Origin of the sequence: Mycobacterium sp. (assembly GCF_052143115.1) — a bacterium.
GTDB lineage: Bacteria > Actinomycetota > Actinomycetes > Mycobacteriales > Mycobacteriaceae > Mycobacterium.
In genome coordinates this window covers 1-57,671 of the sequence record NZ_JBKQTQ010000183.1, presented here as the reverse complement: position 1 = coordinate 57,671, position 57,671 = coordinate 1, and the positions used below count along the sequence as shown (strand labels likewise).

Sequence of the window (57,671 nt, the reverse complement as noted above, 5' to 3'; positions counted from 1 at the left end):
ATCAGGTGGCCGACGAAGTCCGCCGCTACTTCGGGGCGAAGGTCTTGCGCACAGTGATCCCGCGCAGCGTGAAGGTCTCGGAGGCGCCCGGTTACAGCATGACGATCATCGATTACGATCCCGGTTCGCGCGGTGCGATGAGTTACCTCGACGCCAGCCGCGAGCTCGCCGAGCGTGACGGACCATCACCTAAAGAGGGGGACAAGCATGACCCAGGCGCACCGTAGGAAGGGCGGACTCGGGCGAGGCCTGGCTTCGCTGATCCCCACCGGACCGGCGGATCCCAATGATGACTCGACCCGGTTCGGGCCGCGGATGGGCGATGCGGCGGCCAACGTAGTGCTGGGGGGTCCACAGGCTGGGGGCTCAGCGGGTTCAACCGATATCGGTGCGGTGTACCGGGAGATCGACCCGGCCCTCATCGAGCCGAACCCGCGCCAGCCCCGGCAGGTGTTCGACGACGAGGCGCTGGCCGAGCTGGTGCACTCGATCCGCGAGTTCGGTCTCATGCAGCCGATCGTGGTCCGCGCAGTCGACGGAGCCCAGCGATCCGGCGGCCAGCGTTATCAGCTCGTGATGGGGGAGCGACGGTGGCGCGCGGCCCAGGCGGCCGGCATGACTGCCATCCCCGCGATCGTGCGCGAGACCGCCGAGGACAACCTGCTGCGCGATGCACTGCTGGAGAACATCCACCGGGTGCAGTTGAACCCGCTGGAAGAGGCGGCAGCCTATCAGCAACTGCTCGACGAGTTCGGCGTCACCCACGACGAACTGGCCGCCCGCATCGGCCGGTCCCGTCCATTGATCACCAACATGATCCGATTGCTGCGGTTGCCGATTCCTGTTCAGCGCCGGGTCGCAGCAGGAGTGCTGTCGGCCGGCCACGCCCGGGCGCTGCTGTCCCTCGAGGGCGGTCCGGACGCGCAAGAAAACCTGGCGGCACGGATCATCGCCGAGGGGCTGTCGGTGCGGGCAACCGAGGAGGCGGTCACCCTCGCCAATCGCAGCGATACCAACCAGCCAGCGCCGCCGCGGCGCAAGCCGATCCAGATGCCCGGCCTTCAGGACGTAGCCGAGCAGCTCTCCAGCACCTTCGATACCCGCGTCACGGTCAGCGTGGGCAAACGCAAAGGCAAGATCGTGATCGAGTTTGGTTCGGTAGACGATTTGCACCGCATCGTCGGTCTGATGAACTCGTCGGACAGCTGACCACAGACACCAACTGATTACGTCACTGTGACAATCCGGCCAACCAAGCCGCCCCAACATGCCGCAGTCAACTGAATCGGGCTGTGCACCAGTTCATTTCAGCGTTGACGTGGAATCGGCCAGGCGCTGGGTAGCTGGTTGGCCCGGGTCGGCCGGGGCAGAGGCGTTTCCGGGCCTCAATTCGGGGTCGCGTGGGTATCGCCGTCGGCCGTACCCGGAGGGTACGCTCAGCTGAGGGGTGGCGGCACCACCCGGTCGCGGGGAAGTTGGACATCGGCGGCGCCCTGCGACGATGCGGGCCAGTATGGCCCGAGGAGAAGCAGGGTCATCAATGACAGCGCTCCACGGAGGCCCAGGAGTTTAGTGTCTGCTCGAATCACACCGCTGCGACTCGAAGCCTTCGACCAGCTTCCCAAACACGCCCGCCGCTGCACCTTCTGGGAAGTCGACCCCGCGACCCTTGGCAACGAAGACCACCTGGCCGACCCGGAATTCGAAAAGGAAGCGTGGCTGTCGATGGTCATGCTGGAGTGGGGATCGTGCGGTCAGGTGGCGACGGCGGTTCCGGCGGAAGCCGGCCAGGGCGAGGCCTCCTGCCTGGGCTACGCCTTCTACGCTCCGCCCCGTGCGGTGCCCCGGGCACACCGGTTTCCCACCGGACCGGTGTCGGCTGACGCCGTACTGCTCACCTCGATGCGAGTGGAGCCCGGCCCAGCCGCCGACGAGCTGCCCTACAGCCTAGTGGCGCAGGTGGTCGATGAATTGGTCCGCCGGGGCGTCCGGGCGCTGGAGGCGTTCGGTCGCACCGAGAACGTCACGGAGCTGCTCAACCCGCAGACCGTCGATCCCGATCTGCGGCCGGTGCTCGAGGCGCTGGGTGACTGTTCGGTCGAGCACTGCGTGATCGAGGCCGACTTCCTTCGGGACGTGGGATTCGTCGTGGTGGCGCACCATCGGTATTTCCCGCGCTTGCGACTCGAGCTGGACAAGGGTCTTGGTTGGAAGGCGGAGGTCGAAGCGGCGTTAGAACGGCTGCTGGAGACCTCGTCGCTGCAGCAACCGGTCGCAGCGGGTCCGCGGCTATGAACCGCTGAGCCGGCTGGCCTGCTCCACCGACAACTCGTGAGCAAGTAGCTCGGCAAAGGTGAACGTTCCGGTGGGCCGGTCGTTCTTGCCGAGCAGATACAGTCGCTTGACCGCCGCCAGTATCCCCTCAGCGATCGCGTCGCGGGTCTGCGTGGTGATCAGCAGCGCTCGATCACGCGGGTTGGTGATGTAGCCGATGTCGACCTGAACGGTAGGCATCCGGGTCAGCCGCAGCAGGTCCCAGGTCCGACCATGGACCCGGCAGTCGCGTAAACCGGTGCGCGCGACCACTTCTCGTTGAATGAAGTCAGCCAGGTTACGGCCAATGGTGGAGACCGAACCGTGCGCATTGCCGAAGTGGAACGAGGCCACGCCGTTGGCCGACGGGCTGGCCTGGGTTGCGCATCGCAGGCTGATCATCAGGTCGGCACCGACGGCATTAGCCGTCGCGGCACGCTCGGCATCCGATGGGCTGCGGTTGGTGGGCCGCGACAGGAAGGTTTCCATGCCGATGGCGGTCATCCTGCCTTCCAGACGACTTGCCAAGTCCCACAACATGTCTGCTTCGCTGATGGGTCCGGCGGCCCCGTGTGTGATCAGCCCGTGGTCGGCACCGCCGCGACCGGGATCGATGATGATTCGCTTACCCGACAGCTTCGGCCCGGATCGACGGACCAGTTCCTCTTCACGGATGGCGTGCAGCGAACCGCCGGTCACTCGTGAACTGAGAAAGTACAAGGAGCGCAACGTTTCCGGGCCGCAAATACCGTCGGCGTAGAGCCCGGACTCGCGCTGGTACGACATCAACCCGTTGTGGGTCTGCAGGCCGAAGTATCCGTCGACGAGCCCGGTGTAAAAGCCGAGATCCTGCAGCCTGGCTTGCAGGGTGGCGACGTCGTCACCGTACATCGGCGCACCGAACTGATGGTTCAGTGTGCGGGCGCCGAGCCGGTAGGACGCCTCTTTCAGCGCCCGGTAGGTGGCTTCGCCAACGACACCGTCCACCAACAGGCCTCGATGCTGCTGAAACGCCCGCACCGCGTGGTCAAGCTCTTCGTCGAAGACATCGAGTGCCACATGCTTTCCGGTGGTGAGGTTCTCGTCTGGGCCCTCGAGATGCCCCAGCGCGGTCAGCGAAGCCCGAATTTCGGTGACCGCTGCGCTGCGGTCACCACAGCGCAGCGCTTCGCCGGCGCCGCGGTGCGGATGCGACATTCAAGGCCTCCGGTGAGCTGGTGACAGCCCTGCCGTTCGTTGACAGGCTTGGCGGTATTGTCGCAGACGCTTGTCGATTTCGGGAAAACGCCAGGCAAATCGCGGCGATATGTAGCGAACTAACCGACGTTGGGAACGGCGTCGGAAAGTTCGCGCAACAGCGCCGCCTTACCTTTTGCGCCAACGATCCGCTTGACCGGCTCGCCGTCCTTGAACAAGATCAACGTCGGGATCGAGACCACCTGAAAATTGCGGGCGGTCTCGGGGTTTGCGTCAACATCGAGTTTGGCGACGGTGAGCTGCCCGGCAGTTTCGGCGGCGATCTCCGCCAGCACCGGTGCCACCATCTTGCATGGTCCGCACCAGGTAGCCCAAAAGTCAACCAGCACAGGGGTATTGCTGGCCAACACATCGTTTTGGAAAGATGCGTCAGAGACGTCCACAGGTGTGCCGGCGGAATCGGTGTTCGTCATCGCGGTGCTCCAATCAAAGTGTCGCTGCCGCCGGGGTTTCGGCGGATTTGGTCGGTGCGGATGTTGGTGCTTCCGCTTGCTCGGTCAGCCAGCGCTCGGCGTCAATCGCTGCGCTGCAACCCGTGCCGGCGGCGGTGACCGCCTGCCGGTAGGTGTGATCAACCAAGTCGCCGGCCGCAAACACCCCGTCGAGCGAGGTGTGCGTGGTGTTGCCCTGGACCAGCACGTAGCCTTCCGGATCCAGGTTCACAGCACCGCGCACCAATTCAGACCGAGGATCGTGGCCGATTGCGACGAATACTCCGGTCACGGCCAGCGTGGATTCCTTGCCGGTGCCGGTGTCCCGTAGCCGCAAGCCGGTCACGTTGGTGTCGCCCTCGACGCCAACCACGACGCTGTTGGTGATGAACCGGATCTTGTCGTTGTCGCGGGCCCGGTCGAGCATGATCCTGGAGGCCCGAAACTCGTCGCGGCGATGCACGACGGTGACGCTGCGGGCGAATTTCGTGAGGAAGGTGGCCTCCTCCATCGCCGAGTCACCGCCGCCGATCACGGCGATGTCCTGATCGCGGAAGAAGAAGCCGTCGCAGGTGGCGCAAGAGCTCACTCCGCGGCCCAGCAGCTCCTGCTCGCCCGGCACGTGCAGATAGCGCGCCGCGGCGCCCATCGCCAGGATCACGGCCCGCGCCTGCAAGGTCTCCCCGTCGGCGGTGGTGGCCGACTTGACCGGGCCGTCCAGCGACACCGATTCGACGTCTTCCATCCGCAGGTCCGCACCGAAACGCAGTGCCTGCTCGCGCATCTGGTCCATCAATTCGGGACCCATGATCCCGTCCCGAAAACCGGGATAGTTCTCCACTTCGGTCGTGGTCATCAGCGCTCCGCCGAACGAGGTGCCCTCGAATACCACCGGCGCCAGTTGCGCGCGCGCCGCGTACAGCGCCGCGGTGTAACCGGCGGGTCCGGAGCCGATGATGGTCACGTTGTGAACAGTGTTCGATGAGGAGCTCATACCAGCCTTTCGGATACGTCAAGCCGCTTCAAAGCAGTCGAACGCCAGGGTAGGCGGTGCTGTTCCCGCGAACACTACGGCCGGTTGACAATCCTGTCAGCCAACAGGCCGGTGTCCACCGAACTACACGTCGGCGCCACCGCGAGGGCCGCCACCGTGCCGGGCGTGTCGCCGGGCAGCACCAGCAGCATGGCCGGGCGCCCGGCGATCTCGACCGGGCGCGCAGCCAAAACTCGGGCGTCGGCCGGATAGCCCAGGCCGGCCAGGCATGACGTGCGGCGTTGTGGGTCGGCGAACGGGCCGAGGTCCGGTTGGCCGTCGAGCAGGGCGACGATCTGTTGGTCCGACAACGGAATGGTCATCGGCGGGCGCGACACCGTGATGTGTTCTGCGGTGGTCGGCCTGCTCGGTGTGGGCGGCGGCGCCGTGATCAGTGCCGCGGTTCCCAGCCAGACCGCCGCGGCGGCCGCGGCCAGACCGGCGACGGCGACGGCCACCCGCGCCGAGCGGGGGAGGCGGCCGGGGCGGACGGTGTGGGCGGCGCGCCGCCGGGAACGTTCGGGTCGCTCGGCGCGCAGCGCCGCGGCGACGCTGTCGACGACCTGCGGCGCGACTTCTGGAGCCGACGACGCGTCGGTGCCAAGCGCCGCGATGTCGCGGCGGACCCGGTTCAGCGCGTCCATCGTCTGCCGGGCGTCGGGGTCTGCGCGAACTTTCTTACGCAGCCGGGCAGCGGTGTCGTCGTCGAGTAGGCCTGCCTGCAGGTCGGAGAGGGCCTCCACCGTCAGCGGTGGATCGGCGCCCGCCTCGTCGCATTCGCCCGGCTCAACTCCGTCCATTTGCCTCAGTGTCCGTCATCGACAACCCGAATGCCACGCCGCGATTCGTCCGCGACGCGGCCGGCTAGCCGGCCGGGCGGTGGGGCGCGGTGTCGCTTTCCAGGTAGCCGAGGATGGCGGCAAGTCGGGCCCGGGCGCGGGCGCAGCGACTCTTGACGGTGCCTTCGGCCACCCCGAGCATCGCCGCGGTGTCGGCCACCGAATAGCCGTGCATGTCGACGGCCACCACTGCGGCGCGCTGCTCGACGGGCAGCCGCATCAGCGCTCGGTGCACCGCGATCGCGGTGTCCACCTGCGCGGTTCGGTCGGCCACCGGGTAGACGTCGTCCAGCGCGGTGGTGGGATGAGTTTTGTTGCGGCGCAACCGGTCCAGGCAGGCGTTGACCACGATGCGATGTAACCAGCTGCTGACCGCGGCGTCGTGTCGAAAGGAGCCGGCGCCGCGGTGCGCCGAGACCATCGCGTCCTGCAGCGCGTCCTCGGCGTCCTCGCGGCTACGGCTGGTCAGCCGGGCCAGCCGGTGCAGTTGCCGGTGGTGTCGGTAGAAGAGTTGCTCGAAGGCATAGCGATCGCCTGCGACGTGCGCGGCCAGTAATTCGGCGTCGCTGAGTTCTGGTAGACGGTCCTGCCGAACCTCGCGCCCGAAGCCCACGGCCGGACAGTAACCAATCGGTCGGTACCCGGCACTTCACCCGAGCGGGCCGATGTGTCAAGACGCGGCTTGCACCGTGACCTCGGCGATGTCGGAGCGGCTCTCGCCGTTGGTGGTACCCAGGGTCGAAATCCACACCAGCAGATACGACGTGGGCGCCGACGCCTTGACCGGGATGCTGTTGTGGCCCGGCTGCATCGACACGGGCTGAGTCAGCGCGGTGGTGTCGCCGAGCTTGGCCGGTGTCGACGTCGCCGACGAGCGGATCTGAATTTTCGTTCCGGTGCTGGCGAGGTCGACGGTCACGGCTCCCACCACGGTGGGTTTCGGCAGGTGCAGCAGCAAGCCGACGCCGCTTTTGAAGGCCGGGAACGGGACGGCGTCGTGGTAGGTGTCGGTTTCCCACGCGGTCGCCGGGTTGCCGTCGATCGCCAGCCCGGCCTGGCCCGGGTTATCGGCCTGGCCGTCCGGGGAGAAGACCGTCGCGCTCACCGGTTTGACCATGCTGCCCGCCGCTGAGCTGGCACTGGAGCTCGAACTCTCCGAGGGCGCATTGAGGCCCAGCCGGTCCTTGTCCAGCCCACCGACGTCGCCGAACATCCGGCTCAGCACCGACGCCATGACCAGTAGTGCCACCACAAGGACGGCGGCGCCGGCACCGATCCAGATCGTCAGGACGCGGCGACGACGCTGGCGTGCCTGCGCCTCCTCCACCGCGGGCGTCCGGGCCCGCGCCGGCCGCGCAGGTGCCGGCGGCGGGTCAGGAAGCGGACTCAACAGCTCGGTGCGGTCGGCCACCGCCGTCGCCTGCTGGAGGAGATTCAAAAGCGTTGCGGCACTGCGAATCCCATCAACCTGAATCGAATGCGTGGCCGCCGCGGAAATCTGGAACGGGATGTCCCGGTCGATCGAACTGGGTTCGACGGGCTGGCCCGTCGGATCCCGCGGTGCTGGCGCCATTTCGCTGCGCACCCCGGACTCCGGCAGCGGCCAGCGGTTGACCAGCAGCGCGTACAGCGCGGCGCCGATGCCGCGAATGTCGTCTTCGGGGGCGGCGTCGGGCATGGTCGCGGGGAAGGCCAGCACCACGTCGCCTTCGATGCTGACCCGCACCCGGCTGGGATGGTCGACCGACAGCGCGACGCCGGCATGGTGGGCGGCCGCGGCTGCAGCCGCGAGGGTTTGCATCGCACGGGCAGCGCCGACCGCGGATGGTGAGGTGTCGGCGACCTCCTGCAGTGAACCACCCCGGATCCATTCGGTGACGACCAAGCCACCGGTGCCGGTGTGGACGACGTCGAGGACCCGCGCGATCCCGAGTTTGTCCACGCGGCTCAGCCGCATGGTGCGCGACAGGATCTCGCGAACCTGCTCGTCGGCCAGCGTCCCGTCCGGATCGACGAAGGTCAGCGCCACCTGCCGATCCAGTGCAGTGTCCAGCGCCTGCCAGAACTGCAGGTGCGGCGCGCCGCCGTGGAAGACCAACAGCCGGTAGCGACCGCGGGCGATGCTGGCGCCGGGAACCAGGTGCAGGTCGTCCTGACGGGGCGATGGTTCGGCTGCCGACTCCATCGGATCACCGGCGCCGCCGAAGTTCGTTGTTTCGAGGTCGGGATCCGCGGATGGTTCGCCGTTGGACCGCGTCGGCGGCTCAGGCGCCGAGACGGTGCCGACTTGAAGATCGGGCGGCACGTCGGGCTGGAAATCATCAGCGGCGGTTTCGGAGACAGCCTTGGATGAGGTGCTGTCCGATGGGCCGTCGGTCATCCCCGGTCCTTTCCCCATCCCCTCCCCGGCTACTTGATCCGGAAGCCCGCGCCGGACGGGCTCTGGTACCGGATATCCCCCCGGCGTAGTCGAATTCCTTTGCTCAGGGTACGTGACATGACCGGGGCGCAACACCTGATCGGGTGCTGCGGATTTGCGGGCAGCGACGTTCAGTGACCCCTCCGGAGGGGCCGGAGCCGGTCGGCGAGGTTTGCGCGCGGGCGCCCCGGCGCGTTTAGCGCCGAGCCAGCGGCGAAATGCCGTCAGCGCCGCGTGTGCCTCTGGCACGCGCGCGCGTAGCATCACCACGGCCACGATCGGCGCCATGATCACCGCGAGCACGAACAGCCGCAACAGCGAGCCGGCGCCGCCGCCGTGGGCGGTGAGCCGTTGCATCCCCACCAGCTGGTCCACCACGTGCGCGATCAGCCCGGCCAGCAACGACGCCGTGATCGTGACCAGAATGGTCCGCACCTCCGCGACGCCGAGTAGGTGGCCGCCGGGGGGCCGCAGCGCCTTCCGCAGCAGGTAATAACCGACGATCGCGCCGGCCAAAAATCCCAGGCCGTTGGCCAAGCCGAGATAACCGGCGACCAGGTCGGGGTTGTCGGTGATGTGCGGCGCGAGCAGTGAGCCGGCGATCTTGACGGTCGTGATGATGATGATGATCACGATCGGTATCCATGGCTGCTCGCGGGCGTAGAAGACACGCAACTCCAGCAGCACAACCGAGTACGGGATCAACGTGAACGCCGACAACGCGATCGCCACGCCCAGGTAGCCGGCGTCGACGTCACCGAAATGGCCGTAGGCGAACAGCGCACTGCCGATCGCCGGCCCGCCGACGGTCATGAACGCCACCGTCGGGATCAGTGTGATCATCGTCAATCGGCTGGCCAGCGAGAGGTCGGCCAGCACCGCCGGGGTGTCGTCGGCGGCCGCATTGCGGCTCAGCCGCGGCATCACCACGGTGAGCACCGTCACCCCGATCATGCCGAACGGCAGCATCAGCACCAGCCAGGTGTAGTTGTAGATCGCCGGGCCGGAAGCGGCTGCCGTGCTGGCGATTTGGTTGGTGACGATCAGGCCGATCTGGCTGATCAGCACGTAGAACACCATCGCGGCGGCCATCGCGCCGAAGCGTTTGAGCCGCTCGTCGATTCCCCATAGCGGGCGAAGGCTGATGCGCTGACGCTGGATCGCGACCAGCAGCACGACGGTCTGCGCGACCACTCCCAACGTGGTTCCGATGCCCAACACCAGCAGCTTGGCGTTGCCCATCTGCACCGGGTCCACCGACAGTTGCCCGGGTGTTGCTAGGTAGGCGCCCAGGGTGGCGATCGCGACGACGTTGTTGACGACGGGCGCCCACGCCGGCGGCCCGAACACGTTGCGCGTATTCAGGATGGCCATGAACACCGAGGAGAGGCCGTAGAAGATCACCTGCGGCAATAGCAGGTAGGCGAACGCGGTGGTCAGTGGCTCGTTGACCTGGGGGTTGCGGCCCAGCATCAACTGCACCAGCAGCGGGGCGGCGGCCACCGACAGCAGCGTCGTCACTAGCAGCAAGGTGGTCGCCAGCGTCACCAGGCGCCGCACGAACGCCGCACCGGCGTCGGCGTCGTCCTGCTCTGCGCGCGCGAGCACCGGCACGAAGATCGCGGTGAACGTCGCTTCCAGCACCAGCGCCGCCACCAGGTTCGGCAGCTGGTTGGCCACCGAGAACGCGCTGGACAGCGCCGCACCCAGGATCGCGGCCAGGATCACGATCCTGGCAAAGCCGGTGAGTCGACTGACCAGGGTTGCCAACGCCATTCCCCAGGACCGGGACACCAGCGCGGCGTCGGACAGCTCAGGGCGGGCCGGTGGCGGTGTGCCCTGCGACGACACCAACCCGGTCGGCGGCAGCGGCCCGGTCGGCGGTCCCGCACGTCGCGGCGAGCGCGGGTGTGGGCCGGGTGGCCGCGATGGCTGCGCCGGTGGCGGCACCGGGCGGCGGACGGAACTCATACCCGATTCTCTTCGTCCACGCGATGACCCGCTGGACGGTCTTTGCTGCGGTGCGGCGTGTCGGGGGGATCCGGACGATCAAGGTCGGCGGGGTCCGGCTGGCCGCGGAACCGGTGCCACAGACGTCGTCCCGCGAGCGTCGCCAGCACCGCCGCCGCGCTCAGCGTGATCGCGAACAGCACCTTGCCGTAGGCATTCGAATGCACCGACAGCCGCACCGGCTCGCCCAGCGGCACCCCGGCCGGAGTGCGCAACGTCACGTCGATCGCCACACGCTGGGTGAAGTTCACTTCGATCGGCACCCGCAGGGGCAGGTATCCTGGCGGCAGCTCGATTTCGCCGGGATCGGTCACCCGCATACCCGGCGGGGCCTCGACGTGCAGTCGCACCCGGATCGGAACGGCCAGCCCATTGTGCAGTGCCAGTGGGAGCGGGCTGTGTTCGGTGGCCAGCGTGTAGGACCCGGTCGGGTTGACGATGATGACCGCACCGAACAAGTCATCGATCGCGTTTCCGACGATCTCCAGCCGCCGTTGCGCCAGACCGTTGCGGGTGTCGGGCCGTTCGGCCTGGCTGATGGCACGCAGCATGTCCTCGCGCAGCGGCGCGGTGTAGCTGACGCCGGTCAGCCCGGTCCGGGCATCGGTCGTCAACGCTGCGGTCAGCCCCCACAGCCGGCCCACTTCGTCAGCGATCTTGGCGACGACGTCGTTATCGAACCGGCCGCGTTCGCCCGCGCCGAGGCCGGGAAGTTGCGGCGTGCCGGTGACGGGTGGGATGGCTGAGGCATCGGCGATCAGCGCCGGCAGCGGCCGTGGCACCGCCAGACCGGAGCGGATCGCGGTCGCCAGCGTGGTCAGAATGGCACCGGCGTCGTCAGAGCGCAGTTTCCAGTTGGTCGGCGGTAGCAAGACCTCGGCGCGCGGCGTGACGCCCGGCTGCAGGGTTCGCCACAGCATCGAGCCCAGCACGTCCTCACGGCGGGCGGTGTCGGAGTCGTGCTGAAGCCGAACCGCGAGCGCGGCGTTCAGGTAGGTCGGGGCGACCGGGTCAGAGCCGGTCGCTGCGAAGGCAGCGCCGACGGCCGGGTCGAACGGCGCGATCACCACCTGCGGCGACAGCCTGCGCGGCGTGGTGTCCACCGGCGCCGGCGCGGCGGCGGCGGAATCTTCGGCGGACGAGTCAGCGGCGGCGATCACCACGGTGTTGCCGTTGGCGCTCAACAGGTTCACGGCCCGGCGGGTCAGCGAGCCGTCGGGGATCAGGGTGGCGCCGCGGACCGCGGTGACGCCGAGGATTTGATCGACGACCTCGCCGGCGGAGGTGGCGATCGTGCCGAGTCCGGGATCACCGACCCGTTGCACCGCGTCGAGGTCGGCCTGGGCATACGGCAGCGGGGCCACACACATCCGGTGCGCCAGTGCGCGCAACCGGTCCAACCAGCTCACCGCCGCGGCCTGCCCGGTCCCCGGGCGCGTCGGGGTCCCCGGTTGTTGGGCGGGGCCGTCGGGGGAGTCGGAGACGACGTAACCGCCGGTCATCGCATTGACGGTGACCAGCAGGTCCGGGTCGACGGCCAGGCACAGCGAGCGGCTGACGGCGCCGTCGGGGTCGACGTCGCGGCTGGTCGCGAATTCGGCCGCGCCCAGCAGGACGTCCAGCCGGCCCCCGCTGGCCAGCGACGTCGCCAGCTCGTCGTCCATCAACCGCACCGGTATCGTGCCGCCCGGCACACCGGGCGCCAGCCGGGGGCGGTCGGCCAGCGGCCACAACATGGTGATCGGCACGGGTTTGGAGGTGTCGGGCGCGACGACCCCGCTGAGCGCGTCGCGGGAGGTGTCCAGCGGATCCGGTGGTACTCCCACCACCGGCAGCAGGAACCGGGCGTTGTCGAGGCGTGCGGGTTCGCCATACTCGGGTGTTCCGTTGACGTTGACCAGCAGCGGGTAGACACCGGGCTTGCCGATCCCCAGCGAAGGTTTGGTCGGCGAGCGGACCGGGGCGGACAGCGTGAAGCCCACCTTGCGGCCGCGCTGGAGCTCAGGGGAGACCGTCAGGAAAGCGGCAACTGGCTGGTATTGGTCGGTGTTGCCGTCGAGGTCGGTGCGCAGCGCCGCCGATGCGCTCACCGCCGGGGCATGTTCGAGGCGAATCACGACGTCGCGGACCGGACGGTCGCCGACGTTGGTCACGGTTCCGGCGACGGTGACGACGGGCTCGCTGGTCGTGGTGACCGTCTGCGGGGTCACCTGATCGATCCGGACCTGCACGAATGGTGTTGCGCCGGGCTCTCCCGCGGCGGCGCGCGGCGCGGCGGTGGATAGTGTCAGGCCGGCTGCTAGGCCGGTCAGGATGCCGACCACCACGGCGAGGCGCAAGACGGCTCGCCGGAGCTGCGGCCTCAAGGCGCCGCTCGCACCCGCAAGCGGGTGGTGCGCCCACGCCCCCACGCCGCCTCGCCGCTGCGCGGCTGGGGATGCTCCCACATTGCTTTGCTCTGCATCGTCTTCGGCGGCTAAGGCCCTATGGCCCCGGTCCTCGACCGTTCTTCCGGCCCCGCACCGACTCGTCGGGCCGACGGTTTCGGGTGCGCGAATGTGTTTGCGGGCGCCGTCGCGGCGAGCTGGGTGGCAGTGGCGGCAATGCGGCCGGGCCGTCGGTCTGCAGCTTGTCGATCAGTTCGTCGGCCACCTCGGCCAGCCGGCGTTCGTCGGCGTAGGCGAGCCGCGACGGCAGCTCGGGGATCGGCACCCACGCCACCTCGGCGACCTCGAGGTCGTCGTCGGACAACTCTCCACCCGAGCAGCGCATCAAATAATGGTGCACGGTCTTGTGCACCCGCCGCCCGTCGGTGACGAACCAGTAGTCGATTCGGCCCAACGCCGCCAGCACGCTGCCCTGAATCCCGGTCTCCTCAGCGACCTCGCGAATCGCGGTCTGCTCGGCCGTCTCACCCTGCTCGATGTGGCCTTTGGGCAACGACCACAGCATCCGGCCGCGCCGGTCGACGCGTCCGATGAGCGCGGCGACCTGCTCTTCTCGCGGCCTGTCGATACCGTCGATGACCAATCCGCCGGCCGACGTTTCGTGTACGGTGCGCAGTCGCTCAGCTCCGCGGCGGGCGGAACGGGAGCGGCCGGGCTTGTCCACACCGGCAGGTGCGGCGCCGTCGATCGCCCCGTTGTCGGTTTGGCCCTGCACGGACCCGGCGCTGCGACGACCACGGCGCCTCCCGCGGCGCCGACGTGGTTGCGCTTTTTCGCCGTCGGACACCCAAGCGATAGTAGCTGGCGTGCTCAGACGCTCCCGGCCGCACTCGCCGGACTAGGCTGCCCGACCGCAGATTAGGCTGTTCGCGTCCGGCGACGATGCGGGCCGGAACGGCCTGGGGAGGAGGCGGACTACGCTCTTCGGGTGCCCGAAGCTGCCCAGGACGCCAATCTGCTGACCGCGGCTGCGGTTGCCTTGAACAGGCACGCCGAGCTGCTGCGCGAGCTCGGCTCGGTGTTCGCCGCGTCGGGCCACGAGTTGTATCTGGTGGGCGGCTCGGTGCGGGATGCGCTGATGGGCCGGCTGAGCCCCGACCTGGACTTCGCCACCAACGCGCCGCCCGAGCAGGTGCAAAAGCTGCTGCGCCCGTGGGCAGATGCGTTGTGGGAGACCGGTATCGAGTTCGGCACCATCGGTGCCGGCAAAGGCGAGCATCGGCTGGAGATCACCACCTTCCGCGCCGACCGCTACGACCGGGTGTCGCGCAACCCGGAAGTGCGGTTCGGCGACTCGTTGGACGACGATCTGGTGCGTCGCGATTTCACCGTGAACGCGATGGCAGTGCGCATCACGTCCGCCGGGGCCGGCGAATTCGTCGATCCGTTAGGCGGTTTGGCCGCGCTACGCGCCGGAGTGCTGGATACGCCGGCAACGCCGTCGGAGTCCTTCGGCGACGACCCGCTGCGGATGCTGCGCGCCGCGCGGTTCGTCTCGCAGCTGGGCTTCACGGTCGCCCCGCGGGTGCGATCGGCAATCGAGGAAATGGCGCCGGAGCTGGCCCGGATCACCGTCGAGCGGGTAGCGGCGGAACTGGACAAGCTGCTGCTGGGCGACGACCCCGCCGCCGGCATTGAGCTGATGGTGCAGACCGGGATGGGCGACGTGGTGCTAGCCGAGGTCGGCGGCATGCAAATGGCGATCGACGAGCACCACCAGCACAAAGACGTCTACCAGCATTCACTGACGGTGCTACGCCAAGCGATCGCGCTGGAAGACGACGGGCCCGACCTGGTTTTGCGCTGGGCGGCGCTGCTGCACGACATCGGCAAGCCCGCTACCCGCAAGCATGAGCCAGACGGCGGAGTCAGCTTCCACCACCATGAGGTGGTCGGTGCCAAGATGACTCGAAAGCGGTTGCGTGCCTTGAAATATTCCAAACAGATGGTCGACGACGTCTCGCAGCTGGTGTATCTGCATCTGCGCTTCCATGGTTACGGCGAGGGCAGGTGGACAGACTCGGCGGTGCGTCGCTACGTCACCGACGCAGGACCCTTGTTGCCCCGGCTGCACAAGCTGGTGCGGGCCGATTGCACCACGCGTAACAAGCGGCGAGCCGCCCGGCTGCAAGCCAACTACGACAACCTCGAAGCGCGCATCGCCGAACTGGCCGCAAAGGAAGACCTACAGCGGGTCCGTCCGGATTTGGACGGCAACGAAATCATGGAACTGCTGGGCATCCCGCCGGGCCCGCAGGTGGGGGAGGCGTGGGACTACCTCAAAGAATTGCGGTTGGACCGTGGACCGCTGAACCGTGACGAGGCGACGGCCGAGCTGATGACCTGGTGGCGCTCCCGCGGGAACCAATAGCGGTTCGGCGGCGTCCCACCCGGCATGGAGTATTGCTTGGGCGACGGCGACGGAACGGCGACGATCTGGGAGCGCGGTCCTGATCTCGACTTAGACGGTGACGGCCGGCTGGATGCCGTCGGTCTGGATTTCGACGGCGACGGATTGGCCGATGACGCCCTGGCCGACCTCGACGGCGACGGCCTGGCCGACCATGCCGTGCTCGATCTCGACAACGACGGCACCGCGGAAAGCTACTTCACCGACGACGGATCGGGGACCTGGGCGGTGGCCGTGAGTCCGCCGCGAGCGGGCCACCCCTGGCAGGGAAATCCCGCCGGAGGACAACTCCGCTGGCTGGGCCTGGACGGCGTCGAGCACACCGGCGGGCCGCTGGTGGACTTCGACGGCGACGGTCAGGCCGACGACCGGCTGCTCGACAGCGACGGGAACGGGCTGGCCGACCGGGCAATCTCCGCCGACGAGAACGGCGTGACCGGCTACGTCGATACCGACGGCGACGGACGTTGGGATGTCAAGCTGACCGACACCGACGGCGACGGCGCCGCCGATGCGGCCAGCGCGCTGCAGCCCAAACCGTAGGCCCCCTTTCCGCGCACCCGGGCGGTACTGTGACGGCCCATGGACGTGGAGCAGGCACTCCCTGACTCGGTGAGCGACGCGCTTGAAGAGATACTGCGCGACGACCTCAACGTCGATATCAGCCGGGTGACCCGCGATTCCCGGCTGGTGGATGACGTGGGCCTGGACTCGGTGGCTTTTGCGGTGGGCATGGTGGCGATCGAGGACAAGCTCGGGGTGGTGATTTCCGAACAAGAGCTGCTGACCTGCGACACCGTCGGCGACCTGGAGAAAGTCATCCGGGCAAAGGTGGCGGTCACCCAGTGACCGTGCTGGCGTCCGCGTTGGCCCGGTCGATGCGCACATCAGCTCACGACCTGGTGGTATTCGACAGGGAGGGCGAAACCTGGACGCGGCACCCCTGGCCGCAGGTCCACGCCCGTGCCGAGAGCATCGCCGCGCGCATCCTCGACGAGGACGAACCCGGCGCGGTCGGGCTGGTCGGCGAACCGACCGCGGACTTCGTCGCGGCCGTCCAGGGCGCCTGGCTGGCCGGCCAGAGTGTGGCGATCCTGCCCGGGCCGGTCCGCGGCGCCGACCCGCAGCGCTGGGCGCAAGCGACGCTGACCCGGTTCACCGGAATCGATGTGCGCATGGTGTTCAGCCACGGCGATGAGCGCGACCTGCTCGCCGCCGCGGGCGGGCCGCTGCCGGTCATAGACATCGGCGCCGCCGCAGCGGCGAAACGTTCGGCGAACGTCGCGCCGGCTGACAGCGCCCCCGGCAGGGCTGCGGTGCTGCAGGGCACCGCGGGAACTACCGGAACCCCACGCACCGTGCAGCTGTCGCCCGAGGCGGTGCTCAGTAACGTCAACGGTCTGCTCACCGCGGTCGCGGTAAACCCGGCCGAGGATGTCGGCTGCACGTGGCTCCCGCTGTATCACGACATGGGTCTGACATTCCTGCTTTGCGGCGCACTGTCCGGTGGCCCGTTCTGGCTCGCGCCCACCGCGGCCTTCGCCGCGTCCCCGTTTCGGTGGCTGAGGTGGCTCAGCGAGAGCGGCGCGACGATGACCGCGGCGCCGAACATGGCGTACAGCATGATCGGCAAGTACGCGCGGCTGGTCTCCGACGTCGACCTCGGCCGGGTGCGGGTCACGATCAACGGCGGCGAACCGGTCGACTGCGCGGCGATGGACCGGTTCGCGACGGCGTTGAGCGGCTTCGGGTTTAACGCCGGCGCGATGGCGCCGTCCTACGGCCTGGCCGAATCCACGTGCGCGGTCACGGTTCCGGCACCTGGAACCGGCGCGCTTTGCGACGAGGTACGTTCTGCGGTAACCGATTCCGAGAGCACGGCGCCGCGCCGGCACGCGATCCTCGGCCAGCCGATAGCCGGTATGGAAGTCCGCATCGGCCCGGTGTCGGAGCGGTCCGCAGAGGTCCTCGATCGCGAGGTCGGCGAGGTTGAGATCCGGGGCACGTCGATGATGTCGGGATATGTTGGCGAGGCGCCGCTGAAGCCCGGAACCTGGTTCCCTACTGGCGATTTGGGCTACCTCACCGACGACGGGCTGGTGGTGTGCGGCCGGGCCAAAGAGATCATCACGATCGCGGGCCGCAACGTGTTCCCCACCGAGATCGAACGCGTGGCCGCCGAAATCCGCGGCGTGCGCGAGGGAGCGGTGGTGGCGGTGGGTAACGACGACGCGATACGCCCGGGGCTGATCATCACCGCCGAGTTCCGCGGCCCCGACGAGCCCGGTGCCCGCAGCGAGCTAGTCGCCAAGGTGGCGTCCGAATGCGGCGTCGTGCCGTCAGACGTGGTGTTCGTCAAGCCGGGATCACTGCCACGCACCTCGTCGGGTAAGCTGCGGCGACTGGAAGTCAAGCGCAACCTGACGGCGGCGACCACATGACCGATGCCGCGGGGCTGAGTATCGAGGAATACCGGGCGCTCCTGGACAAGGTATTCGACGAGCAAGTCGTCGGCTGGAACGCGGAAGCCGAAGCCAGCGAAAGATTTCCGCGCAAGCTGATCGAGCACCTCGGGCAAAGTGGGGTATTCGCGCACAAGTGGGGCGACCGGCAACACCCCGACGTGGCCAAGCTCGTCGCTCTCGCGTTCGCTCTGGGCTGGCGGCGGCACCGACGAAGTGCTCTGGGAACTGGTGGCCGCGGCGAGGAAACCCGATTTACGACGGCTACGCCGAATTGATCGGGCGGGGCAACGCGTAGAGCGCCATTCGGCGATTGCTCATGTCGTGCTCACCCAGAAACGTGCAGCCGGCGTATTCGCACAGCCGCCGCGCGCCGGTGTTGCGGTGGTCGGGGTCGAACATGATTCGGCGACAATGCGGTTCGAGTTCGAAGATGCTGGCGACAACGCGCGGCAGCAGAAACGGACCAAGACCCTTGTTGACGACCGTCAACTCAGCGATGGCCGCGTGCAGCCCGATGTCGTAGGCGTCGGCTTGATACCGCGTCGCGATGGAATCCTTTGCCGCTCGGTACACTTCGACATAGCCGCCGTCTTGACCATGCATGCTGCCGACGAACGGCCGGGAGTAGTTGCCATCGAGCTGGGCGTGCAGGTATTTTCGCCAGCGCGACGCCGGCCAAGCAGACTCCCACGCCTCGGCCAGATGCGGCAAGTTCATCCACTCAGAGATCATGTCGGCGTCGGCGTCCGGATCGACGAGTCGAAGCGCGTACGGCTCGCTCAGAATCGGGGTGGGCGGCGGCGGGACGTTGCGGACTTCGTCGGAAAGCCCGTCGGTCAGCTCCCGCGGCAGGATCGGGACGACTTCAGTCATGTCGAGCGGCGAGCCTACCTGAGTACGCCCGCCAAGTGAGCGCCCCCTTTATCGATGCTCATCGACCGGCGCTGCTGCTAGCGAGCGCGGCTCTCTTCACGCTGCGCGCTCAGCGCCCGGGGCCCGGTGGGCCGGCGAAGGCTTGAGCGATCTGCAGCCACCGCTCCGCATCATCCCCCTCGGCCGTCAGGTCAAGATCGCGCAGCGCACGTCGCTGGGTGACCAGGAAGCAGAAGTCCTCGGCGCCGCCGGTGACCCGCTGTGCGGCGTCCGGCGGCCCCCACGACCAGGTGCCGCCGTCGGGGGCACGTAGTTCGACGAGAAACGGCTCGGTGGGCGTGGGCAGCCCGTTGACGGCGAAGGCGTAGTCGCGGGCGCGCACCCCGATATGGGCGACGGACTGTAGCCGTGCGGTGGGTGGCCGCGTGACGCCGAGCGTGTCGGCGACGTCGAGCCCGTGCGCCCAGGTTTCCATCATGCGCGCCGTCGCCATCGACGCGGCACTCATCGGCGGCCCGAACCACGGCAGCTTGCGGCCGTCGGGAACCGTCAGCAGCGCGTCGTGCAGCCGTGCACGGGTCAGCCGCCAGTCGGCGAGCAATTCGGCGGGCGCCGTGGCGGCGAGTTCGTCGGCCCCCGCGTTGACGAAGCCGATGGGGTCGGCCGCCGCGAGCTCCAGCAGCCCGGCGAAGGCCGCCTCGTCGGTGACCGCCGTCAGTGCCCCGCGGTCGGTCCACAACAGGTGCCCGATCTGATGCGCAATGGTCCAACCCGCGGCAGGCGTCGGCGCCGCCCAGCGATCCTCGGCAAGCGGCGTGACCAGCGCATCGAGCTCGTCGCTCTCTGCGCGCAGGTCGTCGACAATCTGCTGCAGAGCGGCCATCTGTGTACCTTAACGATTCCCGGCCGGCTAGCTTCGGCGGCCGACGATGCTGTGTACGGTCAGCCCGCACAGGTAGAGCGCGGACCCCGCCAACACCAGCGCAGGGGAGTGGCCGTCATACGGAATGACGGTCGCCGCCACCGTGATCGCGCCAATGAACGCGACCCAGAACAGCGAATCCTGTACTGCGAACACGTGTCCGCGCAGGGCGTCGTCGACGTCGATCTGAATCGCGGTGTCAGCGCAAAGCTTGACGACTTGGCCGGCCGCACCCAGCAAGAACCCACACGTCACCATCACCGCCAGTTGCAGACCGGCCCCGGCAATCTGGATTGGCGCGGCGATCGCCAATGCTCCGTTGGCGGTCGCATAGCGGCCCCAGCGCCGCACCGCGGGCGGGGTCACCACGTTGGCCAGAAATGATCCGGTCCCGGTGGCGGCCAGGAACAACATCGCGCCTCCCAACGCACCGACGGATGCGGCGGCGCCGCTGTGCACCAGCAGTAGCACCAGCAGCGAGTTGAGGCCGAACACCATCCGGTGCGCTGCCAACCCGGAAAGGGTGGCGGCGACGGTGGGACGGTTCAGCACTGTGCGGATGCCGTGCATCCAGCCGGTGATCACCGCATAGATGACCGATCCGTGGATCGCCCGCCGGGTGTCGTCGGGACCGAGCACGTGGGCACCAAAGCGCAGCGACAGTAGCAGCGCGATCAGCAACGGGACGGTGACCAGCAAGATGATCGAGGCGGCGCCGTTGTCGCCGGAACCGACGATGGTGCGGGGTATCAGCATGAAGCTGGCGCCGGCGAAGGCGGCGACCGCAGCCGTTGCCGACGCGATCGAGTTCATCGTGACGACCTGCTCGCGGGGCACCACATGAGGCAGGGCGGCGGACAGGCCGGAGGAGACGAATCGGGCCAGGCCGTTGACGACCAGCGCGCCACACAGCACCAGCACGTCGCCGGCACCGACGACCAGACAGACTCCCACCAGTGCCACCGCCACCAGCCGGCCCAGGTTCGCGCCGACCAGAACCAGCCGACGGTCCCAGCGGTCCATCAGCGCACCGGCGAACGGGCCCAACAGCGAATACGGCAAGAACAGCACCGCGAACGCACCGGCGATCGCCAGCGGGCGCACGGCCCGCTCGGGATTGAACAGCAGCGCTCCGGCCAGCCCCGCCTGGAAGAGCCCGTCGCCGAACTGGCTTGCGGTGCGCAGTTCCAGCAGCCGCCAGAAGTCGGGCAAGCTGCGCACCGAACGCCAAACTGCGACAGGTGCGCGCGTGTGGGTCACTGAACCTACTTCCCGTGGCGTCCGGCAATACAGACCGGGCCGCCGGCCCCTGTTAACAACAGTACAAATATCGCGGAGCGCGCTGCTTGTTCACGACAGCGGCCCCACCTGGATGCCATGATGGAGTCGTGGCGCAGCCCGAGGATCCGGAGGACTTTATTGCCCCCGCCGCGCATCGTGTGCGAGCGGGCACTTTGCTTCTGGCTAACACGGATCTGCTCGAGCCGACGTTCCGCCGCAGCGTGATCTACATCGTCGAGCACAACGACGGCGGCACGTTGGGCGTGGTGCTCAACCGGCCCAGCGAGACCGCGGTCTACAACGTGTTGCCGCAGTGGGCCAAGCTGTCGGCGAAACCGAAGACGATGTTCATCGGGGGGCCGGTGAAGCGTGACGCGGCGCTGTGCCTGTCGGTGCTGCGGGTGGGCGCCGAGCCGGACAGCGTGCCCGGGATGCGACACGTCGCGGGCCGGATGGTGATGGTCGATCTGGACGCCGACCCCGACTCGATCGCCCCGTTGGTGGAGGGAGTGCGGATCTTCGCGGGGTACTCCGGCTGGACGATCGGCCAGCTCGAGGGTGAGATCGAGCGCGACGACTGGATTGTGCTGTCGGCGTTGCCATCTGACGTTCTGGTCCAGCCCCGGGTGGATTTGTGGGGGCGGGTGCTGCGGCGCCAGCCGCTGCCGCTGTCGCTGCTGGCAACTCATCCGATCGATATCAGCCGCAACTAAGCGGGCGGGCCTGAGTCCGGCGCGCGGTCGACTGGCTCCGGCAACTGGTCACGGGACATTCGGCTGGCGATCACCGAGCACACCATGAGCTGTATCTGGTGAAAGATCATCAGCGGCAACATAATCACCCCGACAGTGGCGGCCGGGAAGAACACCAGCGCCATCGGAAGACCCGACGCCAAACTCTTTTTCGAGCCGCAGAACAGCAGCACGATCCCGTCGCCGCGGTCGAGTCCGGCCAAGTGACCGATCAGCCGGGTGAACATCAGCGCTGCCAGCAGCAGCGCGGTGTCGACGACGGCGACCGCGACCAGTTGCCACGGATCGACGCTGCGCCAGATATGTTCCACCACGCCCATCGAGAACGCCGTGTACACGACCAGCAGGATCGATCCGCGATCGACGACTTTGGTCAGTACCGAATGCCGGGCAATCCAACCGGCGATCCACGGCCGCAACAGTTGACCGAGCACGAACGGCAACAGCAGCTGGAGCACGATGTCGCGGATCGCGGTGGCATCCATGCGGGCTCCGCCGCTGGTGTTCATCAGCAGCACGACCAGCAACGGCGTCAGCACCACCCCGACAATGTTGGACAGCGATGCGCTGACCAGCGCGGCCGAGACGTTGCCCCGCGCAATCGATGTGAACGCGATCGAAGACTGCACCGTCGACGGGACCAGACATAAAAACAGCAGCCCGTTGTACAAGTCGAGGTTCAGCAGCCAGGGCACCAGCCCACGAGCCGCCAGTCCAAGCACCGGAAAGACCACGAACGTGGTGGCAAGCACCAGCAGGTGCAGTTGCCATCGCTTGACGCCCTGCCATGCCTGCTGCGGCGACAACCGGGCGCCGTAGAGCCAGAACAGCAACGCGATGACGGCTTTGGCGGCGACCGACATCACGTCCGCGGCGGTGCCGCGGGCCGGCAGCAGAGCCGCAAGGGCCACCGTCGCTGCCATAGCCAACAGGAAGGTGTCTATCGGCAGGGTCGATAGCCGCTTCAGCACGAGTGCGGCTGTGCAGTGTTCAACGGCAGGCGAGCGTGCAGGTCGCGCAGCCGCCACCGCAACCGGCAGCGGCCGCCTCGCGGCGCAGCGCGTACCGCGCGCTCTGCCACGAGCCGACGGCCACGGTGCCGACGGCGCCCGCAATGCACACACCGACGCACACCCCGATGAGCGGGAGCGCGGTGTCCCGGGGCGCGGCCACCGCCACCGCCCCGCCGGCTGCCAGCATTACCGCGGCCGCCAGTTGCGGTGGCGCCAGTGTGCGCGTCACCACCCGAGCGGTGTCGGGGGCAACTGACCGCGACAACGACCACAAGCCGCGCGCGGCCATGACGATAGCCGCGCACACGCACAGCAGTCCGGCAATGAGCATGGGGCCACAATACGAGGCGGCCCGGTTCGCCGTCGCGCCCGGCTGCTAGTGGGGCAGCGCCGCCGGCGGCCCGGCCGTGGACGGAAGTGATGCGGCTACGGCGGGCGCCGCGGGCACCTGCGGTGGAGCTGGCGGTGGGTTGGACCCGGGCGGGCCGACCCGGAAGCCGTTGACGATGGCGTCGGTGGCCGGCGCTTCGCCGACCGCGGTGGCGGCGTCGGTCGTTACCGCCAGCGACACCAAGTACTTGTCCGGTCCGGAGGTGACGATGACGTGGCGCCGCGAGGTGTTGAGCGTCATCTGGTTTTCGCGGTAGGTGCCTTCGATGATCGATGACGGGGAGCCGTTGAAATCGGCCAGCGAGGCGTTGGTGCTGCGCCAGGCGGGCAGTTGCGCGCTGTCGAGATACCCGTGAGTGATGGCTTCCTTCGGATCGAAATCGCCGACCAGCCGGTACACCACCAGCTGGGCATTGGAGGTGTAGAGGCTGGCACTGTGGCGATTGGCGGTCACCACGAACGCATCGGGGACATTGGGGTCGGGCACCTGTGTCCAGGCGGGCGGCATAGGCAACGCGATGTCGAGCGCTTTGAAGTTCGGCGCCTGTTGCGGCTCCAGCTTGACGTTCTTGCTGCCGAAAAAGTCACGCAGCGTCCCGGACTGTGCCGGAACGAGCATCGGCACCGGCGCCGGTGCTGCCTCGGCCAGTGCGGGCGAGGCGGGAGATGGCACCGCGGGGGCAGCAGCCGCCGTCCCCGGAATGGCATTGCCGACCGCCCCGGGCGCGACCGCGACGGCCTGCGGCATCACCGGCGGGGCGGGGACCGGAGCGGGATTGGGCCGGGGCGGAAAACCCGGCTCTGCCGACGCGACAGGGCAGGCAAAGCCCAGCACACCCACGACGCCAACGGCTAGACCTGCGACCGCTACCCGCCAGCCACGGGCAATCTGCATCATGAGAGTCGGTCCTTCCCAGTCGCTCACGGGCGAAGCATGAATCGGACTGTAACCAGTGGGGAGTGGGAGCTACCAGGCCTTGAACAGGTTGGAATAGACCTGGAATACAGCTGGGATAAAGCCCTGATCGGTCCGCAACTCAACCGAGACAAACACGTGGCCGGCGGCCCCGTCACCGCCGCCCTTATAACCTGTTGGACGTGACCGACTCTCCAACGGCCGCGACGGACGCCCACCCTGCTGGCCAGGCCGAGCCCGACGCCCCGCGATATCGATACACCGCGGAGCTGGCCGGCCGCATCGAAGGGGCCTGGCAGGACAATTGGAACCGGATGGGAACCTTCAACGTGCCCAACCCGGTCGGGTCGCTGGCACCGTCGGATGGCTCAGCGGTGCCCGAGGACAAGATGTTCGTCCAGGACATGTTCCCGTATCCGTCCGGAGAGGGGCTGCACGTCGGTCACCCGCTGGGCTACATCGCCACGGACGTCTACGCCCGCTATTTCCGGATGATCGGCCGTAATGTGCTGCACGCGTTGGGCTTCGACGCGTTTGGTCTGCCCGCCGAGCAATACGCGGTGCAGACGGGCACTCACCCGCGCACCCGGACCGAGGCCAACATCGTCAACTTCCGGCGGCAATTGGGCCGGCTTGGCTTCGGCCACGACAACCGGCGAAGCTTTTCCACCACCGACGCCGAGTTCTACAAGTGGACGCAGTGGATTTTCCTGCAGATATATAACGCGTGGTTCGACCCCGTCGCCAACAGAGCCCGGCCGATCGCCGACATGGTTGCCGCGTTCGATTCCGGCGACAGGCAATTGGACGACGGCCGGGACTGGGCGACGCTGTCGGCAGGTGAGCGCGCCGACGTGATCGACGCTCACCGCCTGGTCTACCGGGCGGATTCGATGGTGAACTGGTGTCCGGGGCTGGGCACTGTGCTGGCCAACGAAGAGGTCACCGCCGACGGCAGAAGCGACCGGGGGAACTTTCCAGTGTTCCGTAAGCGGTTGCGGCAGTGGATGATGCGGATCACTGCCTACTCCGACCGGCTGCTGGACGACCTCGATCTGCTGGACTGGCCGGAAAAGGTCAAAACCATGCAGCGCAACTGGATCGGCCGCTCCACCGGTGCCGCGGTGCTGTTCTCGGCGCGCACAACCGGCGGCGAGACGGTGGACCTGGAGGTGTTCACCACCCGGCCGGACACCCTCTTTGGCGCCACCTATCTGGTGCTGGCCCCCGAGCACGACGTAGTCGACCGACTGGTCGCAGCCGGGTGGCCCGCCGGGGTGGACCCGCATTGGACCTTCGGCGGCGCGACACCGGCGCAGGCCGTCGCCGCCTACCGGCAGAGCATCGCCGCGAAGTCGGACTTGGAGCGCCAGGAGAACAAAACGAAAACCGGTGTTTTCCTGGGCAGTTATGCGACCAACCCGGCCAATGGCGAGCAGGTGCCGATTTTCATCGCCGACTACGTGCTGGCCGGATACGGCACCGGGGCGATCATGGCGGTTCCCGGCCACGACCAGCGTGACTGGGAGTTCGCCCACGAGTTCGGACTGCCGATCGTCGAAGTCATTGCCGGCGGCGATATTTCCGAGGCCGCCTACGCCGGTGACGGGGTGCTGGTGAACTCGGGCTTCCTCAACGGAATGGACGTGCCGGCGGCCAAGGAAGCCATCACCGCACGTTTGGAATCCGACGGTCGCGGCCGGGCCCGCATCGAATACAAGCTCCGCGACTGGCTTTTCGCGCGGCAACGCTACTGGGGCGAACCCTTCCCGATCGTCTACGACGGCGACGGGCGTCCGCACGCGTTGGGCGAGGCCGCGTTACCGGTCGAATTGCCCGACGTCCCGGACTACTCACCGGTGCTGTTCGACCCCGACGATGCCGAGAGCGTTCCCGAGCCGCCGCTGGCCAAGGCGACCGACTGGGTGCACGTGGAACTCGATCTCGGCGACGGGTTGAAGCCCTATACCCGCGACACCAACGTCATGCCGCAGTGGGCCGGTAGCTCCTGGTACGAGCTGCGTTACACCGATCCGCACAACTCAGAACGGTTCTGCGCCAAGGAGAATGAGGCCTACTGGATGGGTCCGAGGCCGGCCCAGCACGGCCCCGACGATCCGGGCGGTGTCGACCTGTATGTCGGAGGTGCCGAACACGCGGTGCTGCACCTGCTGTATTCGCGGTTCTGGCACAAGGTGCTCTACGACCTGGGGCACGTCAGCTCCCGCGAGCCCTATCGGCGGCTGGTCAATCAGGGTTACATCCAGGCGTTCGCCTATACCGACGCCCGCGGGGCCTACGTGCCGGCCACCGACGTGGTCGAACGCGACGGTGGGTTCGTCTACCCCGGGTCCGACGGGGAGATCGAGGTCTTCCAGGAATTCGGCAAGATCGGCAAGAGCCTGAAGAATTCGGTGTCGCCGGACGAGATGTGTGACGACTACGGCGCCGACACGCTGCGGGTGTACGAGATGTCGATGGGCCCGTTGGAGGCGTCGCGCCCGTGGGCCACCAAGGACGTCGTTGGGGGGCACCGCTTCCTGCAGCGGGTGTGGCGGCTGGTGATCGACGAGCAGACCGGCGACATCCGGGTCATCGAAAACGCGGATCTCGACACCGACACGCTGCGGCTGCTGCACCGCACCATCGCCGGTGTCTCCGAAGACTATGCGGCACTGCGCAATAACACTGCGGTGGCCAAACTGATCGAGTACACCAACCACCTCACCAAGCAACACCGCGATTCCGTCCCGCGCGCAGCCGTCGAGCCACTGGTCCTGATGCTGGCGCCGTTGGCACCGCACTTGGCCGAGGAGTTGTGGCAGCGGCTGGGCAACCCGACGTCGCTCGCACACGGGCCGTTCCCGGTGGCCGACCCCGACTACCTGGTCGAAGACACCGTCGAATACCCCGTGCAAGTCAACGGCAGAGTGCGCGGCCGTATCACGGTGTCCGCCAACGCCGACACCGACGCCGTGGAAGCCGCTGCGCTGGCCGACGACAAGGTGCAGACGTTTTTGGCGGGCGCGACCCCGACGAAGGTGATCGTCGTCCCCGGACGGCTGGTCAACTTGGTCGTCTGAGCCCGGCGACCGGGACTACCCGCTAGGTTCGATTGCCCGGCTCGCCCCCGCAAGCGGGCGGTACCCCCACCTCAGACCGCTGCGCGGTCGGCATCGTCGCCGGGCTAGCCGCGGGGGCGGAGCACAACCTCGTGGAGATGGCCGTCGGGCGGGGTGGCCACCACCTGGGCAACCACTTGCGCCACGGTGTCAGGCTGCAGGAATCGGCCCGGGTCGTATTCGTCGCCCTCGAAAGACACCAGCGCACGCTGCATGTCGGAGTCGGTGCGGCCGGGATACACGGTGGTCACCCGCAGCGCCGGTTCGCTCCCGCGCAGCGAATCGGCGAAGGCGCGCAGCGCGAACTTACTTGCCGAATACGAGGCCATCACAGGCAAAGCCGTGCGTCCTGCGCCAGAGTTGATGAACACCACTTGACCCTGCGCGCGCCGAAGCGCTGGCAGCAGCGCGAGCGTAAGGGCCACGGCGCCAATGACATTAACGTCTAACGTGGTGCGCCACTGGTCGACGGTGGAATCGGCAACCCGCCCCGGAAAGGTCACACCGGCGTTGTGCACCAGCACATCGAGGTCGCCGATCCAGGCCGTGGCGGCGGGGATCGCGTCGGCGTCGGTCAGGTCCAGTGGCACCGTCGTCGCGCCGAGCCGCTCTGCGGTGGCGTGCATCTGAGGCGAGGGCCGTCCGGCCAGCAGCAGGGTGTGCGTCGGCGCCAGGGCGGTGGCGATGGCGGCGCCGATCCCGCGGCTAGCACCGGTGATGAGCGCGGTCCGCATGCCTGCCACCTTAGGGGCAGCAAGCCGTATCGGCTTTACGCCTCGTCGCCGGCGGCCTGGGCAGGCGCCGGGGTTCCTACCGGCTCGCTGGCCGCCAGCCGCTCCAGCGGCGCCAGCGCTTTGGTCAGGGTCTCCAAGTCGGGCGCGGGGAGCTGGCTGAGCAGGGACGCCAGAGCCGCGATTCGGTTGGTCAGCGACTCGCGGTGAACGGCCAAGCCCCGCGGGGTGATGTCGACCAGGACGGCGCGTAGGTCCGATGGATCGCGCGAGCGCTTGACCAGGCCGATCCTCTCGAGCCTGCGGATCGCGACGGTCGTGGTGGGTGTTCGGACGCGTTCGTGCGCGGCGAGATCGGTCATCCGGATCGGACCCTGATCGAGCAGAGTGAACAGGATCGACAGCTGGGCCAGAGTGAGGTCCCCGGCGGCTTCCTTGCTGGCGCTGGGGTCGCCGCGGCGCAGGATCGAGAACAATTTGGACAGCGTGCGGTGAAGCCCCTCAGCCAGTTCGGTCTCCGACACCGTGGCCTCGCGTTCCGCCATAGTTCGCTAGTCTAACCTGTCTGGTGTTCAGCGGGCCTGGAAACCGGTTTTGCCGTCAAAGTACTTGCGACAAAAATCGCTGTAACCGCTCGGTTTCTGCCGCCTCGAAGATCTGGTCCGGCGGCCCGGTTTCGACTACCTGACCGTGGTCCATGAAGACGACGGTGTCGGATGTGGACTTGGCGAAACCCATTTCGTGGGTGACCACCAGCATCGTCATGCCGTCGGCGCCCAAGTCCGCGATCAGCGCCAGAATTCCCTTGACCAGTTCGGGATCCAGCGCCGAGGTCGCTTCATCGAAGAGCATCACTTGCGGCGCCATCGCCAGCGCCCGGGCGATCGCGACCCTTTGCTGCTGGCCGCCCGACACGGCACCGGGGCGGCAATCGGCCTTGTGCTTCATGCCGACGCGGTCAAGTTGCGCCAGCCCCAACTCGCGAGCCGCGTCGCCGGAGAGTCGTTTGAGCTTGCGCGGCGCCAGCATGACGTTGTCCAGGACGCTCAGATGCGGGAAAAGGTTAAAATGTTGAAACACCATGCCAATCCGCTGCCGAACCGTATTGGGATCGTCCTTCAAAACCGACTGACCGTCGAGCAAGATGTCGCCGCCGTCGGGTTCGTGCAATCGATTCAGCGCGCGCAGCAGGGTCGACTTTCCGGAGCCCGACGGGCCGATCACCGCCACCGTGTTGCCGGCGGGAGCGCTGATGTCTACACCGCGCAGCACTTTATTGCGGCCGAAGGATAAGTGAATCCCATTGCCCGCCAACGACACTGACTCGGTCACAGCATCTCCTGACTACTTGCCAATGCCAGCGGATCTTCCGGTTCGCCGGCGGCGGCCCGGCCGTGCCGAAGCCGGTTGTCGACGAGGTTGACCAGGTGGGTCAGCGGGATGGTCAATATCAGGTAGAACACCCCGGCCGCGACCAGCGGCGAGAGGCTGCCGGTCTGCGCGTTGAGGTCGCGGCCGACCTGGAACAGTTCGCGTTGGCCGGCGATCAGCCCGAGGAAGTACACCAGCGCGGAGGCTTTCAGCAACGCGATGAACTGGTTGACGAGCGCGGGCAGTACCCGGCGGATGCCCTGCGGGATCACCACCATGCGCATCGCGGTGTTGTAGCTCAGCCCGAGTGCGCGGGAGGCGTCCAGCTGCCCGGGTTCGACGCTCTGGATGCCGGATCGGAAGATCTCGCCCACATACGCGGCGGCCGTCAGGCCCAGGGCGGCGATGCCCAGCGGATACGGGTTGTTGTTCGTCAGTCCGCCCACGATCGGCCCGATTCCGAGCCCGATCAGCAAGATGATCACCACCTCGGGCAGGCCGCGGAAGATGTCGGTGTAGACCCGCGCCGGCCAGCGCAGCCAGCGGGTCCGCGAGACGCCCGCCACCGCGAGGCCCATACCGACCACCAGGCCGATCACACTGGAGCTGACGGTCAAGATCAGCGTGTTGGGTAGGCCCGTCGTCACCATCGCCGGGATGGCCTGCTTGTACAGATCCCAGTCGAAGAATTGGTCCCGCAGCTGGGCCAGAGTGGATTTCGGCTGCGCGGCCCCAGCCGCCTCCTCGCGGTGATTGTGTTTGGCGATCGCCGCGAAGTCCGGCAGGTGCGGCGTCGGTGCCGATTTCGATCCCGGCTTCCAGCCCGGCGGCAAGGGCCGGGGAACCCAGTCGGTATACAGCTGCGACCAGGTGCCGTCGGCGATGACGGCGTCCAAGCCGGCGTTCAGCGCATCGATCAGCGGCTGGTTGTCTTTGGCCACCGGGAACGCTATGAAACTGCCCGGACTAAACGTGTAGGCGGCGACGGTGGCGGTATCGCCGTGCCGCATCACTTTGGCCGCCTCCATTGCCGGCGCCACCCACGCGTCGATCTGATGGTTCTTCAGGCACGTGTACAGGGTGGTGAAGTCGGGGAATTTCACCGGCTGCACATGCACGGTGTCGACGACGTAGGCCTCTTCGACGGTGCCCTGAATGACGCCTATCCGCTGCCCCGCACCCAGTTTGTCGAAGCTGTCGAGCGACGAGCGGGACGGCACGATCAACGACAGGTAACCGAAGTCGTAGCCGTTGGTAAATCCGACTGTGCGGCGGCGTGCTTCGGTGGCGACGATCGACGACGAGGCGACGTCGAAGCGTCCCGTCGCCACTTGGGCGAGCAGGCCGGCGAATTCGGTGCCGGCGAAGACGACGTTCAGCCCCAGCTTCGCGGCGATCGCGCGCAGCAGCTCGTTGTCATAACCGGTGTAACGCCCCGTGGTGTTCAGGCAGCTGGTCGGGGGACCTCCCGGCTGGGTGCCGATGGTCAGGGTCCGCGGCGTGCGCAAGCCCAGCGCGTCGATGTTCACCGAACTCAACGGCTCGACGTTGGCAGTCGTGTAGTCGCGTTCCTCCGGCGGGCTGGCGGTGACCAGCTTCTCCGGCAGGGCGATCGCGCCCTCTTTGCCCGACGGCTTGCACAGGTTGTCGGCCGCCGTCGGCGCCATCGGAGCTAGACAATAGGTCAGCAGGACCACCGTGAACATCGCGAACAGCTTTGAACCGACACGGCCGACGTTGACGTCCATGAGCGCAAGATATCGGCCGACCGGGTTAGAACGCGAACGCGGGCTTCGTGGGCTTTCCTGCGGGGGCCAACACTCGGCGCCGCACGAGTTCGGCGATCATGACTTCGGCCATCAGCTCCGCGCAGGCGCTGCACGCGGCCCGGGCGGCGGCGGGGTCGCGGTGCCGGATCGCCGCGGTCTCGTCTTCGTAGAACGGCAGCATCTCGCCGACGATGTTCGGGTAGCTCACCAAGAACGCCCGCGGAATCAGGTTCTGCGAGGCGCGGATGGCCGCGTGCAGTCGCGGACCGGCGTACTGATCGTTAATGGCGCGTCGATACTCTCGGCCGGCCTGCTGGAATAGCCGCGGCTCCTTCGCGCTGCGCAGCGTCCGCATGGTGGAGTCGAGCTGGCCCAGGATGCGCGGGGTGGGGTTGGCGGCCGCGCGCGCCGAGGCCATGCCGTTGAGCACGCCGTGCAGCTCGTGGTGCTCGAGGATGGTGTCTTCGTCGAAGCGCTCGACGAACGCGCCCCGGTGATACCGGGTGGAGAGCACCCCGTCGTGTTCCAGCTGAACGATGGCTTCTTGGATGGGAACGCGGCTGATGCCCAGCTCCCTGGCGATCTCGTTGCGGTCGACCCGGTCACCCGTCCGCAGCTTGCCGATCAGCACCTGGTGGAGAATGTGGGCGACGACCTGGTCCTTCTCCTTCGCCCCGTATGTCTTAGGCATGCTCGGTGTTCCTAACGGCGGTCGCGCCAGCGACACAACGTCTCAGCGCCGGCCAGGTCGTAGTCCGGGCCGGAGGCACCGATGGTCAGCAGCGTCACACCGAGGTCGGTCAGCGCCTCGGCCTCGGCGATCAACGCGTCGGCACCCGCGCCTCCGGTTTCGCCGCCCACCGCCGCCGATCGTGCGATGGCGGCCGGATCACGCCCTACGACGGTGCAGTGGTCGGCCAGGACAGCCGACTTGGCGGGGTAGGAGTCGGCGGTGGCGAAGCTGTGCCAGATGTCCGCATGCTCGGCGACCAGTCGCAAGGTCTTCTTCTCACCCCCGCCGCCGATCAGCACTGGGACGTCGCGGGTGGGCGCCGGATTGAGCTTGCCCAGCCGGGATTCCATGCGCGGCAGCGCCGCGGCGAGATCGTCCAGCCGGCTGCCCGCGGTCCCGAACTCGTAGCCGTACTGGTCGTAGTCTTTGCGTTTCCAGCCCGAGCCGATACCCAAGATGAGGCGCCCGTCGGAAATGTGGTCGACGGTGCGGGCCATGTCGGCGAGCAGCTCCGGGTTGCGGTAGGAGTTGCAGCTGACCAGGGCGCCGATCTCGATGCGCGACGTCTGCTCGGCCCAGGCGGCAAGCATTGTCCAGCATTCGAAGTGGGCGCCGTCCGGATCACCATAGAGCGGAAAGAAGTGATCCCAGTTGAACGCGACGTCGACGCCGATGTCCTCGCAGCGACGGACCGCGTCACGGATGCTCTGGTAATGCGGGGCATGTTGCGGCTGAAGCTGTACACCGATACGCACGCCAGGTGAACTCATGCCACCAAACTAGGCGCTGAGACTCAGCCGCCGTCAGAGAACTCCGCGCAGGAGGTCGACCAGTGCGCGGGGTTGGTCGCTTTGCACCGAATGCCCGGAATTCTCGACGACCTGCACACCGCGAAACGACCGCGCGCGTCGCCCGAGTTCGTCGGCGTCCTCGTCGGAGACGAAGCCCGATTTGCCGCCGCGTACCAGCGTGATTGGCGCGGACAACCCGGCGACGTCGTCCCACAGGCTGTCAAAGTCGGGGAATTCTCGGATGGTGTCGTAGCGCCAGGTCCAGCGGCCGTCGTCGAGCCGGTGTGAGTTGTGGAATACGCCGCGGCGCAACGATTTCGGGTCGCGGTGCGGCGCCGCGGCGGTAGTCAACTCGAGCATCGCCGCAAAGCTGGGGAACTCCCGGTCACCGTGCATCAGCGCCACCGTGCCTTGCTGTTCGGCGGTCATCTCGGCGTGCCGGCGCAACGCTGACGGGGTGACGTCGACGAGGACGAGCTCGCGCACCAGCTGCGGCGCGACCGCGCCCAACCCGATCGCGGTCAGCCCGCCCAGCGACATGCCGACGACGAGGTCGGCGTCCGGCGCGAGCTCACTCAGCACCGGTGCCAATGCTGCGGCGTTGTGCTGCGGCGAGTAGTCGCCGTCCTCCCGCCACGCCGAATGCCCATGGCCGGGCAGGTCCACCGCCAAAGCCGGCTGCCCCAAACCGAGGATCACGGTGTCCCAGGTGTGCGCGTTCTGCCCGCCGCCGTGCAAGAAGATGACCCGCGGTGAGGAGTCACCCCATTGCAGTGCGCTGACGGCGCCGGTATCGATCCGCCGTACCTGGGGCAATGGTCCTTCGACGCCGGCCTGCTCTGCGTTCTCGGGCAACAACGCGAACTCGGGTAGTCCAACCAGTTCGTCGTCGGAAATGTCGGTCACGTCTCTGACACTACGATGGCGTCGTCGACCCCCATGGGTTGGTCTGCGTCACCGCTTCGCCACCAAGCGCCTAATCCCGCAGCGATCAACGCTGATGTGCTTGCGGCTGCGGCGATGAACTCCCAGCCGTGCCTGATGGTGGTCAGGTCGATACCCGGTTGGTAGATCATGGTCAAGACCGCGGTGCCCAAGACGGTGCCTAGTTGCCGGGCGGTGTTTGTCAATCGCCGACCACTTGCTGACTGCCGCGGCGCGACGCGACGCGGGGACGGCGGCCATCAGCAGCGCGAGCGAACTGGGCATCAGCATCGCCGCGCCGAGGGCCTGAACGACGCGGGAGGCGACCAACATGACGAACGACCCTGACAACCCGCAGGCGGCCGATCCCACGGTGAACACGACCAGACCGCACAGGAAGACGCGGCGATGCCCGTAGCGGTCTCCGAGCCGGCCGGCGGGGTTGAGAAAGGCGGCGAACACGATGGTGTAGCCATTGAGAATCCACGACATCGCGCCGAGATCGGGGTTGCCGAAGGCCGTGCGGATCTCCGGGAAGGCGATGTTGACGATGAACAAGTCCAGGCTGGCGAGAAAGGCCGCGACGGACACCACGAGGACTGTCGCTGTCGAACGCGCCGAAGATGTGGCGTCGCGACCCCGGTAATCCGTGAGGCTGGCCACAGGGCGCCCGGATACTCGCTGCAACGCAAACCGGCCCGCCACTTCGGTGGCGGGCCGGTTGTCGCGAGACGCTAGTCGGCGTCGATGATGAACTCTTCGAGCTGGGCGCGCGCAACGTCGTCGGGCAGCTGCTGCGGCGGGCTCTTCATCAGGTAAGCCGATGCCGGGATCACCGGTCCACCGATGCCGCGGTCCTTGGCGATCTTGGCCGCCCGGACCGCGTCGATGATCACGCCGGCTGAGTTCGGCGAGTCCCACACCTCGAGCTTGTACTCCAGGTTCAGCGGCACGTCACCGAAGGCACGGCCCTCCAGCCGGACGTAAGCCCACTTGCGGTCGTCGAGCCAGCCGACGTGATCGGACGGGCCGATGTGGACGTCTTTGGTCTTGAACTCCCGCTGCAGATTCGACGTGACGGCCTGCGTCTTGGAGATCTTCTTCGACTCCAGCCGCTCACGCTCGAGCATGTTCAAGAAGTCCATGTTGCCGCCGACGTTGAGCTGCATGGTGCGGTCGAGTTGCACGCCGCGGTCCTCGAACAGCTTGGCCATCACGCGGTGGGTGATCGTCGCGCCGACCTGGCTCTTGATGTCGTCACCGACGATCGGCACGCCGGCGTCGGTGAACTTCTTGGCCCACACCGGGTCGGACGCGATGAACACCGGCAGCGCGTTGACGAATGCCACCCCGGCGTCGATCGCGCACTGGGCGTAGAACTTGTCGGCTTCTTCGGAGCCCACCGGCAGGTAGGAGACCAGCACGTCGACCTTGGCGTCGCGCAGCACCTTGACCACGTCGACGGCCTCGGTGTCAGAGATCTCGATGGTCTCGGCGTAGTACTTGCCGATGCCGTCGAGAGTCGGGCCGCGTTGCACCGTCACGTTGGTGGGGGGCACGTCGGCGATCTTGATGGTGTTGTTCTCCGACGCGAAAATCGCCTCGGACAGGTCGAAGCCGACCTTCTTGGCGTCCACGTCGAATGCGGCGACGAACTTCACGTCGCGAACGTGGTACTGGCCGAACGTCACGTGCATCAAGCCGGGCACAGTGCTGTTCTCGTCGGCGTCGTAGTAATACTGCACGCCCTGGACCAGCGAGGACGCGCAGTTGCCGACGCCGACAATAGCGACCCGGACCTCGGGCCGCGCCCCGGGCGCCCCTAGCGGCTTGTGCTCACTCATACCGCGTTCTCCTTAACTCATATCTGTGTGGTGGATGGTGTGGTCTACCGGCTCTAGGACTGCTCAGCGCGGCGTTGCGCTAATAGTTCTGCCGCGATCAACTCGTTGAGCCAATTGACTTCGCGCTCGCTGGACTCCAACCCGAGTTGATGTAGCTGGCGGGTGTAGCGGTCTAACGAGTTACTGGCCCGCGCCACTGCTTCACGCAGGCCTTCCCGGCGTTCTTCGACCTGGCGACGACGGCCTTCCAAGATGCGCATCCGCGCCGCGGCCGGAGTGCGGTTGAAAAATGCCAGGTGCACGCCGAAGCCGTCGTCCGTGTAGTTGTGCGGGCCGGTGTCGGCCACCAGCTCGTTGAAGCGCTTGCGGCCGTCATCGGTCAATTCGTAGACGCGCCGGGCACGCCGCACCGGCATCCCGGCGGGCGCGGCGTTCTCGGCGATCAGCCCGTCCGCCTGCATCCGTCGCAGCGCGGGGTAGAGCGAACCATAGGAAAACGCCCGGAACGCCCCGAGCAGACCGGTCAGCCGTTTGCGCAGCTCGTAGCCATGCATCGGTGACTCGAGCAAGAGTCCCAGGATGGCGAGCTCCAGCATCGAGTCGCCTCCTTTGCTCGGTCCGGTGCGACAGTTTATGTCGCGTAACTGTCTCGCGTCATAGTATCGACTCGATATATTCGCCGCCACTCCAGCTGGAGTTCTCGCTCTGTTCAGCCGCTTTTTCCGGGCCGTCAGGAGGGCGGGGTTGGTGACCCGCTCGAAGGTGCCCTGGCCGGCGGTCGGGTTGTAATCACCGTGGTTGCAAGCCTGTTAGTGGCCGTCGCTAGCAGGCATAAACAAATAGCGTGTCGATACATCTTCATTGGTTTCTGCCCACCTACGGGGATTCTCGCGACCTCATCGCCGGTGGTCACGGAGGCAATATGCACGGCGACCGGCCGGCCGATCTGAGATACCTGATCCAGCTCGCCCAGGCCGCCGAGAGCAACGGCTTCGAGGCGGTGCTCACACCCACCGGGTTGTGGTGCGAAGACGCCTGGCTGACCACGGCCATGCTGATCAACAGCACCGAGTCGCTGAAGTACCTGGTGGCGTTCCGTCCAGGGCTGATCAGTCCCACGCTGGCCGCGCAGATGGCGTCGACCTTTCAATGGCACTCCCAGGGCCGGCTGCTGCTGAACGTGGTCACCGGCGGCGAAAGCATCGAGCAGCGGGCGTTCGGCGACTTCCTGGAGAAGCGGGACCGTTACGCGCGATGTGGCGAGTTCCTCGATATCGTCCGCAGGCTGTGGACGTCCGACGATCCGGTGACCGTGGCCGGCGAACATCTGCGCGTCGAGCAGGTGTCGCTGGGGCGCCGTCCCGATCCGCTGCCTGCCGTCTTTTTCGGCGGGTCCTCACCGGAGGCCGGCCAGGTCGCGGCCAGGTACGCCGACACCTACCTGACCTGGGGCGAGCCGCCCGCGCAGGTCAGCGAGAAGCTCAACTGGATCCGCGGTCTGGCCAAGGCGCGGGGCCGGAAACTCAGCTACGGCATCCGGTTACACGTCATCTCGCGCGACACCAGCGAGCAGGCCTGGTCCGAGGCGCAGCGGCTGCTGAGCGCGCTGAACCCGGAGACCGTGGCCGCGGCGCAACAGTCACTCGCCCGGTCGGAGTCCGAGGGACAACGTCGGATGCGCCAATTACACGGTGGCGGTGAAGATTTCGGTGTCGGGGTGGATGCCCGACGGCTGGAGATCTACCCCAATCTGTGGTCCGGTGTTGGTCTGGTTCGCGGCGGCGCAGGCACCGCCCTGGTCGGTTCGCACTCAGAGGTCGCCGACCGGATCGCCGAGTACGCGGAGCTGGGCCTGGACCACTTCATCCTTTCCGGTTATCCACACCTCGAGGAGGCCTACATCTTCGGGGAAGGAGTCCGCCCGCTCCTCGCCCGGCGGGGCCTGCTGGGTGACGGTGCCGACCTGGCCGGCCCGACCGGGCCGGCCCGCTCCGCGTTCCTCCCGCACGTCGGAGACGTCAGTGCTTCTTAGCGCGGTTACCGACCCCGCGCCGCCCGATGATGACGGCACCGCAGCGTTGCCGACCGCCGCGCAAGTCGGGACTCTCGCACCCGTGCTGCTGGTGACGCTGCGGATTATCCAGGGCTTCGCCTTGGGCGGGGAGTGGGCCGGCGCGATGCTGTTGGCGGTCGAGCACAGCCCGGACGATCGCCGCGGCATCTACGGCAGTGCCCCGCAGATCGGGCTGGCACTCGGCCTGGCGCTGGGGACGGGTGTGTTCGCGACGCTGCAGTTGCTGCTGCCCGCGCACGCATTCGCCAGTTACGGGTGGCGCATCGCCTTTCTGCTCAGCTTCGTGCTGGTGTTCTTCGGATTGCTGGTGCGATTACTGGTGGCCGAAACACCGGCTTTTCGGGCGATGGAGGCGCGGGCCGAGCGCTCGGCCGTTCCGGTGCGTGAGGTATTCACCCCGCCGGCGCTGCGCTAGACCCTTCTGGGTCTGATATCCCGCTGGGCTGAGGGAGCCGCATTCAACACCTGGGGGGTGTTCGCCATCGCGTATGCCACCGGCACCCTCGGCCTCGGAAAAATTCAAGTGCTGATCGTGGTCACCGTCGCCGCCTTGGTGATGGCAGTGCTGCTTCCGGTGGCAGGCCGGCTGGCGGACCGGTTCGGCGCGCGGGTGATCTACGCCACCGGTATTGCGGCGTTCGGGCTGACTACCTTCCCGGTCTTCGCACTCTTCAATACCCGCAACATCGTGTGGTTCGCGGTGGGCATGGTGGTGGCGTTCGGCGTGATTCACGCCTGGTTCTATGGGCCGCAGGGCACCCTGTACGCGTCGCTGTTCCCCACCCGCATCCGGTACACCGGCCTGTCCACCGTCTATCAGGTGTCCGGAATTTATGCGTCCGGTCTCACACCGCTGATTCTGACCAGTCTCATCGCGGCAGGCCACGGCGCACCGTGGTACGCCTGCGGCTACCTGGTTGCGACGGCGGTGCTCAGCGTGGGGGCGACAGTCCTGCTCAACCCACGATGACCCCGGATGGGGCCCGCGCGGGCACGGCCACGAAGGCACACGGAGTGGCCGGGCAATCTCTCGGCATCGGTCCTTCGGACGTACTCTGGTCATCGTGCGATTGCAGCGACAGGTAGTCGACTACGCGCTTCGGCGGCGCTCACTGCTGGCCGAGGTCTATTCGGGTCGGACCGGTGTCTCCGAGGTGTGTGACGCCCACCCGTACTTGCTGCGCGCTGCGAAATTCCACGGGAAGCTCAGCTCGGTGATGTGCCCGATCTGCCGGAAGGAACAGCTCACGCTGGTGTCGTGGGTATTCGGCGACCACCTGGGCGCGGTATCCGGTTCGGCGCGCACCGCCGAAGAATTGGTCGTGCTGGCATCCCGTTACGAAGAGTTCTCCGTACACGTGGTGGAGGTATGCCGGACCTGCAGTTGGAATCACTTGGTCAAGTCGTATGTGCTCGGCGCAGCGCGCCCGGCCCGCCCTCCCAAGGGCACTCGGACAGCGCGCAACGGCGCGCGCACGGCCAGTGAATAACGAAGGACAGCAAGACCACTCGGCCGCTGAAACCCCGAACGGGTCGGGGGCCGACGGTGGGCCCAAGGACTCCTCCGTTGAAAATGGAGGTGGTCAGGGACCGACGCCCGGCTCACCGCCCCGGCAGCGCTCCGCGGTTCCCCCCGACGACCGGTTGACCACGATCCTGCCTCCGGTCAGGGACGACACGTCGGGTCCGCTACGGGATCCGATCGAGGAGGTCAAGGCCGCGCTGGATGGCCGGCCGCCGGCCAGGGCGACGGAACGGCGCGACCCGCTCGAGTTGGCCACGGCGGCGCTGGAAGCCAGGGCGCCACGGCGTCACCGAGACCCGACCGGCGGGGGCGGCGGCGGCCGCCCGCCGGGTCCACCGCGGCGGAAGCTGCCACTGCCGGACTGGGGCTGGGTCCAGCGGATCGACTGGACGTGGCTGCACCGCATCAGCTGGACGGGGGTCCGTCGCGGGCTTTACGTCGCCGCCGCGGTGCTGCTGCTGTTGCCGATCGTCACCTTCGCGATGGCCTACTTCATCGTCGACATTCCCAAGCCCGGCGACATCCGCACCAACCAGGTCTCGACGATCCTTGCCAGTGACGGCTCAGAGCTGGCCAAAATTGTTCCACCGGAAGGCAATCGCGAGGACGTCAGCATCAACCAGGTGCCGGTGCACGTGCGGCAGGCGGTGATCGCGGCCGAGGACCGCAACTTCTACTCCAACCCCGGCTTCTCGTTCACCGGCTTCGCGCGGGCGTTTAAGAACAACATCTTCGGTGGCGACACGCAGGGCGGGTCGACGATCACCCAGCAGTACGTGAAGAACGCGTTGGTGGGATCACAGCGCGCCGGAGTCGGCGGCCTGATCCGCAAGGCCAAGGAACTCGTCATCGCCACCAAGATGTCGGGCGAATGGTCCAAAGACGATGTGCTGCAGGCCTACCTCAACATCATTTACTTCGGCCGAGGTGCCTACGGGATATCGGCGGCGTCCAAGGCCTACTTCGGCAAGCCCGTCGATCAGCTCACCGTGGCCGACGGAGCACTGCTGGCGGCGCTGATCCAGCGTCCCTCGACACTGGACCCCGCAGTGGACCTCCCGGGCGCCAAGCTGCGGTGGAACTGGGTGCTCGACGGCATGGTGGACATCGGCGCACTGTCGCCGAAGGATCGGGCGGCGCAAGCGTTTCCGCCGACGGTGCCGCCCGATCAGGCCCGCGCGCAAAACCAGACCACCGGACCCAACGGGTTGATCGAGCGGCAGGTGACCAGAGAGCTGCTTGACCTGTTCAACATCGACGAGCAGACGCTGAACACCCAGGGACTGCAGGTCACCACCACCATCGATCCGCAAGCGCAGAAGGCCGCGGAGGACGCGGTGTCGAAGTACATGGACGGGCAGGCCCCCGACATGCGCACTGCCGTCGTCTCCATCGATCCGCACAACGGCGCGGTGAAGGCTTACTACGGCGGTGATGATGCCCACGGCTTCGACTTCGCCCAAGCCGGGCTGCAGACCGGGTCGTCGTTCAAGGTGTTCGCGCTGATCGCCGCGCTGGAGCAGGGCATCGGTCTGGGCTATCAGGTGGACAGCTCACCGCTGACGGTCAACGGCATCAAGATCAGCAACGTCGAGGGTGAGGGCTGCGGAACCTGCAATATCGCCGAGGCGCTCAAGCGGTCGCTGAACACCTCGTACTACCGGCTGATGCTCAAGCTGAAAAACGGTCCGGACGACGTCGCGGACGCCGCACACCAGGCGGGCATTGCGACCGGCTTCCCCGGTGTTGAGCACACGCTGTCCGAAGACGGCAAGGGTGGCCCGCCCAACAACGGAATCGTGTTGGGCCAGTATCAGACCCGGGTGATCGACATGGCATCGGCATACGCCACGCTGGCCGCATCGGGTGTGTATCACCGACCGCATTTCGTGCAAAAGGTGGTCAGCTCCGAGGGCCGGGTGTTGTTTGACGCCACCGGCTCCGACAACTCCGGCGAACAGCGGATCCCCAAGGACGTCGCCGACAACGTCACGTCGGCGATGCAGCCGATCGCCGCGTATTCGCGCGGCCACACGTTGGCCGGCGGACGGCCGTCGGCAGCCAAGACCGGCACCACGCAGTTGGGTGACACCGACGCCGACAAAGACGCCTGGATGGTCGGCTACACCCCGTCGCTCTCGACCGCGGTATGGGTGGGCACGGTCACCGGCGACAAGCCACTGGTCAACAAGTGGGGCTCGCCGATCTTCGGTTCGGGCCTGCCGTCGGACATCTGGAAGGCAACCATGGACGGTGCCCTCAAGGGCACCACAACGGAGTCCTTCCCCAAGCCGGCCGAGATCGGTGGCTACGCCGGGGCGCCGGCCGCGCCGCCACCGCCACCTGCGCCGCCGCAGATGACGGTCATCCAGCCGACGATTGAGGTGGCACCGGGCATCACGATCCCGGTCGGTCCGCCCACCACCGTCCCGGTCGGGCCGGTGCCGGCACCTGCGCCGCTGCCACCGGAAGCACCCGAGCCTGCTCCGCCGCCGCCGTGACCGGCGCCGGGACGGGCCGCGCAGGCGTTTCGCCGCGGCCCTTGGCCGCCGACTTGCGCTCCGCTGACGACCGCGATTGCCCCAGTCGCACCGACATTCTGGGAGCGGCGCTGTCCGACGTCGTGGGCGGCCCGGTGGGCCGGCACGCGATGATAGGGCGCACCGCTTTCCTCACCCCGTTGCGAGTGATGTTTTTGATCGCGCTGGTGTTTTTGGCGCTGGGTTGGTCGACGAAAGCGGCGTGCTTGCAAAGCAGCGGGACCGGGCCGGGTGACCAGCGGGTCGCCAACTGGCAGAACCAGCGCGCCTATTACGAGCTGTGCTACTCCGACACCGTGCCACTGTACGGCGCGGAGTTGTTGAGCCAGGGCAAGTTTCCGTACAAGGCCAGCTGGGTCGAGAAGGACGCCGACGGCAAGCCGCAGACCCGCTATGACGGCCGGCCCGCGGTGCGCTACATGGAGTATCCGGTGCTCACCGGGGTGTATCAGTACATCTCGATGGCGCTGGCCAAGACCTACACCGTGGTGAGCAAACTGATCGGGCTACCGATGATCGCCGAGGTGGTGATCTTTTTCGATGTCGCCGCACTCGGGCTGGCGTTGGCTTGGCTGACGACGTTGTGGGTCACCGCGGGGCTGGCGGGCCGTCGGGTGTGGGACGCGGCGCTGGTCGGCGCGTCGCCGCTGGTGATCTTTCAGATGTTCACGAATTTCGACGCGCTGGCAACGGCTTTGGCGATTGGCGGGCTGCTGGCGTGGGCGCGACGGCGACCGGTACTGGCCGGGGTGCTGATCGGGCTGGGTGTCGCGGCCAAGCTGTATCCGGTGTTGTTGTTGGGCCCGCTGCTGGTGCTGGGCATCCGCACGGGGCGGCTTCGTGAGCTGGCCCGCACCGCAGCTGCGACGGTGGCGACGTGGCTGGCGGTGAACCTGCCGGTGATGGTGCTCTTTCCCCGGGGTTGGTCGGAGTTTTTCCGGCTGAACGCCCGCCGCGCCGATGACATGGATTCGCTGTTCAACGTCGTCAAGTCGTTCAGCGGCTGGCAGGGCTTCGATCCGAAGCTGGGTTTTTGGCAGCCGCCGCAGGTTCTGAACATGGTCGTGTTGGCGCTGTTCGTGGTGTCGTGTGCGGCAATCGGTTACGTCGCACTGACGGCTCCGCAGCGACCACGCGTTGCCCAGCTGGCGTTCTTGGTGGTGGCGGCGTTTCTCTTGACGAACAAAGTGTGGAGTCCGCAGTTCTCATTGTGGCTGGTGCCGCTGGCGGTGCTGGCGTTGCCGCACCGCCGAATCCTGTTGACGTGGATGACGATCGACGCGCTGGTGTGGGTGCCGCGGATGTACTACCTCTACAGCGTGCCCAACCGCGGGTTGCCCGAGCAGTGGTTCACCGCCACGGTGCTGCTGCGTGACGTCGCGGTGCTGGCCCTGTGCGCACTGGTGGTCCGCCAGATCTACCGGCCCGAGGAGGATCTGGTGCGCTGGAGTGGACGGGTGGACGATCCGGCGGGCGGGGTGTTCGACCGGGCCGGCGATGCGCCACCCAGCTGGCTGGCGCCCTGGCTGCGTCCGGCCCGGCTACGACAACCGGCCCTGTCCAGCGCCGCGGCCGAAGTGGATTTCGCAGGCTCGGCCCCCGTCCGGTAGCCTGGGTCGGTTGCCGACGCAGGCGACCCTCCTGCCACGGAAAAGACCGTGGCCGCACACGACCATAGGAGGTGATGAGGTCCCCATGCGTCCATACGAAATCATGGTCATCCTCGACCCGACCCTCGACGAGCGCACCGTAGCCCCGTCGTTGGAGACCTTTCTCAACGTTGTCCGCAAGGACGGCGGAAAGGTGGACAAGGTCGACATTTGGGGTAAGCGGCGGCTCGCGTACGAAATCACGAAGCATGCCGAGGGCATCTACGCCGTGATCGACCTGCAGGCCGCGCCTGCGACGGTGTCCGAGCTTGACCGTCAGCTCAGCCTGAACGAGTCGGTGTTGCGCACCAAAGTCATGCGCACCGACAAGCACTAGCCCGACGACGATGCAGAGCGCGAAGCGCGATGAGGTGGGGGTACCTCCCGCTTGCGGGGGAGAGTCGGGCAATAAGCAGATGCAGATTGCCAGGCCTGTTGGCGAATGACCGCGTCGCGTCGTAGCCGTTGCGTAGGCTCTGCGACAGCACGCTCTTGACCACCCACCCGCCGATTCGCGGCGGACCCAGGAGGACATTGTGGCTGGTGACACCACCATCACGGTCATCGGAAACCTGACCGCTGACCCCGAACTGCGGTTCACGCCGTCGGGCGCGGCCGTCGCGAACTTCACGGTCGCGTCGACGCCGCGCATGTTCGATCGTCAGACCAATGAGTGGAAGGACGGCGAGGCGCTGTTCTTGCGGTGCGCCATCTGGCGTGAGGCCGCCGAGAACGTGGCCGAAAGCCTCACCCGGGGCTCCCGGGTGATCGTGCAGGGCCGGCTCAAGCAGCGCTCGTTCGAGACCCGCGAGGGCGAGAAGCGCACCGTGGTGGAGGTCGAGGTCGACGAGATCGGCCCGTCACTTCGCTACGCCACCGCCAAAGTCAACAAGGCCAGCCGCAGCGGCGGCGGGGGCGGTGGCTTCGGTGGTGGCGGCGGGGGCTCCCGTCAGCCGGCCCAGACCGGCGGCGGAACCGGCGGCGGAACCGGCGGCGACGACCCGTGGGGTAGCGCCCCGGCTTCCGGTTCGTTCGGCGGCGGCGACGACGAACCACCCTTCTAACTTTTTAACCAACTTCCGAACTTTTAGATCGACAGAACGAAAGAGACAGACGTGGCCAAGTCCAGTAACAAGCGGCGGCCGGCGCCGGAAAAGCCGGTCAAGACGCGCAAGTGTGTGTTCTGCTCCAAAAAGGGCCAAGAGATCGACTACAAGGACACCCAGCTGCTGCGCACCTACATCAGCGAGCGCGGCAAGATTCGCGCACGTCGCGTCACCGGCAACTGCGTGCAGCATCAGCGTGATATCGCAATCGCGGTCAAGAACGCCCGCGAGGTGGCGCTGCTGCCGTTCACCTCCTCGGCGCGGTAACCGCTTAACGCAGAACGGAATTGACGAAAACATGAAGCTCATTTTGACCGCCGACGTCGACCACCTCGGGTCCGTCGGCGACACCGTCGAGGTCAAGGACGGATACGGCCGCAACTTCCTGCTTCCGCGTGGCCTGGCGATCGTGGCGTCGCGCGGTTCGCAGAAGCAGGTCGAGGACATCCGTCGTGCCCGTGAATCCAAGCAAGTGCGAGACCTGGAGCACGCCAACGAAATCAAGACAGCGATCGAGGCGCTGGGCGCGGTTGCGCTGCCGGTGAAGACCGCTGGCAACGCGGGCAAGCTGTTCGGGTCGGTGACGCCGGGTGACATCGTCACCGCGATCAAAAAGGCTGGCGGGCCCAACCTCGACAAGCGCATCGTCCGGTTGCCCAAGGGTCACATCAAGGCCGTCGGCAACCATCCGGTCACGCTGCATGTGCACCCAGAGGTAGACGTCGAGGTCGCACTCGACGTCGTCGCCGAGGGTTAAGGCTCGATACCCAACCCCGGTGGCGGCCGGTCGGCCGTGACCGGGGTTTTGGCGTTGCTACAGATGCTGGCGAACTTGCACGCAGGCTCGACTGTTAGCGAACGTAACCGTCCGTTAACGCCGCGAATCATTGCCTGAAACGCAACACGCCCGAAGCGGCAACCCGACCCGACACGCCGAAGAGATTCCCATCCACACAAAGTGTCTAGCTGTGTGGTGCGCTTATCTGCAGTGATGCCGCAATGCCACATATTGCTCCACAAGTTCTCCACACCCCCTCAACACAGGCGCTGACGGATATCCACACACGATCCACAGGTCTATGAACAACGCCGTTTGGAGTCCTTGCCAGCAACCTTTAGCGTCGACCCGGTTGTGGGGTGATCGCGGTGCTTTGACTACGAGGGATGTCGGCGGCATGACTTAGGGTCAAGTCGCCATATTGAATGTGCGTTCGAGCGTCGTGCCGAAGGAGGTGGGGAGGCCATGGCAGTCGTCGACGATCTCGGCCACCCCAGCATGGACGTGCCCAGCGAGGACTTCGGCCGTCAGCCGCCACAGGATCTCGCGGCCGAGCAGTCGGTCCTGGGCGGAATGCTGTTGAGCAAGGACGCCATCGCCGACGTGCTGGAAAAGCTGCGGCCCGGCGACTTCTACCGCCCGGCGCATCAGAACGTCTACGACGCCGTCCTGGACCTGTACGGGCGGGGGGAGCCGGCCGACGCCGTGACGGTCGCCGCCGAGTTGGACCGCCGCGGCCTGTTGCGCCGGGTCGGCGGTGCGCCTTACCTGCACACCCTGATCTCGATGGTGCCGACGGCGGCCAACGCCGGCTACTACGCCGATATCGTCTCCGAGAAGGCGCTGCTGCGCCGGCTGGTGGAAGCCGGCACCCGGGTGGTCCAGTACGGCTACGCGGGCGCGGAGGGCGCCGACGTCGCCGAGGTGGTCGACCGCGCACAGGCCGAGATCTACGACGTCACCGATCGGCGGCTCTCCGAGGACTTCGTCCCATTGGAGGATTTGCTGCAGCCGACGATGGACGAGATCGACGCGATCGCCTCGAACGGCGGCCTTGCCCGCGGGGTGCCGACCGGGTTCACCGAGCTCGACGAAGTGACCAACGGCCTGCATCCGGGTCAGATGATCATCGTCGCGGCCAGGCCCGGGGTGGGCAAGTCGACGCTTGCACTGGATTTTTTGCGGTCCTGCTCGATCAAGAACCGGATGGCCAGCGTCATCTTCTCGCTGGAGATGAGCAAGTCCGAGATCGTGATGCGCCTGTTGTCGGCCGAGGCGAAAATCAAGCTTGCCGATATGCGTTCGGGTCGGATGAGTGACGACGACTGGACCCGGCTGGCACGGCGGATGAGCGAAATCAGTGAGGCGCCACTGTATATCGACGACTCACCGAATCTGACGATGATGGAGATCCGCGCCAAGGCGCGCCGGCTGCGACAGCGGGCCGATCTGCGGTTGATCGTCGTCGACTACCTGCAGCTGATGACCTCCGGCAAAAAGGTCGAGTCACGGCAGGTCGAGGTTTCGGAATTCTCGCGCCACTTAAAGCTTTTGGCCAAGGAGCTCGAAGTCCCGGTCATTGCGATCAGCCAGCTCAACCGCGGTCCCGAGCAGCGCACCGACAAGAAGCCGATGCTTGCTGATCTTCGTGAGTCAGGCTCGCTAGAGCAGGACGCGGACATGGTCATCCTGTTGAACCGGCCCGATGCGTTCGAGCGAGACGACCCGCGCGGCGGTGAGGCGGACCTCATTCTGGCCAAGCACCGTAACGGCCCGACCAAGACGGTGACGGTGGCTCACCAGCTGCATCTGTCGCGGTTCGCCAACATGGCACGGTAGGAACGTCTTCTGTCTCTACGCCACGTCCTACGACGACGGACCCACTAGTTAATCCACTGATTCCGCGCGCGGAATCCAAAGTTCTCGTTCGCAGGTGCTGACGGCTGGATCACGCCGAGACGACAACAATCCCCTAGCGGCTGATCGGTGCTCGTGCAGCAACTCACCGCAGCTGTTACCCGTGCCTAGGCGGCAATACCGAGCCTTCGCTTGAGTCGACGTTAATGGGAAATGCGCTATCTGCACCGTGCCGAAAACCCCATAATGGTTCGAAAACCACTGAACTGCAATGGTTAACGGTGCATTCGATGGCAAGGCGGCGATTGACCTAGGCATGGGGTGAGCACACGATAACCTGCGCGCACCTTTCCAAACAGTCAAGAGGCACACTGTCCCTAGGCAGCGGTTAAGCAAATGCCCACCCCCGGGTGCCTACTACCATCCGAGTGGGGCTGACAAGGGCTTTACGGGCGCGCGGACCTCGCCGGCCTTAACTTGGCGCAGCACCCGGCCATCCTCGTCGAACTCGGGACATGAAGAACGCCGACGACACGGCACAGAGCGAGAGCCCCGACCGGCGCGCCACATACGTCACGGCCGTAACCGGCGGAATAACAAACTGTTTCAGCAGCAAAGCGAGACACCACAATTGTCGCCGTAGGCCCACGAAATTGACTCCGAGCGCCGACAATTAGCTGAAGCGACCACTCCGTAAGGGGGCACATAGGTGACTGAGAACAGCACGCCCATAGGTGCGAAGGTCGGCTCGATCGACACCCTGGTTCCTGCCTTTCAGGTCAGGTGCTCCGCCGTGAACCGGCAGGAATTCAACGAGGGGCAGGCGTATCTCCTTTTTGCCGAACGTTCTGGTCACACCATGACCTACGGGATGGCCGTCGCCGACCTGCTCGCCTTGAGTGTGGTCAAGGACGTCTTCCTCAGCGAGGAACCAACGGATATCGCGGTGACGCCCGACGGGAGCTTTATTTACGTCGCAGGTGACGAACACCTGTTTTCCATCCAGACCGACACCTTCGAGGTAACACCGCTACCCGTACTCGTACCGGCCGGTGCGATTGCCGCCGCGCCTGCAACGACATTTGCGATGGGGCTGCTCACCGCAGTGGCCGTCACTGCAGACGGAAGCCAACTGCTAGTCGCCGGGCAGCAGCAGCCGCCGGACGTGGAGGACAATGGCTACTTGGCAGTCGTCGATACCAGTACGAACACCGTCCAAAAGGCCATTACGGCCAACATCACCGACGAGCAAGCCCACCACATCGCACTGACCCCGGATGGCCGCTATGCGATCACCAATCTGCAAATGCAGCGTATCGACATCGTCGATCTCGCGTCCTTCACCACCGCGAAGTCGGTGATGTTTAACCCGAACGCGGTCATCGCCATGGCGGTCGATCCCGGCAGTGAGTCGCTGTTCGTGGCGGTCGGGCCAATCGGGGGCGGTACCGGGTCGGTGGTGGTCGTTGATCTCGGCATCAAAGCGGTTGTGAAGACCTTCCCCCTGCCGTCGGCCCCTCACCAGCTGGCCGTCAGCCCCGACGGTCAAAGCCTTTTCGTAATGGTCGGCCAACCGGACAGCGAGGGTGGCGTGACGTCGCCGACGCTGGTCGTGTTGGACGCAAACCTGGGCACTCAGCTGCAACCCCAGCTGCAGAACGCGGGACCTTTCGCCATCGATCCGGCCGGGCAAAGCATCTACGTCTTCGACTCTGCCGCCAAAGTGCTCAATATTTTCGACCTGAACAGCTGAAGCATCGAGGAACTTCGGCCATTTCATTCATCAACAAACGTTCTTGCGCGGGCGGAGAGGAAGCCGATCGTGATCAGTCCCTACCGGCTCTACAGTTTCTGGCTGGCGTCGGACTCGACCGGGTTCAACGTCTCGTGGGAAGACCACTGGTACAACCAGTTCGAGATGAAGGACATGGTGGTGTCCTCGAACAACTACCCCATGACCAAGGCGTTTCCGCTGCCGACGTACACGTATACGGCGCGGAGTGCCACGGACGGGTCGTCGGTAGCCAACCAGACGAGGAACCCGTATATCCCCGCCCCAGGCCTCAGCACTGCGGTCTCGGTGGGAGCGGTGGCCCCGGCCCTGTTGGGCATCACCGCAGACTTCACCTATTTCGAGTCGGTGGAAATGCAGAACGGTCACTATGTAGGTATCGACGACTCGGAGCAGGCGGAGCTGTCGATCGCGGTAGACGTCTCGCGCGGGCAGGAGATCCTGTGGGATTACGCGCTCACATTTGATGCTGCCCCCCCGACGATGGTCCCGGTGGGGAGCAACCCGGTCACGCTGCCGTTCCCCGGGGACTACCGGCGGCCGGGTAATGCGCCGCTTACCGGGATGCTGACCGATGACGAACTGTGGGCGGTGGCGCACCTCGCCGGCTCGATCGGTGTCTCGGGGCCAGCGCTGTTGGGGATCTTGCTCGAACTGACCGGCGCCCGACGCAACGCCTATCACCCGGCGGGGCATTACGGGATCAGCAATCTCACGCCGGCCCAGGTGGCGGCGGGCGGCATCGCGGATGTGACGGAGGCGGCGGGCGGCATCGCGGATGTGACGGACTTCGTCAATGCATCTGTACATCGCCAGCTAGCAGTCACTGCGCAGTACCTGTCCACGCTGACGCCGGCCGTAAGTGGGGTGCTTCCGGTGTTCTTCACGCTGGCGACCGGCACACCGCAGCCGAGCGTTACGGCGACCACATCGCTGCCAGTCGGCGGCGTGCCGATGACCGGTGGGCAGGCCACTCAGCGGATCAACAATCGGGTGTTGCACGTTACAGACGAGTTCAAGGCGCGCCTGCCGCAACTGGTGACGCCGATAATCGGCGTCACCGGCTGACGACGCCAGTGTCCAATCGTCAGCGGGCCGAGAGCAAATTCGCTGACTCTGGGTGGGGTCAGCGCAGGTAATCCCAGGTGAGTCCGCTGTCAGCTTCACCGCCGCCGGGCCACGCGGTCCGGCCGGTCCAGGTGTAGACGCGCCCGCCGTACCACCGACCCAAGGTTCTGGTTCGGGTGAGCGTCAGGCCCGCGTCGCCGAGTTCTTCTTCGTGGATGGCCCAGTAGGTTGCGGCAAGCAGCCGGGGCGGATCGTCACGGCTCGGATCGTCACTGATCGGCTGCTCCAGCACAAGCAGGTAGGCGCTGTCACTGGTCGAGATCGGGGTCGGGACGAGCGCGCGCCACGTGTTGGGCAGCGAACTCTCCAGGGTGTAGTAGGGCACGGCGGGCGCTGCATCGGCGGGCGTCGCAGCGACATTGCCTGCCGCTGGTGTCGGCGGCGATGTGGACGTCGCGGTGCTGGCGCGTCCATAGGAGTCGCTGCGTGTATTGATGATCGCCCACCCCAGGTTGGCGGCTTCGTCGCGACGCACACTGACCTGTTCGATTGGGTCGCTGTCGAGCGTAGCGGCCAGCCGGGGCGCAAACCAGAACCATCGCGTACTCCAAGCGGCCTCGGCGGCCGTGCCGCTTTGGGTGTTGGTGATGCCGGTCGGAGTGAACATCCGGGTGTTGGCGCCGGGCCTTTCGGCCAGCGGCTGGAGTTCCAAGGGAATTCCGAACGAGTCGGTTGCGGTGACTGGTGTGCTGGCGCCGACTTCGACCAGCGCGCCGACCCGTATCCGGATCGGCGCGTAGTACCAATTGTGGTCGTAGACGGTGGTGTAGTCCACGAGCAGTAACCGGGCGAGGTCGGCGGGGTCGGCGTCGATGGCGCCGAAATCGACTTCAGCGTCTTCGTATTCCCAGAACCGCAGGGCAGGCATGCCCGGCAATCGCGCCGGCTGCGGCACGGACGCTACTGAGATAGTTTGGGCCGGAATCGGTTTCGGCGACGGCGGGGGAGCACCGGCGGCGCCGGAGGGCGGTCCGGCGAGGATGTCGGCGCTATACCAGTCCACGGCGCCGCCAGGGTGCCGGTCGATGTACAGCTGCGCGCCCGGAGCCGAGGCGAACGCCAGCGACCCCCGATATTCCAGTCGGGAGGTGTCCCATGCGGGCGGATCGACGGGGCCCGTTTCCTGCCCGGTGGGCACCCCACTGCTGCGTGCGCGCCACCACGTCTGCCAGGTGCGCAATGCGGCGGCGACGGTAGCGACGTCGGCCGCAGGGACGCCGAGTTGAGTAATGGCTGACGCCGGCATGGGCACGCTGGGGTCAGCCCAGGGGGCGATGAAGGTGTCGAGCGACGCGGCGTCAGGTGTGCTGGCTATCACGAGGGCGTCGAGGGGGCTGGGAGAGTCGAGGGGGCTGGAAGATTCCGTCGGTTTGGTTCGCCAGGGCGCTGCGTTGGGCAGTTGAGCGGCGACCTGCGCCAACCCCACCGCGCACAACGCGCGGCGGGCCGCGACGCCACCGTCGATACGCAGCCGCACCCAGGCGGTGCCGTCGTCGGGTTCGGCGTCGATGGTGGCTTCGAGCGGTCCGTCATCGACTGTCCACCCCTGCCAGGGTTGGGCGTTGGGCTGGTCGGTGTCGGGTTCGGGCCGCCACCAGGTGGGCATGTGGGTGTTGGCCTGGAAGTTCAGCGAGATCAGCGATCCGGCGTCGTCGCCGCGGAATTCGCCGAGCTGCCATTGGCGGGCCAGCATCCACAGCGGATCGGCCAGGCGGGCGGCCAGGCCGTCTTCTATGTCCGGCGAGCGCAACACCGCTGCGAAACGGGCCTGGGGCCCATTCATCAGGAAGTCGGCCGGCGTGGGGTCAGTCATCAGTCACGACCAATTCGATTCAGGAAGGTCGTCGCCGTCGACCGGTCGAGCCATCGTCCACAGGAGTGTTTGCTGCACGGCGTTCTGAACGTCGGTACGGCTCCAACCCCGTTGTGGTGCGGGCGGGACGGCCAGCAGCAGCGCTTGTGGAGCGCGGGAATCCGGGGAGTCGAATCGCAAGCTCACCGCGGCGGCATGCTCACGGCCGGTGGTCGAATCGGGTGGCGAAGCCTCATCGGTCGAATCCGGGGGCGACGTGTCGACCTTGAAGCGGAGTGGCAACGCCTCGCTCCAGTGGTCGATGCTGACCCACATCTGGGTTTGCGACGCGGGATCGCCGACATGCAGGCCGGTCAGCGCGATTCCGGAGCGGCCTCCCGGGTCGCCACCACCGATCCAGGCGCCGGGACTGTTGGGACTTGCCCACGGGCCGGTGGCGTCGGCGGTGAGGTTTTGACGCACGATCCACTGCGGGCTGCCGGCGACGCCGCAGGCTCCACTGACCATCAGCAGGTCGGCCAGCGCAGAGACGCCGGCGCACATGGGAGTGTGGCTGGCGATCCAGTCGGCGACGTCGTCGTCGCCCGCACCGGACGTGGGCTGACCGCCGGGGAGGGCGCCGTCGGCGGGGCCGATACTCGTCGACGCGGTGAACCAGTCCCCGGCCGCGGCGCGCACCGTGCTCGCGAGCTTTGCCAGCCGGGCCGAAGCGCCGGCGGCCCCGGTGGCCGTTGGCAGGTCGGCGAGGATGTCGACGACGTTGACCCACAGGCTGGTCAGTTGGGTCAGCGTGGAGGGCGGGGAGTCGAATCGCGCGCCCTGCAGGCCGAGTTTGGCCAAGTCCGTGAGCACGGACGTCGCGGCCCCGCCGCTTTTGAGGGCGTTGTGCACACTCGTCCACCAATCAGTGACCCGCGTGGTGAGCCCGTCGAGGCCTTCTACAGTGGTCGGGTCGGATGCGGGGTCGAGGACCGTGGCCGGGTTGAGCACCGGCTGAGCCTGCGTTAGCACGGCGCGGATCGCGGCGACGAGCAGCGCCGCGGCGTCGGGGCCGCCATGTCCGTCGGTGCGGTGCACCGTGATCGTGCTGCCGGCCGAGGCTGTCAGATGCGCACGTGCCCGGGCGGCCAGAGCTGAGGCGTCCGGCGGGTTGGTGAGTTCTACGACCAGGTCGATCGCCGACATCTCCAGGTCGGTGGGGGTCAGTGAGGTCACGGTGTTGCTGGTCGCGTCGGTGACATCGATGCGCCAGTCGTTGGGAGTGCCCAGCGCCCAGGCGGCGACTGCTTCGGCGGCGGGGTCGAGGTTGGCGCGTGCGGCGAATGGGCCCGAAAACCAGCTCGCATCGGAGGGGTCGGGTGTGCCGACGACCAATGCCAGGTTGTGGGTGACCGTGACCGCGGCGGTCGGTGTGGTGATGGCGTCCAGGCTCTGGGGTGGCGGGCCGGCCTTGCCGATGGTGTCGAGGGTCAGCCCGGCCCGCAGCGGCGACCCGCCGATGAGATGGTGAACCGACTCGGCGAGCAGAACGTCGCTGGCCGCGTCGACGGTGTCGTTGAGTCCATCGAGGATCGCTTGAACGGTGTCCGCGTCGGCGGCGGTCAACAGGGACACGATGGTGGCTTTGGCCTGGGGATCGCGCCGCACGGCTTCGCCGTCGACCACCAGGCGCGCGGTGCGGGATGCATCGGGCAGCCCGGTCGCCGGTACGACGGGCAATGGGTAGTGGTTGCGCAGGGGTGCGATGGCGGCGTCGAGGTGGTTGTCGTGCAGGGCGCGCTCGAGTTGGTAACCGAGGAGTACTTCAAGGGTGGAGCCATCACGCAGTCCGGCGAACAGCGTTTGAGCGCGACGGACTTGCGCGGAGGTCAGGTCGATGTTGAACGCGGTGGAGTTGTGGGCCTCGGCTCCGGCGAACAGCACGCAGGCGGTGACGGCGTGTTGCGCCGAGGGGGTCAGTGTCCAGCCGCTCTCGCTGGCGCGGGCCTCCGGAGATAGTGGTTCGACGTCGACAACCCAGCCGTACATGCCCAGGTGGATGCCGGTGGCAACGGTGGAGCGCAAGGCTTGCAGTCGGGCCGTGGCCACCGAAGTGGCCCAAGCGTCGGGCCGCTGACCCAGCGCGGTCACCGCGGCGGCTACCTGGGTGTCGACGGCACCCCAGTCGCTGGCCGCGTCGGCTTCCAGGTCACGCAGCGGTTGCAGGGCCTTCTCGAAGGCGCCGGTATAGCCGTTCCACAGGGTGGTGTCCGATCCTTTCGTGGCCACGAAGCCTTGCGCGGCCAGCAAAGCGCCCTGCCAGTGCAGTGCGGCGTAGGCCTGCACCGCCCAATACGCACCGTTGTGGTGGCACAAGTCGTTGAGGACCGGGTCCGTGGTGCTGAAAAGGTCGGTATCGATTCGGGGATCCAGCGGGCCAGCGAAGCCATGCTGGGCCATCGCGGCCAGCGGCCAGGTCGGCGGACTGGGTGGACTGTCGGCGTCGGCGGGTGGGCTGGGTGTCAGGTCGAACGGCGCGGACATACTGGGGTTGAACGGGGGGGCCGTGCCGGGAGGTGTGCTCTCGCCGCGCACGGTGTGGGCATCGTTGAGGGCGCGCAGTTGAGTCGCGGTGGGCTGGCGCTGGAGCAACCCCAGCAGGACTGGGTCCTCGTCTTGGCGGGGGTCGGCCGACAGGTGGGGCGAGAGGCCGATTAGGGCGTCGAGCCCAAGGGCGGACTTGATCACCGCGCGGTAGACGTCGTCGGCAACATCTGGCGGGTCCGTGGCCGTCCACGACGTGCCCAGGTCGGCGACCGGGAGCACCCCGTAGGGCTGACGGCCGACCCGCAGAACCGGCAACGGTCCGTCGGCACGCACGAACGAAACGAAGTGGGCGGCGATCGGATCGGTGGTCAGTCGGCCCCCTTTGGTGAGGTTGCGGTAGTAGGTGGAGATCATTTGGTGAGCACGCTCGGTGAGATTGTGGGGGTCGTTGGCTTGGGTGCCCAGTGGTGCGGCCAACAGGTCGCGGCGGCCGGGAACGCCTGGCCGTAGATCGTCGGCCAGGCCCAGCGCGTCGGCTAATGCGACGCCGGGTTGTCCGAGGCCGGGGGCGGCCGCGGCGATGGCTGCGGCCACGTCGGCGGGGCTGCGCATGGCGGGCGCGCTGCTCCACTGTGAGCGGGTGGCGTCGGTGTTGTTGGTCGGTGATCCCGGCGGCGGGTAGCCCAATCCGGACGTGTACAGGTGGCCTTGCAGGGTGCGGGCAAGCCGATCGGCTCCGTCGGCGGAGGTGGCGCTGCTGACCCCGACCACGGTGATGGAGTCGAGCGCGAGGTTAGTCCCGGTCAGCGTCGCGGTGCCGGTCAGCGGCACCCTCACGGCCATCCCGACACTCACGGCCTCGTCCAGGTCGATCATCCACTTACTGGCGCCGGTCCAGGGATGTTGATCGGCGGGGTCGTCGGGCGAGCCGCCGCCAAGCTTGCTCCAGTCGGGACCCAGGCACAGGTCGGCGGGCAGCGGCAAACCGTCCTGTTGGAAAATCTGCTTTCCTTCTCGCACGCCGGAGAAAGTGAAGTAATCGGGCAGGATCAGGCTGCTGGCGGCCTGGACTGTGGTGCGGGTACCGGGATCGCTGATGGTGGAGTCGGGTCGAGTGACCTCGACGGCCCAGGCGCCGCGGGCATTGCCGAGCTGGTTCTGCACCTGCACCCACGCTGCGGTGGGGTCGGCACCGGCGGCACACGCGGTCCAGTAGGCGGTGCCTGCGGCGTGTTCGGCTGCGGTCAGGTCGGGTTCGAAGTTGTAGCGGGCGATGTCATCGGGGATGACACGGATCGCCAGCACCGGCGGCGCCGCGTCGAGCAGGTAGCGCGTCTCCAGCCGCACCGGGGTGAGCAGCACGGGAGCGAGGTCGCTCCATAGCGGCGCCGAGGCGTCCAGCGGGTGGTGGTCAGCCATTGCCAGTGCCCACCATTTGCGAGGAGTGCAAAAAGACCCGAACGGGTGGTTGGAACGCATTGCCAGCTAGTGCGGCGCTGGTTTGGAATCCCTCGTCGAAGGGATGGTCGAGAAAGGGGTTCGACCCGGCGGGCCAGGCATCGGATTCGAAGCCGAATCGCAGGCCGGTCGGGGGCTCGATGAAGACGAAATAATACCCGGGCCCCCCGGTCAGGGTCGCGTGGTCGATGCTGAAGCCGATGATGCGTGTGCGGGCGTCGATGGCGATCATCGGGAACGTCGGCTTGGTGAACTGTGCGCTTTTGTTTGGGGTGAGGACGCCGCCGTTGACGATGGCGGGCACTGCACAGATGACCATGGCGGGGTAGCGCTGAAAGAGTTCGCTGCGAAGCATCAGCAGGGTGAGGGTGGTTGAGGCATCGCTGACGAGGTGGGTGCCCAGCGGGCTGTTCTTGTCCCATTGGTCGATGGGGGGGATGTCGTCGGGAGCGTGATCGGGGTCGGCGGTGGGCCAGAACCTCCGGACCGGGGTGCCGCGGCGATCGGTGGGAAAGCCGCGCCACAGGTATTCGTCGAGCATGGCGTAGTTCGCGCCGAGGAAGATGGCCTCGATGACCTCGGCGTTGGGTTGCAGCAGGGTCGCGGTGTCGTCGGGGAATTCCGTCGCCCCCGCCACCAGCCAATTCGGGTCCTGTTCAAGCAGTGCTAGGCCCAGCGGAGCGCCGACCTGGGGCGTGGGCAGCGCGAGTTGCATGTCGACGACCAGTTGGGCATCGACCAGATCCGTGACAGCGGGCCGAACGGCGATTGGCCCGGGAGGCCTGCTGCTCACCGGCGACGTTCCTGCGGCGGTGGTCAGTTGAGACTGCACCCGTTGGGCGACGGCGTTGATCGGCGACGGCGTTGATCCCCACACGCTGGCCGCGGCGTCACCGGTGATAAATAACGCAGTCACACCGACCTGGCCGGTGTTCGGCAGACCGTGTTGAGCGACACCGGCGGCGGAGATCGTCTGTTGGTCAACGCCGCCGGCAGTGACCATCATGGGGGTGATGCCCTGGGTCGTGGTGGTCGGCATTTCGCCCAACGCGGTCTGCACGTTGCCGACGAGTTCCCACTGCTGGGTCAGGTACTCATGGGTCTGGGTGGCCTGATTGGGGCCGACGAGGATCTGCAGTCCCCATTGAAGGGTCGCCGGCGCGGCTACGTCGGGGGAGATGGGCGCCGACGCGGGCGCTACCGTCGCGGAGATTGTGCTGACACCGGGCATGCCGAACAGCTTGCCGGTCATCGCTTTGCTGGTCAGCGCGGCGCCCGTGGGGATGATCGGCTTGCCTGTGGGGGTGATCGTGGTGTTGACCTTGATGGAGGCGAGGGTGCGAGTCAGCCGGGCGAAATGCGTACTGCCCGCGCCTTTGGGAGCAGCGGACGCCGTCAGCACGTCGGCCAACGGGCGAGGTTGGGTCGCGGCGTGCGTAGGTGTGCCGGCGGCGACCGGTAGTTGACCCGCCGCGGGGGCTTTGAGTCGGATCGCTTCATCGAGAGACAGCGGCAGCACGTGGCGGCTGTGCAGCGAGTCGGTGATCGCGAGTGCTGCGCGGGCTGCCTTGAGCTGCCGGGCTGCTTCGCGCACCTGCCCGGCCTGTTGCCAGGCCTGTGCCATCAGGTCGTCCTGGTTGGCGTTCACCCAATCCGCGCCATGGCCGGCGGCCAGTCGGCGTCGCGGATCCCGGTTGGCCATGTCGAGCCAGGTCGAGGCGGTGGCGTCGAGCTGGTCGCGCTCGACGTGGTACTGACCGCGGATGGGAGGGCACAGTTGGCGGTTGTTCACGCGGCCGTTGATGACCTGGACCAATTGTTGCGCGCTCGTGCTGAGCAGGGCTTGCTGGCCGGCGTCAAGGGACTGCGGGCCGATCGGAGCGAGCGCCGTATCGACGGGTAAGACGGTGAGCGCCGTACCCGGATCCGGTGGCGGGCCGGATTCGGGTAGCGGTTTGCTGACGTCGACGTTCGTGAACCCCAGACCGACGATCGCTCCAGGCTTGAGCGGGGTGATCCGTTTGGCGAGGGTCTCGAAGTCCAGGTTGTCGCCGGTGGTGAATGTCCAACTGTCGTAGACCGGCAGCACGACTGCTTCCGTCGCGGGGCTACTCCAGGCCGGCTCCTGGGTGGTGGCCGGCGGCGCCGTGCCCGACGCGGAGGCCACCCCTGCGGCGGCCACCCCTGCGGCGAAGGCCGGGACGAGAACCGCGCGCATCGGCACCCCGGGCGGCAGTTGGCGCGGGCACAGCAGGCGTGACCGGCCGGTGCTGCAGTCCGCTGGGTCGTCGAGCTGAGCGTGCGCCCACGCCCAGCTTTGTTTCAGGTCGGGCAGCTGGTCGGGCGGCACGCTGATCTGCGGGCAGCCG

The 57,671-nt window shown here is 67.1% G+C and carries 47 protein-coding genes and 3 pseudogenes (1 of these 50 running past the window's edge); 23 read left to right on the top strand and 27 right to left on the bottom strand.

Features of this window, described 5'->3' with window-relative positions; genetic code table 11:
• The 3 genes from ACLQI9_RS19220 to ACLQI9_RS19210 all read left to right on the top strand — a co-directional run.
• Positions 1-227: the final stretch of a ParA family protein gene (locus ACLQI9_RS19220; RefSeq protein ID WP_442380084.1), read on the top strand. Its footprint begins 748 nt before the window's first position; the window shows 227 of its 975 coding nt (coding positions 749-975); its start codon lies off the left edge, out of view; its stop codon occupies positions 225-227.
• The gene (locus ACLQI9_RS19215) at positions 208-1,209 is read left to right on the top strand and encodes a ParB/RepB/Spo0J family partition protein (protein ID WP_442380082.1); all 1,002 of its coding nucleotides are present in this window, start codon (positions 208-210) and stop codon (positions 1,207-1,209) included. Before ACLQI9_RS19220 ends, ACLQI9_RS19215 begins: the two co-directional genes overlap by 20 nt.
• A gap of 363 nt (positions 1,210-1,572) precedes the next feature.
• A complete protein-coding gene (locus ACLQI9_RS19210) occupies positions 1,573-2,295 on the top strand; it encodes an acetyltransferase (protein ID WP_442392005.1) in 723 nt (240 codons plus the stop codon).
• On the opposite strand, the gene ACLQI9_RS19205 is transcribed toward ACLQI9_RS19210, so the two are convergent.
• The 8 genes from ACLQI9_RS19205 to ACLQI9_RS19170 all read right to left on the bottom strand — a co-directional run bounded on the left by ACLQI9_RS19205 (position 2,290) and on the right by ACLQI9_RS19170 (position 13,536).
• Positions 2,290-3,510, bottom strand: a complete 1,221-nt coding sequence (locus ACLQI9_RS19205; protein WP_442392004.1) for an N-acetylmuramoyl-L-alanine amidase — start codon at positions 3,508-3,510, stop codon at positions 2,290-2,292. The two genes, ACLQI9_RS19210 and ACLQI9_RS19205, sit on opposite strands and share 6 nt — an antisense overlap.
• A gap of 119 nt (positions 3,511-3,629) precedes the next feature.
• Positions 3,630-3,983, bottom strand: a complete 354-nt coding sequence (trxA, locus tag ACLQI9_RS19200; protein WP_442382810.1) for a thioredoxin — start codon at positions 3,981-3,983, stop codon at positions 3,630-3,632.
• A 13-nt stretch (positions 3,984-3,996) separates the two neighbouring features.
• Positions 3,997-4,995, bottom strand: a complete 999-nt coding sequence (trxB, locus tag ACLQI9_RS19195; RefSeq protein ID WP_442382809.1) for a thioredoxin-disulfide reductase — start codon at positions 4,993-4,995, stop codon at positions 3,997-3,999.
• A 74-nt stretch (positions 4,996-5,069) separates the two neighbouring features.
• On the bottom strand, positions 5,070-5,834 hold the full coding sequence (locus ACLQI9_RS19190) for a hypothetical protein (protein WP_442382808.1): 765 nt from the start codon (positions 5,832-5,834) through the stop codon (positions 5,070-5,072).
• A gap of 64 nt (positions 5,835-5,898) precedes the next feature.
• Positions 5,899-6,486, bottom strand: coding sequence for an RNA polymerase sigma factor SigM (gene sigM, locus ACLQI9_RS19185; protein ID WP_442382807.1), 588 nt, complete (start codon positions 6,484-6,486; stop codon positions 5,899-5,901).
• A 57-nt stretch (positions 6,487-6,543) separates the two neighbouring features.
• On the bottom strand, positions 6,544-10,068 hold the full coding sequence (murJ, locus tag ACLQI9_RS19180) for a murein biosynthesis integral membrane protein MurJ (protein ID WP_442382817.1): 3,525 nt from the start codon (positions 10,066-10,068) through the stop codon (positions 6,544-6,546).
• A gap of 191 nt (positions 10,069-10,259) precedes the next feature.
• Positions 10,260-12,668 (bottom strand): hypothetical protein, encoded by a 2,409-nt coding sequence (locus ACLQI9_RS19175; RefSeq protein WP_442382816.1) that lies wholly within the window; start codon positions 12,666-12,668, stop codon positions 10,260-10,262.
• 118 nt (positions 12,669-12,786) lie between these two features.
• Positions 12,787-13,536: an NUDIX hydrolase gene (locus tag ACLQI9_RS19170; RefSeq protein ID WP_442382806.1), complete on the bottom strand. Its 750-nt coding sequence runs from the start codon at positions 13,534-13,536 to the stop codon at positions 12,787-12,789.
• A gap of 141 nt (positions 13,537-13,677) precedes the next feature.
• Between ACLQI9_RS19170 and ACLQI9_RS19165 the strand changes: the two genes are divergently transcribed.
• The 5 genes and pseudogenes from ACLQI9_RS19165 to ACLQI9_RS19145 form a co-directional block, all read left to right on the top strand.
• Positions 13,678-15,120: a CCA tRNA nucleotidyltransferase gene (locus ACLQI9_RS19165; protein WP_442382805.1), complete on the top strand. Its 1,443-nt coding sequence runs from the start codon at positions 13,678-13,680 to the stop codon at positions 15,118-15,120.
• Between the two features lie 24 nt (positions 15,121-15,144).
• A complete protein-coding gene (locus ACLQI9_RS19160) occupies positions 15,145-15,702 on the top strand; it encodes a pullulanase (RefSeq protein WP_442382804.1) in 558 nt (185 codons plus the stop codon).
• Between the two features lie 39 nt (positions 15,703-15,741).
• The gene (locus ACLQI9_RS19155; protein WP_442382803.1) at positions 15,742-16,008 is read left to right on the top strand and encodes an acyl carrier protein; all 267 of its coding nucleotides are present in this window, start codon (positions 15,742-15,744) and stop codon (positions 16,006-16,008) included.
• Entirely contained in the window at positions 16,005-17,600 is a 1,596-nt protein-coding gene (gene mbtM, locus ACLQI9_RS19150) for a long-chain-fatty acid--ACP ligase MbtM (protein ID WP_442382802.1), read from the top strand. The genes ACLQI9_RS19155 and mbtM overlap by 4 nt, the downstream gene beginning before the upstream one ends.
• Positions 17,597-17,854: pseudogene (locus tag ACLQI9_RS19145) on the top strand (acyl-CoA dehydrogenase); the annotation flags it as partial. The gene mbtM and the pseudogene ACLQI9_RS19145, both read left to right, overlap by 4 nt.
• 31 nt (positions 17,855-17,885) lie before the next feature.
• On the opposite strand, the gene ACLQI9_RS19140 reads toward ACLQI9_RS19145, so the two are convergent.
• The 3 genes from ACLQI9_RS19140 to ACLQI9_RS19130 all read right to left on the bottom strand — a co-directional run bounded on the left by ACLQI9_RS19140 (position 17,886) and on the right by ACLQI9_RS19130 (position 20,712).
• The gene (locus ACLQI9_RS19140; protein WP_442382801.1) at positions 17,886-18,497 is read right to left on the bottom strand and encodes a GNAT family N-acetyltransferase; all 612 of its coding nucleotides are present in this window, start codon (positions 18,495-18,497) and stop codon (positions 17,886-17,888) included.
• A gap of 109 nt (positions 18,498-18,606) precedes the next feature.
• Positions 18,607-19,380 carry a TIGR03084 family metal-binding protein gene (locus tag ACLQI9_RS19135; protein WP_442382800.1) on the bottom strand — a complete coding sequence of 258 codons (774 nt, stop codon included), beginning with the start codon at positions 19,378-19,380 and terminating at the stop codon, positions 18,607-18,609.
• Positions 19,381-19,407: 27 nt separating this feature from the next.
• On the bottom strand, positions 19,408-20,712 hold the full coding sequence (locus tag ACLQI9_RS19130) for an MFS transporter (RefSeq protein WP_442382815.1): 1,305 nt from the start codon (positions 20,710-20,712) through the stop codon (positions 19,408-19,410).
• A 95-nt stretch (positions 20,713-20,807) separates the two neighbouring features.
• Between ACLQI9_RS19130 and ACLQI9_RS19125 the strand changes: the two genes are divergently transcribed.
• On the top strand, positions 20,808-21,413 hold the full coding sequence (locus tag ACLQI9_RS19125) for a YqgE/AlgH family protein (RefSeq protein WP_442382799.1): 606 nt from the start codon (positions 20,808-20,810) through the stop codon (positions 21,411-21,413).
• On the opposite strand, the gene ACLQI9_RS19120 is transcribed toward ACLQI9_RS19125, so the two are convergent.
• Genes ACLQI9_RS19120 through ACLQI9_RS19110 form a run of 3 tightly spaced genes read right to left on the bottom strand, consistent with a single transcriptional unit; the run spans position 21,410 to position 23,753 of the window.
• The gene (locus ACLQI9_RS19120) at positions 21,410-22,420 is read right to left on the bottom strand and encodes a bile acid:sodium symporter family protein (RefSeq protein ID WP_442382814.1); all 1,011 of its coding nucleotides are present in this window, start codon (positions 22,418-22,420) and stop codon (positions 21,410-21,412) included. The two genes, ACLQI9_RS19125 and ACLQI9_RS19120, sit on opposite strands and share 4 nt — an antisense overlap.
• Positions 22,421-22,442: 22 nt before the next feature.
• Positions 22,443-22,796 carry a hypothetical protein gene (locus ACLQI9_RS19115; protein ID WP_442382798.1) on the bottom strand — a complete coding sequence of 118 codons (354 nt, stop codon included), beginning with the start codon at positions 22,794-22,796 and terminating at the stop codon, positions 22,443-22,445.
• Between the two features lie 45 nt (positions 22,797-22,841).
• Complete coding sequence (locus tag ACLQI9_RS19110) at positions 22,842-23,753, bottom strand: LpqN/LpqT family lipoprotein (protein ID WP_442382813.1); 912 nt, start codon at positions 23,751-23,753, stop codon at positions 22,842-22,844.
• Between the two features lie 200 nt (positions 23,754-23,953).
• Here ACLQI9_RS19110 and leuS point away from each other — a divergent pair, with 200 nt between their 5' ends.
• Positions 23,954-26,854 (top strand): leucine--tRNA ligase, encoded by a 2,901-nt coding sequence (gene leuS, locus ACLQI9_RS19105; RefSeq protein WP_442382797.1) that lies wholly within the window; start codon positions 23,954-23,956, stop codon positions 26,852-26,854.
• A gap of 104 nt (positions 26,855-26,958) precedes the next feature.
• Here leuS and ACLQI9_RS19100 read toward each other — a convergent pair whose 3' ends face one another.
• From ACLQI9_RS19100 to ACLQI9_RS19055, 10 genes are all read right to left on the bottom strand, one after another.
• Positions 26,959-27,627 (bottom strand): SDR family oxidoreductase, encoded by a 669-nt coding sequence (locus ACLQI9_RS19100; RefSeq protein WP_442382796.1) that lies wholly within the window; start codon positions 27,625-27,627, stop codon positions 26,959-26,961.
• A gap of 35 nt (positions 27,628-27,662) precedes the next feature.
• Complete coding sequence (locus ACLQI9_RS19095) at positions 27,663-28,169, bottom strand: MarR family winged helix-turn-helix transcriptional regulator (protein ID WP_442382795.1); 507 nt, start codon at positions 28,167-28,169, stop codon at positions 27,663-27,665.
• Between the two features lie 55 nt (positions 28,170-28,224).
• Positions 28,225-28,956: an amino acid ABC transporter ATP-binding protein gene (locus ACLQI9_RS19090; protein ID WP_442382794.1), complete on the bottom strand. Its 732-nt coding sequence runs from the start codon at positions 28,954-28,956 to the stop codon at positions 28,225-28,227.
• Positions 28,953-30,743 (bottom strand): ABC transporter substrate-binding protein/permease, encoded by a 1,791-nt coding sequence (locus ACLQI9_RS19085; protein ID WP_442382793.1) that lies wholly within the window; start codon positions 30,741-30,743, stop codon positions 28,953-28,955. The genes ACLQI9_RS19090 and ACLQI9_RS19085 overlap by 4 nt, the downstream gene beginning before the upstream one ends.
• Positions 30,744-30,768: 25 nt before the next feature.
• Complete coding sequence (locus tag ACLQI9_RS19080) at positions 30,769-31,455, bottom strand: GntR family transcriptional regulator (RefSeq protein ID WP_442382792.1); 687 nt, start codon at positions 31,453-31,455, stop codon at positions 30,769-30,771.
• 11 nt (positions 31,456-31,466) lie between these two features.
• Positions 31,467-32,267 carry an LLM class F420-dependent oxidoreductase gene (locus ACLQI9_RS19075; protein WP_442382791.1) on the bottom strand — a complete coding sequence of 267 codons (801 nt, stop codon included), beginning with the start codon at positions 32,265-32,267 and terminating at the stop codon, positions 31,467-31,469.
• Between the two features lie 33 nt (positions 32,268-32,300).
• Entirely contained in the window at positions 32,301-33,194 is an 894-nt protein-coding gene (locus ACLQI9_RS19070) for an alpha/beta fold hydrolase (RefSeq protein WP_442392003.1), read from the bottom strand.
• A gap of 48 nt (positions 33,195-33,242) precedes the next feature.
• Positions 33,243-33,803 carry an MFS transporter gene (locus ACLQI9_RS19065; RefSeq protein WP_442392002.1) on the bottom strand — a complete coding sequence of 187 codons (561 nt, stop codon included), beginning with the start codon at positions 33,801-33,803 and terminating at the stop codon, positions 33,243-33,245.
• 143 nt (positions 33,804-33,946) lie between these two features.
• A complete protein-coding gene (locus tag ACLQI9_RS19060; RefSeq protein WP_442392001.1) occupies positions 33,947-35,056 on the bottom strand; it encodes an inositol-3-phosphate synthase in 1,110 nt (369 codons plus the stop codon).
• Positions 35,057-35,109: 53 nt separating this feature from the next.
• Positions 35,110-35,652: a PadR family transcriptional regulator gene (locus ACLQI9_RS19055; RefSeq protein WP_442383141.1), complete on the bottom strand. Its 543-nt coding sequence runs from the start codon at positions 35,650-35,652 to the stop codon at positions 35,110-35,112.
• Positions 35,653-35,900: 248 nt separating this feature from the next.
• Between ACLQI9_RS19055 and ACLQI9_RS19050 the strand changes: the two genes are divergently transcribed.
• From ACLQI9_RS19050 to ACLQI9_RS18990, 13 genes and pseudogenes are all read left to right on the top strand, one after another.
• A complete protein-coding gene (locus ACLQI9_RS19050) occupies positions 35,901-37,088 on the top strand; it encodes an LLM class flavin-dependent oxidoreductase (protein WP_442383143.1) in 1,188 nt (395 codons plus the stop codon).
• 46 nt (positions 37,089-37,134) lie between these two features.
• Positions 37,135-38,100 (top strand): annotated as a pseudogene (locus tag ACLQI9_RS19045) (MFS transporter); the annotation flags it as partial.
• A 94-nt stretch (positions 38,101-38,194) separates the two neighbouring features.
• Positions 38,195-38,620, top strand: a complete 426-nt coding sequence (locus ACLQI9_RS19040) for a DUF5318 family protein (RefSeq protein WP_442392000.1) — start codon at positions 38,195-38,197, stop codon at positions 38,618-38,620.
• Positions 38,613-41,156 (top strand): transglycosylase domain-containing protein, encoded by a 2,544-nt coding sequence (locus tag ACLQI9_RS19035; protein ID WP_442391999.1) that lies wholly within the window; start codon positions 38,613-38,615, stop codon positions 41,154-41,156. Before ACLQI9_RS19040 ends, ACLQI9_RS19035 begins: the two co-directional genes overlap by 8 nt.
• Positions 41,153-42,805: a glycosyltransferase family 87 protein gene (locus tag ACLQI9_RS19030; RefSeq protein WP_442391998.1), complete on the top strand. Its 1,653-nt coding sequence runs from the start codon at positions 41,153-41,155 to the stop codon at positions 42,803-42,805. Before ACLQI9_RS19035 ends, ACLQI9_RS19030 begins: the two co-directional genes overlap by 4 nt.
• An 85-nt stretch (positions 42,806-42,890) precedes the next feature.
• On the top strand, positions 42,891-43,181 hold the full coding sequence (gene rpsF / locus ACLQI9_RS19025) for a 30S ribosomal protein S6 (protein ID WP_442381101.1): 291 nt from the start codon (positions 42,891-42,893) through the stop codon (positions 43,179-43,181).
• A 199-nt stretch (positions 43,182-43,380) separates the two neighbouring features.
• The gene (locus ACLQI9_RS19020; RefSeq protein WP_442381099.1) at positions 43,381-43,908 is read left to right on the top strand and encodes a single-stranded DNA-binding protein; all 528 of its coding nucleotides are present in this window, start codon (positions 43,381-43,383) and stop codon (positions 43,906-43,908) included.
• Positions 43,909-43,959: 51 nt separating this feature from the next.
• Positions 43,960-44,217, top strand: coding sequence for a 30S ribosomal protein S18 (gene rpsR, locus ACLQI9_RS19015; protein WP_442381097.1), 258 nt, complete (start codon positions 43,960-43,962; stop codon positions 44,215-44,217).
• A 31-nt stretch (positions 44,218-44,248) separates the two neighbouring features.
• Complete coding sequence (rplI, locus tag ACLQI9_RS19010; RefSeq protein WP_442391997.1) at positions 44,249-44,707, top strand: 50S ribosomal protein L9; 459 nt, start codon at positions 44,249-44,251, stop codon at positions 44,705-44,707.
• Between the two features lie 486 nt (positions 44,708-45,193).
• Positions 45,194-46,567, top strand: a complete 1,374-nt coding sequence (gene dnaB / locus ACLQI9_RS19005) for a replicative DNA helicase (protein ID WP_442381093.1) — start codon at positions 45,194-45,196, stop codon at positions 46,565-46,567.
• A 459-nt stretch (positions 46,568-47,026) separates the two neighbouring features.
• Positions 47,027-47,262 (top strand): annotated as a pseudogene (locus ACLQI9_RS19000) (hypothetical protein); the annotation flags it as partial.
• Positions 47,263-47,294: 32 nt separating this feature from the next.
• Positions 47,295-48,338, top strand: coding sequence for a YncE family protein (locus ACLQI9_RS18995; protein ID WP_442381091.1), 1,044 nt, complete (start codon positions 47,295-47,297; stop codon positions 48,336-48,338).
• A 69-nt stretch (positions 48,339-48,407) separates the two neighbouring features.
• Positions 48,408-49,445 carry a hypothetical protein gene (locus ACLQI9_RS18990; RefSeq protein WP_442381090.1) on the top strand — a complete coding sequence of 346 codons (1,038 nt, stop codon included), beginning with the start codon at positions 48,408-48,410 and terminating at the stop codon, positions 49,443-49,445.
• Positions 49,446-49,503: 58 nt separating this feature from the next.
• Here the strand turns inward: ACLQI9_RS18990 and ACLQI9_RS18985 are convergent, their stop codons facing one another.
• The 3 genes from ACLQI9_RS18985 to ACLQI9_RS18975 all read right to left on the bottom strand — a co-directional run.
• Positions 49,504-51,318 carry a hypothetical protein gene (locus ACLQI9_RS18985; protein ID WP_442381088.1) on the bottom strand — a complete coding sequence of 605 codons (1,815 nt, stop codon included), beginning with the start codon at positions 51,316-51,318 and terminating at the stop codon, positions 49,504-49,506.
• Between the two features lie 3 nt (positions 51,319-51,321).
• The gene (locus ACLQI9_RS18980) at positions 51,322-55,263 is read right to left on the bottom strand and encodes a hypothetical protein (protein ID WP_442381086.1); all 3,942 of its coding nucleotides are present in this window, start codon (positions 55,261-55,263) and stop codon (positions 51,322-51,324) included.
• A partial coding sequence (locus tag ACLQI9_RS18975) for a hypothetical protein (protein ID WP_442391996.1) occupies positions 55,256-57,671 on the bottom strand: 2,416 nt, incomplete at its 5' end. The genes ACLQI9_RS18975 and ACLQI9_RS18980, both read right to left, overlap by 8 nt.

Bases quoted from the DNA above. Each gene is read 5' to 3' on its own strand.
- ACLQI9_RS19215 (WP_442380082.1), top strand. From the start codon at position 208: ATGACCCAGGCGCACCGTAGGAAGGGCGGACTCGGGCGAGGCCTGGCT.
- ACLQI9_RS19205 (WP_442392004.1), bottom strand. From the start codon at position 3,510: ATGTCGCATCCGCACCGCGGCGCCGGCGAAGCGCTGCGCTGTGGTGAC.
- trxA (WP_442382810.1), bottom strand. From the start codon at position 3,983: ATGACGAACACCGATTCCGCCGGCACACCTGTGGACGTCTCTGACGCA.
- trxB (WP_442382809.1), bottom strand. From the start codon at position 4,995: ATGAGCTCCTCATCGAACACTGTTCACAACGTGACCATCATCGGCTCC.
- ACLQI9_RS19190 (WP_442382808.1), bottom strand. From the start codon at position 5,834: ATGGACGGAGTTGAGCCGGGCGAATGCGACGAGGCGGGCGCCGATCCA.
- murJ (WP_442382817.1), bottom strand. From the start codon at position 10,068: ATGGCGTTGGCAACCCTGGTCAGTCGACTCACCGGCTTTGCCAGGATC.
- ACLQI9_RS19160 (WP_442382804.1), top strand. From the start codon at position 15,145: ATGGAGTATTGCTTGGGCGACGGCGACGGAACGGCGACGATCTGGGAG.
- ACLQI9_RS19155 (WP_442382803.1), top strand. From the start codon at position 15,742: ATGGACGTGGAGCAGGCACTCCCTGACTCGGTGAGCGACGCGCTTGAA.
- ACLQI9_RS19140 (WP_442382801.1), bottom strand. From the start codon at position 18,497: ATGACTGAAGTCGTCCCGATCCTGCCGCGGGAGCTGACCGACGGGCTT.
- ACLQI9_RS19135 (WP_442382800.1), bottom strand. From the start codon at position 19,380: ATGGCCGCTCTGCAGCAGATTGTCGACGACCTGCGCGCAGAGAGCGAC.
- ACLQI9_RS19115 (WP_442382798.1), bottom strand. From the start codon at position 22,796: ATGCTCATTGCCGGACTGCTGTGCGTGTGCGCGGCTATCGTCATGGCC.
- ACLQI9_RS19110 (WP_442382813.1), bottom strand. From the start codon at position 23,753: ATGATGCAGATTGCCCGTGGCTGGCGGGTAGCGGTCGCAGGTCTAGCC.
- ACLQI9_RS19100 (WP_442382796.1), bottom strand. From the start codon at position 27,627: ATGCGGACCGCGCTCATCACCGGTGCTAGCCGCGGGATCGGCGCCGCC.
- ACLQI9_RS19095 (WP_442382795.1), bottom strand. From the start codon at position 28,169: ATGGCGGAACGCGAGGCCACGGTGTCGGAGACCGAACTGGCTGAGGGG.
- ACLQI9_RS19085 (WP_442382793.1), bottom strand. From the start codon at position 30,743: ATGGACGTCAACGTCGGCCGTGTCGGTTCAAAGCTGTTCGCGATGTTC.
- ACLQI9_RS19080 (WP_442382792.1), bottom strand. From the start codon at position 31,455: ATGCCTAAGACATACGGGGCGAAGGAGAAGGACCAGGTCGTCGCCCAC.
- ACLQI9_RS19075 (WP_442382791.1), bottom strand. From the start codon at position 32,267: ATGAGTTCACCTGGCGTGCGTATCGGTGTACAGCTTCAGCCGCAACAT.
- ACLQI9_RS19060 (WP_442392001.1), bottom strand. From the start codon at position 35,056: ATGAGTGAGCACAAGCCGCTAGGGGCGCCCGGGGCGCGGCCCGAGGTC.
- ACLQI9_RS19055 (WP_442383141.1), bottom strand. From the start codon at position 35,652: ATGCTGGAGCTCGCCATCCTGGGACTCTTGCTCGAGTCACCGATGCAT.
- rpsF (WP_442381101.1), top strand. From the start codon at position 42,891: ATGCGTCCATACGAAATCATGGTCATCCTCGACCCGACCCTCGACGAG.
- rplI (WP_442391997.1), top strand. From the start codon at position 44,249: ATGAAGCTCATTTTGACCGCCGACGTCGACCACCTCGGGTCCGTCGGC.
- dnaB (WP_442381093.1), top strand. From the start codon at position 45,194: ATGGCAGTCGTCGACGATCTCGGCCACCCCAGCATGGACGTGCCCAGC.
- ACLQI9_RS18985 (WP_442381088.1), bottom strand. From the start codon at position 51,318: ATGACTGACCCCACGCCGGCCGACTTCCTGATGAATGGGCCCCAGGCC.
- ACLQI9_RS18980 (WP_442381086.1), bottom strand. From the start codon at position 55,263: ATGGCTGACCACCACCCGCTGGACGCCTCGGCGCCGCTATGGAGCGAC.